This is a genomic window from Streptomyces sp. NPDC092045 (assembly GCF_044756005.1).
Taxonomy (GTDB): domain Bacteria; phylum Actinomycetota; class Actinomycetes; order Streptomycetales; family Streptomycetaceae; genus Streptomyces.
This window is the reverse complement of the sequence record NZ_JBIVSC010000014.1, coordinates 47,462-103,590: the sequence shown is the minus strand read 5'-3', so window position 1 is coordinate 103,590 and position 56,129 is coordinate 47,462. Positions and strand designations below refer to the sequence as shown.

The window sequence follows — 56,129 nt, the reverse complement described above, 5'->3', positions numbered from 1 at the left end:
GCCCTGGCTGCGCGGCCCGTTCATCGGCTTCCCCTTCGGGGCGATCCCGGCCGGCGGCGCCGAGATCCCGACCTTCCTCTCGTACGTCATGGAGAAGCGGCTCTCGAAGCACGAGGACCAGTTCGGCAAGGGCGCCGTCGAGGGCGTCGCCGGACCCGAGGCGGCGGCCTCCGCCTCCGCCGCCGGCACGCTCGTCTCCATGCTGACCCTCGGCCTGCCCACGACCGCCGTCGCCGCCGTGATGCTGGCCGCGTTCCAGCAGTACGGCATCCAGCCCGGCCCGCTCCTCTTCGAGCGGGAGCCCGAGCTCGTGTGGGGCCTGATCGCCTCGCTCTTCGTCGGCATGGTGCTGCTGCTCGCGCTCAACCTGCCGCTCGCCCCCGTCTGGGCCAAGCTGCTGCGCATCCCCCGCCCGTACCTCTACGCCGGCATCCTCTTCTTCGCCGCCGTCGGGGCGTACGCGGTGGGCGGCGAGGCGCTCGACCTGGTCGTCCTGCTCGTCATCGGCCTGATCGGCCTCGGGATGCGCCGCTACGGCCTGCCGGTGCTGCCCGCCGTCATCGGCGTCATCCTCGGCCCGGCCGCCGAACAGCAGCTGCGCCGCGCCCTCCAGATCAGCGACGGCTCCCCGGCCGGGCTCGTGAACACCCCGTTCTCGATCACCGTCTACGCGGTCGTCGCCCTCCTGCTCGCCTGGCCGCTCCTGCGGCGGGCGTTCCCCCGGCGCACGGCCCCCGCCCCACCGAAGGGATGAACTTCGGCCATCTGACGGCCGGATCCGGGTATCCCTGGCGGGCAGTACCATCCCCCACCCCCGAAGGGACCCCCTCATGCGCGTCCGGCTCGTTCTTGCCGCAGCCGCCCTGCTCACCGCCGCCGTCGCCCCCCTCGCCCACGCGGGAGGGGCCGACGGCCACCACGCCGCCGACCGGCCCGCCGGGAGCCAGGTCCGCGACGGCCTCTTCACCAACGGCCTCTTCGTCGACGCGTACGGAACCGTCGCCGACGACAGCACCGTCACCCTCTCCGGCACCTACCGGTGCCTCGACGACGGCGCGGGCCCCGTCTTCGTCAGCTCCACCCTCGTCCAGGGCGACCGCTCCACCGGCATCGGCGGCACCCGGGCCGTCTGCGACGGACACCTCCACACCTGGACCAACCGCTCCGTGGTGAAGGACCCCGCCTACGTCCCCGGCGCCGCCCGCGTGGAGGCCACCCTCCTCCAGCTCAGCGGGACGGGCCTGCCGCTGCCCCGCTTCCTCGTCACCGAGAAGGCGGACGTCGAGCTGCGCTGACACCCCTAGGGAGTGGCCAGCAGGCCGATCAGACCGTCACGGCCGAGTGCCTCCAGCTCGTCGAGGGCGGCCACGGCCCGGTCCGCCGCCTCCGGATCGGAGGCGGCGAGACCGCTCGCCGCGAACTCGTCCTCGTCGAGCCGCAGCACCTCGCCGCCGTCCGCCGACACCCACAGGTCCAGGTCCAGGTCCTCGACCACCACCCCGGAGCCGCCGATCACCGGCGGCCGGGTGACGTCGCAGTACCAGCCCTTGAGGACGCCGTCGGCGGACCGCACCTCCTTGACCGTGAACCAGCGGTCCCGCCAGTAGTGTTCCACGAACACGTCGCCCGGCTCGAACCGCACGAAGCCGAAGTCCCGCACCCCCTCGGCCGCCCACGGCGCGCGCACCGAGAGCCGGCCGGGCCCCTCCGCGAGCACCTCGGCCGGATAGCGGATCTTCGTCCGGCCCGCCTTCGTCAGGACGACCTCAACCGAGCGTCCGGACATGCCGCACCTCCGTCGCCACGATCTCGTAGCCGAACCACTCGTTGATCGCCAGCATCGGCCCGTTGCCCGCGTCGTTCCCGGTGAACGCCTCCGTGCAGCCCGCCTCCCGGGCCCGGTGCAGGGCCGCGTTCTTCACCAGCTTGGCGAGCCCACGGCCCCGGAAGGCCGGCGCCGTGCCCGTCATCCCCGTGCCGTACCGGCCCAGTCCGTCGGTCTGCGCCGCGCTGAACGCGGCGGGCACCCCGTCCACCACCGCCACCGTCGTCAGCGACCGGTCCAGGAGGGGATGGTTCCAGGTGGTCTCCAGCCAGTGCGCGTAGTCGTCCATCTCGACCGACACGTCGCCCGGCTCGTCGGCGGTCGTCACCGCGTCCAGCTCGAACACCGGCCGCGGATCGTCCGCGAACTCCTCGGCCGGGAGCAGCTCGACACCGGCGGGCGGAGCCTGGAGCGGCGGCAGTTCGGCCCGCGTCAGGTCGAGCCGGAGGAAGTGGGCCGAGCGGCTGGGGGAGTACCCCCGCCGCTCCGCCCAGGCCCGGTGCTCCGGCGCGTCCAGGACCCAGCTGTAGAGGGTGCGCGCGCCGTGCGCGGCCAGGTGCTCCTCGGCGGCGCGCAGCAGCAGCGTCCCCGCGCCGAGGCCCTGGTGGGCGGGGTCCACGTACACGTTGACGGAGCCGATGCCCGGCTCCGGCGAGTCGTGGGCGATCCGGAGCTGGACGGTGCCGACGATCGCACCGTCCCCGGTCTCGGCGACGAGCGGGCGCGCGCGGCTCCCGGGATGGGCGTGCGCCCAGTCGAACAGGAACTGTTCGGCGGTCGCGAGCATGAAGGGGAGCGCGGCACGGCGGACGCGGGCGTAGCCCTCGGCGTCCCCGTCCCGCACGTCGCGGACGATCACAGTCATGTGGACGCACGCTACGGGCGGAGCCCGTACCGCCGCCTCCCCTTTTCCGGTGGGGTGGGGGCAGAATCGGCGGGTGACACTCACCATCGTCGTGGACCACGAATCCACCACCGCTCCCTACGAACAGCTGCGTGCCCAGATCTCGGAGCGGGCCCGCTCGGGCGGACTGCCGGTCGGCTACAAACTGCCGACGGTACGGGGACTCGCGGAGCAGCTGGGGCTCGCAGCGAACACGGTCGCCAAGGCGTACAAGGCGCTGGAGGCGGACGGGGTCATCGAGACGCGCGGGCGCCACGGGACCTTCGTCGCCGCCGCCGGGGACGCGGCGAGCCGCCGGGCCGCCAGCGCCGCCGCCCAGTACGCCGAGGAGGCCCGCCGCCTCGGCCTCAGCCGCGAGGCCGCCGAGGCGGCGATGAGCGAGGCCCTGCGGGCGGCGTACGACAGCTGACCCCTACAGGTACAGCCCCGCCCCCGCCGTGCGGGGCTCGGGAAGGCCCGCCGGGGGCGTGCCGCGACGGAGCGCGAACAGCTCCGCCAGCGTCGCGCCCTCGCGCGGCACGTCCTCCTCGCGCCCGAGCCACGCCACCGACTCGGCCCGGCTCAGCGGTCCCACCTCGATGCGGGCCAGGCAGCGGCCCGGCCGGACCACGGCCGGGTGGAGCCGTTCCAGGTCCTCGTTGGTGGTGACCCCGACCAGCACGTTCCGCCCCTGCCCGAGCAGTCCGTCCGTCAGGTTGAGCAGCCGGGACAGGGCCTGCCCCGCCGTGTGCTTCGCCTCGCCCCGGATCAGCTCGTCGCAGTCCTCCAGGAGCAGCAGCCGCCAGCGGCCCCTCGCCGTGCCCTCGTCCTCCCCGATGGCGATGTCCATCAGATAGCCGACGTCGTTGAAGAGCCGCTCCGGGTCGAGCACGCAGTCCACCTGGCACCAGTCCCGCCAGGACCGCGCCAGGGTCCGCAGCGCGGACGTCTTGCCGGTGCCCGGCGGCCCGTGCAGCAGCAGGAGGCGCCCCGCGACGGAGTCGGGCGTCACCTTCATCAGCCGGTCCATGGACTCGGCCACCGGCGCCGCGTAGTTGGGCCGGACCTCCTCCCACGTCCCGGCGCTGATCTGCCGGGTGGTGCGGTGCGGACCGCGCCGGGGCGACACGTACCAGAAGCCCATCGTCACGTTCTCGGGCTGCGGCTCCGGCTCGTCCTTCGCCCCGTCCGTGGCCTCGCCGAGGATCCGCGTCGCCAGCTCCGCGTCCGTGGCCGTCACGGTGACGTCCGCGCCCCGGTTCCAGCGGGAGACCAGGAGCGTCCAGCCCTCGCCCTCGGCGAGCAGGGCGCTGCGGTCGTCGTCCTTCGAGGCCCGCAGCACGCGCGCGCCCGCCGGCAGGAGGGTGGCCTCCGGCTTGACCCGGTCCAGGGTGGTGCTGTGCGCGTGGGGCTGCTCGCCGGTCGCGAAGCGGCCGAGGAACAGCGCGTCGACGACGTCCGACGGCGAGTCGCTGTCGTCGAGGTTCAACCGGATCGGCAGCGACCGCTGCGGCTCGGACGGTGCCGGTGGGGTGTCAGCCATGGCGCCCATGATCCGGCAACCGGATCCGCGACGCACCGTGTTTAGGGCGGGGCGCGCCCCCGGTCGCCGGAGTGGCGGTACGTCGGGTCCACCGGCCCCGCAGGGCGCCGCGGGCGCGCCGTACGAGCGCGCACCCCTTCGTCACGGCCCGGCCGGCCGCGAAGTCACGGGCGATCGCGCGGCCCTCGACCGGCCGGGCGAACTCCTCGGTGCCGGTGGACCGGCGCACGGTCACCCGCTCCAGGGCGTACGGCCCCTGGCGGCGGGCGAGCGCGTCGCCGACGGCGAGCGCCTGGGCGAACCCGGCCTCCCGGGCCGCCCGGCGGACCCGCCGGCTGGAGTACCCGTACGGGTGGGCGAAGGGGACGGGGGCGGTGCCCGGCTCCTCGCCGACGACCTCCCGGCGGCGCAGCGTCTCGGACCGGAGCCGCCCCGCGTCGAGCTGGTCGAGCTGCGGACGGCTGTGGCCGTGCCCGCCGATCTCCTTCCCGGCGTCGGCCGGTTCGCGCCCCTGGGCCCGGTCGGGCACGGCGCCGAGCGCGCCGCCCTCGTCGTGCTCGCCGCGCAGCCGGCCGGTGGAGACGAAGGTGGCCGGATTTCGATGGTCCTTGACGGAGGGTCGGAGGAAGTTCACCCCCAGTTTTGACATGAACACTTCCGGGGCGGCGGATCCACTGCTACTACCTGGTAACGCAGAGATCCTGCTACAGGGAGGTTCCATGAGACTGCCCCGATTCACCGCCCTCTCCTCCGCCCTCCTGCTCGGCGCCGTCCTCGCCCTCACCGGGGCGGGAACCGCTCAGGCGGCGGAGACCGCCGCACTCGACTACGTGGCGCTGGGGGACTCGTACTCCTCCGGCGTGGGAGCCGGCAGCTACGACGGCGCCAGCGGCGACTGCAAGCGCTCCACGAAGGCGTACCCCGTCCTCTGGAAGAACGCGAACGCCCCCTCCTCGTTCGCCTTCACCGCTTGCTCGGGCGCCCGAACGGGTGATGTGACCGCCAATCAGCTCGGACCGCTCTCGACCGCCACCGACCTGGTCTCCATCACGATCGGGGGAAATGACGCCGGTTTCGCCGACGTCATGACCACCTGTGTGCTCCAGTCCGAGTCCACCTGCGTCAACCGTGTGAATCAGGCCAAGGCCTACGTCGACTCCACCCTGCCCGGCAAGCTCGACTCCGTGTACGACGCCATCAGGAGCAAGGCGCCCAACGCCCGCGTGGTCGTCCTCGGCTACCCGCGCTTCTACCAGCTGAACGGCACCTGCGTCGCCGGCCTGAGCGAGGGCGAGCGCCGCGCCATCAACGGAGCCTCCGACCACCTCAACGCGGCCGTGGCCAAGCGCGCCGCCGACCACGGCTACACCTTCGCCAGTGTCGTCTCCGCCTTCACCGGGCACGAGATCTGCTCCGGCTCGGCCTGGCTGCACAGCGTCAACTGGCTCAACATCGGCGAGTCGTACCACCCGACCGCCGCCGGGCAGTCCGGCGGCTACCTGCCGCCGTTCAGGAACGCGGTGTAACCGGCGCCCGTTCGGGAGCCCGGCACAATCGGTGCGCCCGAACGGGAACGCGGTGCGCTCGGTATGCCCGTTCAGGAACGCGGCGCAGCCGGTGTGTCCGTTCAGGAACGCGGCGCAGCCGGTGCGCCGTCCGCCCCCGTGGCGCCGGAACCGGCCGGAACGGTGCTCGTGACACCGCCCGGCGCACCCGGTCCGGCGCCCGGACCGTCGTCCCGTACGGCGTGGTAGACCAGCGCCCCCGCGATGAGCAGCGCCCCGACGACCCCGGCCACCAGGACGGGGACCCGGCGGGGCGCCCTGTGCTTCCGGCCGCCCGGAGTGCCGGCCGCGCCGCCTTCGCCGACGTCCCGGGACGGAGCGGTCGGCGCGGACCCGGCGCCCGGTGCGTCGTCGTCCGCCCGGGAGCCGCCCCCGCCCGTGCGCGGGCCGGCTCCGCCCGTCTCCGTGCCGCTTCCGTCCGCCCCCGCGCCGCCCGCGGGCCTCCGCGCGCCGCCGCCCGCGACCCGGCGCAGCTCCCGCTCGGCCCGGTCCGCCGTCACGGGGCCCTCCGGCCCCTCGCCCAGGAGCGCGTCGATCACGGCGCCCAGCGGGCCGGACCGGTCGTCCGCCGCCGTCTCCAGGAGCGCCCCCAGGGAGCGCAGCTCCGCCGCCGCACCCGCGTCGTCCTCCGGCGCGCCGCCGAAACCGGTGACGACGACCCGGCCGTCGTTCCCCAGGATCACGTCCTCCGGCTCCACGTCCCGGTGGGGCACGCCCGCGTCCCGGGCCGCCCGCAGCCCGGCCAGGACCTCGGCGCCGACGCGCGCGGCCTCGCGCGACGGCAGCGGTCCGCCCGCCTCCAGGGTCTCGGCGAGGGTGAGGCCCCGGACCAGCTCCGTCGCCACCCAGGGCCGGCCGTCCTCGGAGACCACGTCGAGGACCCGTACGACGGAGGGGTGGGAGACGCGTGCGACGGCCCGCGCGTCGCGCTCCCGCCGCGCGTGGAGCGGAGGCGCCCCGTCGGCCGGGAGTCCGGGCGGGACCCGGGACTCCTTCAGGGCCACCTCGTGGCCGCCCGTCTCGTCCAGGGCGCGCCAGACGGTGCCCGTCGCCCCCTCGGCCAGGACGTCCAGAAGCCGGTAACGACCCGCGATCACCGTCATGGATCCACGGTAGCCGAGGGGCGCCCGTCCGGCTCCGGTCCGGCACCGGGCCGGGCCGCCGGAACCGCCGGCGGATCTTGGTGGTGGAGATCACACGGCTCCGCGTACCCCCGTTGGTCGCGCCGGAGTGCAGGATGGTTCGTGACGGTTCGACAGGTGTTCGAGCCCTGTCCAACTCGCCCTGGAATCGCACGTATTCGGAGGGTGACCGTCAACCCTCGTACGAGTGCGTTGAATCCCGTCGCCGGGATACACGGGTGTCATGACGGGGCGATAGGGTTAACCTGCCCGGGTCGGGTGCCCTTGTACGGGTGGGGAGTGACATGGAACAGATAGCAATGCGCAGCAGGCCCCGAGTGCCTGCCATCACCTGCGGGAGCAGCGCGACCAGTTCGCGGCTCGATCGTCATCTCGCGGTGCTCGGCGGTCCCGCCGTGCCCCAGCGCGAGGCGGCCGAGGCGACCCTGCTGATGCGGGAACTGACGACGCGTACGCGCGAGGCGCCGGTGCACGGTCACCGCAGCCGCAGCGCACGCGTGTCGCTCTTCGCACCGCTCCGCCGACTCCGCCGCTCCCTCTTCGGCACCCGCCGCTAGCCCCGGTCCCGGCCGCCCGTACGGCCCCGACCACGACTCCGCCGGACGTGTCCCCGCCCGTCCGGCGTTCGTCGTGTCCGCACGCCCCGCGCCCCGCGCCCTCCCTGTCCGTCTCCCGCCCGCGCCCGGCCACCCGCTCCCGTCGGCCCCGTCAGGCGACCACGCCCGCGTTCCTGAGCTCCCTCACCTCCGACTCCCGCAGTCCGAGTCCGGCGAGCACCTCGTCCGTGTCCTGTCCCAGGGCCGGGATCCGGTCCGTCCGGGGCTCCGGCGCGTCCGGGAACACGATCGGCGGGAGCAGCGTCCGCAGCGGCCCGACCGGCGACTCCACCTCCCGCCACCGGTCACGGGCCGTCAGCTGCGGATGGTCCGCCAGTTCCGCCACCGAGTTGAGCCGGGCGCAGGCGATGCCCGCCGCGTCGAGCCGGGCGAGCGCCTCCTCCGCCGCGAGCGGGGCCAGCGCCTCCGCGACCACCGCGTCCGTCGCCGCCCGCCCCGCGACCCGCGCCGCGTTCGTCGCGAAGGCCGGATCGTCGGCGAGGCCGGGCCGGCCGAGCACCTGCCCGGCGAGCCTCCGCCATTCCCGGTCGTTCTGCACGGAGAGCAGCACCAGGCCCCCGTCCGCCGTCGGATAGGCGTCGTACGGGGCGATCACCGCGTGCGCGAGCCCGGTGCGCGCCGGGGCCGCCCCTCCGTGCATCCCGTGGTGCAGCGGATGTCCCATCCACTCGGCGAGCGAGTCCAGGAGGGACACCTCCACCGGCCCGCCCCGGCCGGTCGCGCCGCGCCGCACGAGCGCGGCGAGGACACCCGAGAAGGCGTACATCCCGGCGGCGATGTCGGCCGCCGGGACGCCCGACTTGGCGGGGTGCTCCGGGGTCCCGGTCACCGACACCAGACCCGCCTCGCACTGGACGAGCATGTCGTACGCCCGCCGGTGCGCGTACGGGCCCTCCGCCCCGTACCCCGAGACGTCCACCGCGATCAGCCGGGGGTGCGCGGCGCACAGGGTGGCGGCGTCGAGGCCGAGGCGGGCCGCCGCCCCCTGCGCCAGGTTCTGCACGAAGACGTCGGCGCCGGCCGCGAGCCGCCGGGCGAGGGCCAGGCCGCGGGGGTCCTTGAGGTCGATCGCCACCGACTCCTTGCCGCGGTTGCACCACACGAAGTGGGAGGCCAGGCCCCGGGCGGCGGTGTCGTACCCGCGGGCGAAGTCGCCGCCGTCGGGGCGCTCGATCTTGACGACGCGGGCGCCGAGGTCGGCGAGCTGGCGGGTGGCGAAGGGCGCGGCGACCGCCTGCTCGACGGCGACGACCGTGATCCCTTCGAGGGGGAGTGGCTGAGTGCTCATGACCGCCCTGCCTACCCTGCCGGACCGGCCCTTGTCACCCGGGAACGCGTCACCCTCCTCCGCGCCGCTCTCCCGTCGTTCCTGCCGTTCCTGTCGCTCTTGCCGTTCCCGTCGCTTCGGCGGCCTCGGCTGTTCCGGGCGCGCCGCCGGTCACAGCAGGGCGAACTGCCCCTCCGGTCCTTCCTCCCGGTGGTCCAGCACGGACGCGGGGCGGCGGGTCCGCGCGGGCGGCGGCAGCACTCCGGCGGCGCGCAGGGCCGCCGCGCCCTCCTCCGCACCCTCCGGCCCCCGCGCCGCGAGGGCCGCCCGTTCCGGCTCCCGCGCCCCCAGCAGGGCGAGCACGGTGATCAGGTCGAGCAGCTCCGAGGTCCACTCCTGCGGCCAGGCGGCCGGTCCGATCGCCTCCAGGGAGCCGGGCTCCGCCGGAGCGGTCCGGCGCGCGAACCACTGCTCCAGGACCCGCGCCCCGCCCACCCGGAACTCCCAGGCCTCCGCCGGTACGGGGGAGATCCGGCCCCCGTCGAGGTCGAGCGCCTCCTCCTCGGGGTCGTACGCCATCGTCGTCGGGCGGGCCGGGACCGCAGCCCGCACGTAGGGGCGGCGGCCGCCCGGCAGCCGGGGCTTCGTCCCGGTCGGGGCGCCCCGCAGCTGCACGTCGAGGAGGTCCCGGCCGAGCGCCACGCCCGCCGCCCAGACCTCCGGGCCGGCGGGGAGCGGGACGCGGCACCCGGCGGGGGAGGGGCGGGCCGCCGCCACCGCCCACGCCAGCCAGTCACGGGCGCCGACCTCCTGCCCGTACCGCTGCCCGAGGAAGTCCAGGAGCCCGGGGGCGAGATTGGGCTCGTGGCCGCCGGGGCGGCGGAACAGCGGCCGGATCCGGCCCGGCCGGCCCGCCGGGGAGCGGCCCTCCGGCAGCGCGGCCGTCACCAGGAGCGCGGGCCCGGCCGCCCCCGGCACGTACCCCTGCTCGACGGCGAACAGCTGCGGCTCCCCGGCGACCCGCCACAGCTCCGGCCTGGCGGTGTCGATCAGCCGGTGGTCGGGGAGCAGCCACTGCTCGTCGAACGGTCCGGGCGCCACCCGTACCGGCGCCGGGCACGGGCCCGCCTCGCGCGCGAACCGCACGGTCCCGGTGCGCTGTCCGGGCAGCGCGGTCACCGCGCTCGCGGGGGTGCGGGCCCGGCTGGGCCGGAAGAGCGCCTCCCGCTCGGCGCCCTCGGCGGCCACGAGCCGGTCCCAGCGGGTCCGCAGGGTCCGCGCGTCGGGGGCGACGATCCAGGGGCGGCCGAACCGCAGCGGGGCCACGGACCACGGCATCAACTCGTCGAGGAGGGGCGCGTCCTGCGGCCGGGCGTCATCGGTCACGCCCCGCATGCTAACGACCGCCGTCGGTTCGCCTCCAGCACGTCAGTGGGCCTCGACCGTGACCGTGAAGGAGAAGCGGTCGCCGCGGTAGCGGATGCGGGCCACGTCGACGACCCGGCCGTCCTCGTCGTAGGTCACGCCCGTGTAGTGGAGGATCGGGGAGAGCAGCGGGACCTGGAGCAGGCCCGCCGTCTCCGGGTCGGCGAGGCGGGCCTCGACCGTGTCCGTGATGCGGCTGATCCGCACCCCGACCACGTCCCGCAGCACCTTCGTCATCGGCCAGCGCTCCAGGTCCGCCGGGTCGATCGCGGCGGCGAGTTCGGGAAGCACCGCGTTCTCCGCCCAGTTCGTCGGCTCGCCGCTCTCCCCGTCGCTGCGCAGCCGTCGGTACGCCACGACCTCGGGCACGTCGGGGAAGTACTCCGCGAGCTCCCCGGGCACCGGCCCGGCGCCGTGCCCGAGGACCGTCGTCCGCTCGCCCGACTGCTGGGCCACGATCGCGTCGATCGAGCCGAGCAGCCGGCGCGGGGTGGAGCGGCGGGCACCCGGCTCGATGAAGGTGCCGCGCCGCCGGTGCCGGCTGATCAGGCCCTCCTCCTCCAGCTCCTTGAGGGCCTGGCGCATCGTGAGCACGCTCACGCCGTAGTGCGCGGCGAGCTGCTCCTCGGTGGGCAGCCGCAGCGAGGCGTCGGGCGTGCGGCCCAGTATCGAGGCGCGCAGCGACTGCGACACCTGGTACCAGAGCGGCAGCTTGCGGTTCAGGACCAGCGAATCGGGAGCGAAGGCGGTCACGGGTCCTCCGTACGGGACTACGGGCTTACGGCCGGGACTTTACGGCCGGAAATGGCGCTCCAGACCCTGCCACACGTCGTCGTACCCCTTCTGCAGATGGTCGGCGTTCGCGGCCTGCGCGGTCGCGGTCACCGGCCACCGGGTCTCGAACATGAAGGCGAGGCCGTCGTCGATCTTCTGCGGCTTCAGCTCGGCGGCGCTCGCCCTGTCGAAGGTCTCCCGGTCGGGGCCGTGCGCGGACATCATGTTGTGCAGCGAGCCGCCGCCGGGGACGAAGCCTTCCGCCTTGGCGTCGTACGCGCCCTCGATCAGGCCCATGTACTCGCTCATCACGTTCCGGTGGAAGTACGGCGGCCGGAAGGTGTCCTCGCCGACCAGCCAGCGCGGGGCGAAGGCCACGAAGTCCACGTTCGCGAGGCCCGGGGTGTCGGAGGGCGAGGTGAGGACCGTGAAGATCGACGGGTCCGGGTGGTCGTACGAGATCGTCCCGATGACGTTGAAGCGGTGCAGGTCGTAGACGTACGGGGTGTGGTTGCCGTGCCAGGCGACGACGTCCAGCGGGGAGTGCCCGTACGTCGCGGACCAGAGGTTGCCGCAGTACTTGTTGACGACCTCGACCGGACCCTCGACGTCCTCGTGGGCGGCGACCGGGGCCCGGAAGTCCCGGGCGTTGGCCAGGCCGTTGGCGCCGATCGGGCCGAGGTCGGGGAGCTGGAAGGGCGCGCCGTAGTTCTCGCAGACGTAGCCGCGGGCGGTCTCGTCGAGCAGCTCGACGCGGAAGCGGACCCCGCGCGGGATCAGCGCGACCTCGCCGGGGCGGGCGGCGAGCAGGCCCAGTTCGGTGCGGAGGAGGAGTCCGCCGCGCTCGGGGACGATCAGCAGCTCGCCGTCCGCGTCGCCGAAGACCCGCTCCATGGAGGCGTTGGCGTGGTAGAGGTGCACGGCCATGCCGGTGCGCTGGGTCGCGTCGCCGTTGCCGCCGAGGGTCCACAGGCCGGCCAGCCAGTCGGTGCCGGGGGCCGGGTCGGGCAGCGGGTTCCAGCGCAGCCGGTTGGGGTCGGGCACGGTCTCGGTGAAGGGGGCGCCGCGCAGCGCGCCGTTGTCGACCCGGGTGTACGGCGGGTGCGCGGCCGACGGGCGGATCCGGTAGAGCCAGGAGCGGCGGTTGTGCGCCCGCGGCTCGGTGAAGGCGCTGCCGCTGAGCTGCTCGGCGTAGAGGCCGAGGGGTGCGCGCTGCGGCGAGTTGCGGCCGTGCGGCAGCGCGCCGGGGATCGCCTCCGAGCCGTGCTCGTTGCCGAAACCGGTGCTGTAGGTGAGCCCCTCGGCCGTCTTCCTGGCCTGCTCCGTGGTCATCGCCCGCTCCTGTCCTGAGTCCGCAAGGGAATCCTATGGGAGACCGTAGGATTCCGCGCGCCTCCCGTCAACGGTGCGCAGGCGCGGGGGTGCGGACCGATGTGTGCGCGAGGGGGTCAAAAAAGATGAACATTGCTCTACTCTCACGCGCATGTCCCGGACCCGAAGGTTCGTCCTCGCGCTCTCGGTCGTGCTCGCGGCGCTCGCCGCGGCCCTGTTCACCGCCCCCGGGGCCCAGGCCCACGAGGAGCGGCCCGTCACCTTCCCCGACGGCTCCGGCAGCGTGCCGAAGCTCCGCACGGGCGAACCCGACCTCCTCGTCTGCAAGACCGACCGGACCGACTTCGCGCGCCGGATCTCCGGCTTCCCCGCCGCGCTCAAGACCCGCAACCTCGCCCTCTTCGAGCGCTGCGCGGCCTCCGGGTACCGCCACCTCCAGCAGGCCGTCGACGCCGTCGACCGGCCCGGCCTCACCATCGCGATCCTCCCCGGCCTCTACGAGGAGGAACCCTCACAGCCCCCGCCCACCGGGGCCTGCGCCCGCCTGGAGGCCCCGAACTCCGCGCTCGGCTACCAGATCCTCAGCTACGCGCAGCAGCGGCAGTGCCCGCACAACCAGAACCTGGTCGCGATCCTCGGCAAGAAGGACCTCCAGATCGAGGGCACCGGCGCCTCCCGGCTCGACGTGGTCGTCGACGCCAAGTACCAGAAGCTCAACGCGATCCGGGCCGACGGCTCCGACGGCGTCTACTTCCGCAACTTCACCGCCCAGCGCACCACCTTCAACTCGCTGTACGTCCTCGCCGCCGACGGCTTCGTCATCGACGACGTCCTCACCCGCTGGAACGACGAGTACGGCTTCCTCACCTTCGCCTCCGACCACGGCCTGTACAAGGACTGCGAGTCCTACGGCAACGGCGACTCCGGCATCTACCCCGGCTCGGCCTCGAACATCAACGACGGCCGCGGCTACGACGTCCCCCGCTACTCCATCGAGATCACCGGCTGCCGCAGCCACCACAACATGGTCGGCTACTCCGGCACCGCCGGGGACTCGGTCTGGGTCCACGACAACGAGTTCGACCACAACATGGGCGGCGCCTCCATGGACTCCGCCTTCCCCGGCCACCCCGGACTGCCCCAGAACCACGCCCGCTTCGAACGCAACCTGATCCACGACAACAACCAGAACTACTACCCGTACGTCGCCGACGGCACCTGCGCCAGGCCGCCCGTGGAACGCGGCTACGAACAGGGCGTCGTCTGCCCCCAGATCTCCATGCCGCCCGGCACCGGCATCATCACCGCCGGAGGCAACTGGAACCTCTACGAGGACAACTGGGTCTACGGCCACCAGCGCGCCGCCTTCTACCTCAACGCCGTCCCCGCCCTCATCCGCGGCGAGTCCGCCTGGGGCAAGCAGACCGACACCTCCCACCACAACCGCTACGCCGGCAACCACCTCGGCGTCGACCGCTCGGGCGCCTCCCGCCCCAACCGCACCGACGTCTGGTGGGACGGCCAGGGCGGCGGCAACTGCTGGCAGGCCGACACCGGCGCCGGCAGCCCCGGCGCCCTGCCCCGGTGCGGCGCCCGGCGCGGCGAGGTCTCCGGCGCCGCCGACCGCCTCGTCGGCGAACCCGTCAAACTCGCCCAGCTCCTCGTCTGCGCCGACTACGACGTCCAGGCCCGCCGCCTCCCGGCCGGCTGCGACTGGTACGGCGCCCGGGGCCTCCAGCGCGTCGAGACCCAACTCGCCCTCGGCAGCTCCCTCGTCCTCGCCCTCGTCGGCGGCGCCCTGTGGTGGCGCCGACTGCGCGGCAACCGGCTCGCGGGCGCCGCCACCCTCCTCGGCCTCGCGGGCCTCGCCCTCGACGTGGCCGGCTCGACCCTCGCCCTCACCCCCACCCCCGTCCCGGCCGTCGCGCTGCTCCTGACCGGCGCCTGGTGGACCCTCCTCGGCCCCGCCCTCCGCCCCGCCCGCCCCGCCTTCGCCCTGACCACCCTGGCCTTCGGCGTCCTCACCCTCCTCGACGCCTTCGACAAGGCGGTCCTCATGATTCCCGGCACCCCCGTGAGCCCCGCCTGGCTCCGCCTCCTCCTCGGCGCCGTCTGGATCCTCTGGGCCGTGGTGGCGGCGGGCACCCGCCCGCCGACCCCGGAACCGGCCGAACCGGGGAGCGTGCCGGTGGAACCCGGGGGCGTGCCGGTGGAGCCGGGGGGCGCACCGGTGGGACCCGGCGGTGCGTCGACCGGCCTCGACGGTGTTTCCGCCCCCGCCCCCGCCCCCGCCCCCGGCCCCGGCCCCACCTCCACCTCCACCCCTGCCCACGACCACGACTCCGGCCCCGGCCCCGTGCCCCCGTCGGCCTCCGACGTCCGCCCGCACCGCGAGGAGGGGACCGCGTGACGCGCGTGCTCGGGGCCCCGCCCCTCGGACGCCGGTTCGGCGGCCTCTGCCTGGTGCTCGTCCTGGCCGCCGCACCGGTCCTCGCGGGCTGCGGCGGCCGGGCCACCACCCACCACAAGCCCGGCACCGGCCACCAGGAGGCCACCGGCGGCAGCGGCACCCTGCTGCCGGCCCGGGACGAGGCCGGGCACCGGCTCCGGGAGCTTCCCGCGGCGGAAGCGCCCGCCGTCCGGGCCGAGGTCCGGCCCGACTCCGAGGGCGGCTGGAACGTCCACCTCACCGTGGAGAGGTTCCTCTTCACCCCGGAGAGCACCGGCGGCGCGGCCGTCCCCGGCCGGGGCCACGCCCGCCTCCTGGTCGACGGCCGCGAGACCGGCCGCCTCTACGGGCTTTGGGGACACGTACCGGCAGGCGCGCGCACCCTGACCGTCCGGCTCCACGCGGACGACCACACCGTCTGGGCCACCGCCGGCGCCCCCGTCCAGACCACCGTCCCCCTGGGCGAGGCCCCCGCCGCCTCCGCCCCGCCGAGTCCGCGTCCCACCGCACCCGGCCGGACCGTCACCCTCACCATCACCGGCAAGACCGTCCAACCGCCTCCTTCCCGCATCGAGTTGAAGAAGGGCGAACAGCTCACCCTCCATGTCACCAGCGACCGCGACGACACCCTCCACGTCCACGGCTACGACCGTGAACTGCCGCTCTCTCCCGGCACGCCCGCCACCCTCGCCCTCACCGTGGACCGCACCGGCCTCTTCGAGGTCGAGACGCACGATTCCGGACTCGTGCTGACCCAACTCGTCGTCCGATGACCACGGCCCTGGCCCCTGCCCTCGCCCCCGTCCCGGTTCCTCTCCCTGCTCCTGCCTTCGCCCTTGCCCACGGGCACGAGCCCGCCCATGTCCACGCCGCGGCATTCCCCCTCCCGCTCGCCCACGGCGTGGGCTCCCAGCACGACCTCCCCCTCTCGCCCTTCTACGCCTACGCCGGCGCCTTCACCGCGCTCCTCGTCTCCTTCCTCGCCCTCGGCCTGCTCTGGTCCTCCTCCCGCTTCCGCGGCGACCTGGCCGGACGCCCGCTCCCCGCCGCCCTCCAACGGGCCGCCGACGCCCCGTCCACCCGCACCGCCTTCCGGCTCCTCGGCGCCGCCGCCGCCCTCGTCTTCCTCCTCCACCTCCTCCTCGGCCCCGACGACCCGGACCGCAACCCCGCCCCCGGTGCCCTCTACGTCCTCATCTGGGTCGGACTCGTCCCCGCCTCCCTCCTGTTCGGCCCCGTCTGGCGCCTGCTCAACCCCCTGCGTGCCCTCCACGCCCTCCATCCGCCGCGGAACCCCCGCCCGCTGCCCGCCGCCCTCGGCATCCGCCCCGCCGCCGCGGGCCTCCTCCTCTTCACCTGGCTCGAACTCGTCGCCCCCGACAACACCTCCCGCGCCACCCTCCTGACCGCCCTCGCCCTCCACCTCGGCGTCCAGCTCCTGGGCGCCGCCCGGTACGGCGACCGCTGGTTCGCCCACGCCGACCCCTTCGAGGCGTACTCCTCCCTCCTCGCCCGGCTCTCCCCGCTCGGCCGCCGCGCCGACGGCCGCCTGGTCCTGCGCTCCCCGTTCGACGGCCTCGACTCCACCCCCCAACGCCCCGGTCTCGTCGCCGCCGTCTGCGTCCTCCTCGGCTCCACCGCCTACGACGGCCTCTCCGACAACCCCCGCTGGATCACCGCCCTCCAGACCTCACCCCTCGGCCCCGTCCCCACCGCCACCCTCGGCCTCCTCGCCGCCGTGGCCCTCTCCGCCGCCTGCTACGGCCTCTGCGCCGGTGCCCTGCGTCTCATGGACCGCGAACTCACCACCCCCCTCACCTCCTTCGCCCACTCCCTGCTGCCCATCGCCCTCGGCTATCTCACTGCCCACTACTTCTCACTCCTAGTCACTGAACTTCCACGCACCGTAATCATGGCAGGGGGCACTGACAACGCCCCCTCACCCGCTCCACCCCTGAGTCCCGGCGGCCTCGCGACCCTCCAGGTCGCCGCCGTCGTCACCGGCCACGTCCTCGGCGTCGTCGCGGCCCACGACCGGTCCGTGCGCCTCTTCCCGCCGGCCCGGGCCGTCGCCGGTCAACTCCCCCTGTTCGTGCTGATGATCGCGTACACCCTCGGCGGCATCGGCCTGCTCGTCGCCTGAGGACCCGGCTTCGGGCAGGGGCCTGTTCGTCGTCCGAGGGCCCGGCTTCGTCCGTACCCGCCGGAGCGGCATCATGGACCCCGTGCCCCAGACCCGCCCCCCGACCGCTCCGGCGCTCCGCCGCGCCCCCGTGCAGCAGCGCAGCGCCGAACGGCTCGCCCGGATCCTCGACGCCTGCGCCGCGCTCCTCGACGAGACCGGGTACGAGCGGCTGAGCACCCGTGCCGTCGCCGTCCGCGCCGGTGTGCCCATCGGCTCCGTCTACCGCTTCTTCGGCAACAAGCGGGCGATGGTCGCGGCCCTCGCCCTCCGCAACCTCGACCGGTACGCCGAGCGGGTCTCCGAGCGCCTCGCCGTGACCCCGCCCCTCGACGCGTACGGCGCCATCGACGGCGTCCTCGACGAGTTCATCGCGATGAAGCGGACCGTCCCGGGCTTCGCCCTGGTCGACTTCGGCGTGCCCGCCGCCGCACCCGGAGAGGTCTCCGGCGGCACCGCCGGAGGTGACGGCGGTCCGGGTGACGATGAAGGTGCGGGTGGCGATGCGGGTGCGCGTGGCGATGGGCGCTCGGGTGACGACGCGGGCCCGGATGGCGGTACGGGCTCGGGCGACGACGCGGACCCGCGTGACGAGGTCGAGGATCCCAACCGGCTCGTCGCCGAGCGGATCTGCGGGCTCCTCGCCGCGCATCTGGGCCGCCCCGCCGACGAGGAACTGCACCGGAAGGTGCTCGTCGGGGTCGAGACCGCCGACGCCCTCGTCCGGCTCGCCTTCCGCGCCGACCCCGCCGGAGACCCGGCGCTCGTCGACGAGACCCGGCTCCTCCTGCACGCGTACCTGGGGCCGTCCCTCTCGTAGGAGCCGCGGAAGGCGGGACGGCCCCGGGTCAGTCGCGTCCGCGCCAGCGGAGGACTTCGAGGGCGGCCGCCACGTCGAGGGGGCGGGACGCGAGCGGGAGCGGCAGCAGCCGGTCGGCATGGGTCAGGCGCCGGAGCAGGGTGTTGCGGTGGACGAAGAGGCGGGCGGCGGCCCGGGAGGCGTTGCACCGCTCGGCGGTGAAGACGCGTACCGCCTCGGTGATCTCGGCCGGCGCCGCCGCCAGGTCACCGAGGACGCGCGTGACGAAGCGGTCGGCGTGTTCGGTGTCCTGGGTGAGGAGCGCGACGAGCTCGACCTCGTCGTACGAGGTCAGGCGCCGGGTGGACGAGAGCCTGGCCAGCATCCGCTGGGTGGTGAGCGCGTCGAGGTGGCCGCGGCGGAAGCCGTCGACGCCGGGCGCGGCCGAGCCGAGCGCGACGCGCACGGCCGGCAGCGCTTCCAGGGCGTCCCGGATCCGGTCCGTGTCGGGCCGGCCGTGGACCCACACCCAGCGGGTCGCGGCGCCCGCGATGACGCTCAGCGGCGGCGCCCCGTCCGCCGCTGCGGCGAGGGCGTCCGCGGCGCGGTCGAGCCGGTGGAGGTCGGCGTCGGGATCGTCGGTCCAGACGACCGCGGCGGTGTGCGTCGGGTCCAGGGCGTAGCCCAGCCGGGCCTGGGCGCGCTGCCGGGTGATCGGCGCGCCGTCCAGCAGCAGGGCCACGACCTCGCGGCGTTCGGCGTGGGTGCCCCGGGTGAGTTCGCCGCGCTCCACGTGCATGCGTGCGGCGATGGCGGCGACGGTGTCGTCCACGAAGGCGGAGATGGACCGCAGCGACACGTCGAGCAGTTCGCGCAGGTCCTCGGTGTCGTCGGTGAGCGAGCAGGCGATCTGCGTCCACACGCGCACGGCGACGCCCTGGCCGACCCGGTAGGCGTCGAGCGCGGTCTCGTCGAGACCGCGCCGCACGAGGTCGCGGGCGATGGCCAGCGGTGCTTCCCCCTCGTTCGCGGGCACGGGTTCGCCCGGAGCGCGCACGTTGGAGGCCGCCCAGAACAGCAGGTTGGACCGGTTGGTCCGGCGCATCCCGGCGGCGAGCACCGGGTCGGCGGCGACCGCCTGCTGCGCCTGGCTGGACAGCGTGGCCGCGTCGAGTTCGGCGAGCCACTCCGGCCTGGGGTCGAGCGCCGTCTCGGCACCCCGGCGGATCAGCTCCCGGACGCGGGGCGAGGGCGGTTTCCACAGCGGCATACGGGGACTGTAGTGGTGCACATCGCACCGTGAGGGCGGCCGTCCGGTGCACATCGCGCTTGGCCGCCCGGTCGTCCGCACCTCACCATGGTCGGACCACACGTCGCCGTCGCCACGTCTCCCGTCGCCCCGCCGCTCCGTTCTCCCGTCGCCCACCACCCCGCTGTCCTGCCCGCGGCCGCTGTCCTGTCGTTCCTTCCGCCACCCCGCCACCCCGCCACCCCGCCACCCCGCCACCCCGCCACCCCGCCACCCCGCCACCCCGCCACCCCGCCACCCCGTTCTCCCGCCCTCCCGCTGCCGTCTCGTCGTCTGGAGCCGCTGCCCATGTCCGTTCCCTCAGCCCGGCCCGCCGCCGAGCACCTCGACGTCCTGATCATCGGCGCCGGCATCTCCGGCATCGGGGCCGGCCGCTATCTGAAGACCGGACTCCCGTCGAAGACCTTCGCGATCCTGGAGGCCCGGGCCGCCTCCGGCGGGACCTGGGACCTGTTCCGCTACCCGGGGATCCGGTCCGACTCCGACCTGCACACCTTCGGCTACGAGTTCAAGCCGTGGCGGGACGAGGAGTCCATCGCCGCCGCGCCCCGGATCCTGTCGTACCTGCGCGAGACCGCGACCGAGAACGGCCTCGACGCCCACATCCGCTACCACCACAAGGTGCTCTCCGCCTCCTGGTCGAGCGACCGGGCGCGGTGGACGGTGCACGTCGAGCACGCCGACACCGGCGAGCGGACGACGCTCACCTGCTCCTGGCTGTTCTGCGCGGGCGGCTACTACCGCTACGACCAGGGGTTCACCCCGCACTTCGAGGGCCGGGAGCGCTTCCGCGGCACGATCGTCCACCCGCAGCACTGGCCCGAGGACCTCGACCACACCGGCAAGCGGGTGCTGGTGATCGGCAGCGGCGCCACCGCGGTCACGCTGCTGCCCGCCATGGCCGACACCGCCGCGCACGTGACGATGCTCCAGCGGACCCCGTCGTACGTCATGCCGGTGTCGAAGAAGGACGTGGTCGCCAACGCCCTGAAGAAGTACCTCGGGCAGGAGCGGGGATACGCGCTGACCCGGCGCAAGAACATCGCCCAGCAGCACTTCGTCTGGGCCTTCTGCCGACGCTGCCCGAAGGCCGCGCGCAAGGTCATCCGGTGGGTCAACGCCAGACAACTGCCCGAGGGCTACCCGGTCGACGAACACTTCAACCCGCCGTACGACCCCTGGGACCAGCGCCTGTGCGCCGTGCCCGACGGGGACCTGTTCAAGGCCATCCGCGCCGGGAAGGCCTCGGTCGTCACCGACCGGATCGCCACCTTCACCGAGGACGGGGTACGACTGGAGTCCGGCCGCGAACTCGGGGCCGACGTCGTCGTCACCGCGACCGGTCTGGACGTGCAGGTGTTCGGCGGGATCCGGATCACCGTCGACGGCGAGGAGGTCCGTCCCTCCGACACCGTCGCCTACAAGGGCATGATGCTCTCCGGAGTGCCCAACCTGGCCTTCTCGATCGGCTACACCAACAGCTCCTGGACGCTGAAGGTCGGCCTGCTGTGCGAGCACTTCTGCCGGCTCCTCGCGCACATGGACGCCTCCGGCCACGACGTCTGCCGGCCCGAGCCCGCCGATCCGGCGATGCCGACCCGGCCGTTCCTCGACTTCGACGCCGGCTACGTCCGGCGCGCGGTCGACCGGCTGCCCCGCCAGGGCGACCGGATGCCGTGGCTGACCTCGATGGACTACCACTCGGACGTCAAGCTGCTCCGTTCCGACAGCGTCGTCGACCCGGAACTGCACTTCACCCGGTCCGGGGCCGCCCGCGCCACGACGACACCCGCCCGCACCACGACGACGGCTCCCTGACGAGAGGGATGACGGCTCCCCGGTGGGGGGCGAGGGGCGAGGGGCGACGGTCTTCGGGGGAGCGGGACGACGGCCGTCGGGCGGGGGAGGGGAGAGGCGCGGGCACACCCCTCCCCTCCCTCCCTACCGGTCGGTATGCTCAGCGCCACCCGACGTCCCAGGGAGACGCCATGCCCACCGCCCTGCGCATCTGCCCCCTCTGCGAAGCGACCTGCGGACTGACCCTGACGCTCGAAGGGACCCGGGTCACCGGGGCGCGCGGCGACCGCGACGACGTCTTCAGCCGGGGGTTCGTCTGCCCCAAGGGCGCCGCGTTCCCCGAGGTCGACGCCGACCCGGACCGGCTCCGCCGCCCCATGGTCCGGAAGGACGGCGAACTCCGGGAGGTCGACTGGGCCGAGGCGTTCGACACGATCGCCGCCCGAATGCGTCCGATCGTCGAGGAGTACGGGCCGGACGCCGTGGGTATCGTCCTGGGGAACCCCAACGTGCACACGATGGCCGGAGCCCTCTACCCGCCCCTGCTCGTCGGCGCGCTGCGCACCCGGAACCTCTTCACGGCGTCCACGCTCGACCAGATGCCCAAGCACGTGTCCAGCGGCCTGCTCTTCGGGGACCCCCTCGCCGTCCCCGTGCCGGACCTGGACCGCACCGACCACCTGCTCGTGCTCGGCGCCAACCCCCTCGACTCCAACGGCAGCCTGTGCACCGCCCCCGACTTCCCCGGCAGGCTCAAGGCGCTCCGCCGGCGCGGCGGCACCCTCACCGTCGTCGACCCCCGGCGCACCCGCACCGCGCGCCTCGCCGACCGGCACGTCGCGATCCGCCCCGGCGCCGACGCGCTGCTCCTCGCCGCCCTCGTCCACACCCTCTTCGCGGAGGGCCTCACCGCCCTCGGACCGCTCGCCGCCCACGTCGAGGGCGTCGAGGAGGTACGGGCCGCGGTGCGGGAGTTCAGCCCCGAGGCGGTCGCCGACGCCTGCGACGTGGACGCCGCCACCGTCCGCGCCCTCGCCCGGGAGCTCGCCGCCGCGCCCACCGCCGCCGTCTACGGGCGGATGGGCAGCTCCACCGTGGCGTACGGCACCCTCGGCAACTGGCTGGTCGACGTCCTCAACATCCTCACCGGCAATCTCGACCGGCCCGGCGGCGCGCTGTTCCCGCTCTCCGCCACCGCGCCCGCCCCGCGCCCCGCGGGACCCGGCAGGGGCTTCGCCCTCGGCCGCCGGCACAGCCGGGTCTCGCACCACCCCGAGGTCAAGGGGGAGTTGCCGCTGGTCGCGCTCGCCGAGGAGATCGAGACCCCGGGGGAGGGGCGGATCCGCGCCCTCGTCACCATCGCCGCCAACCCCGTCCTGTCCGCCCCCGACGGAGACCGCCTCGACGCGGCCCTCGGCTCCCTCGACCTGATGGTCGCCGTCGACCCGTACCTCAACGAGACCACCCGCCACGCCGACGTCCTGCTGCCCCCGCCCCCACCCTCGCAGAGCGCCCACTTCGACTTCGCCTTCAACGGGTTCGCCGTCCGCGACCAGGTCCGTCACACCCCGGCGGCGGTTCCCCTCGAAGCGGGCCGGATGGACGAGTGCGAGATCCACGCCCGGCTGATCCTCGCGGTTTCGGGCACGCACGGCGCGCCGCCCTCGGCCGTGGACGACCTCGCCGTCCGCACCACCCTCGCCAAGGCCGTGGCGCAGGAGCACTCGCCGGCGTACGGTGCCGACCCCGAGGAGTTCGCGGCCCGGCTCACCGGGGACACCGGGGCCGAGCGGCGACTCGACCTGATGCTGCGGCTCGGCCCGTACGGGCTCACCCTCGACGAGCTGAAGGCGCACCCGCACGGCATCGACCTCGGCCCGCTCAAGCCCCGTCTGCCCCAGCTCCTGAAGACCCGCAGCGGACGGATCGAACTCCTGCCCGCGCCGCTCGCCGCCGACCTGCCCCGGCTGCGCGCCGCGCTCGACGCCGTACCCGACCCGGACGCCCTCCGGCTCGTCGGGCGCAGGCACCTGCGCTCGAACAACAGCTGGCTGCACAACACGCCCGCGCTCGGCGGCGGTTCGAACCGGTGCACCCTCCAGGTGCACCCCCGGGACGCGGACCGGCTGCGGCTGACCGACGGCGGGCTCGCGCGGATCAAGGGGGAGGGCGGCGAACTGGAGGTGCCGGTCGAGGTCACCGACGGGGTGCGGCCGGGCGTGGTGAGCCTTCCGCACGGCTGGGGTCACGACCGGGCGGGCACCCGGCTCGCCGTGGCGTCCGTCCGCCCCGGAGTCAACGTCAACCAGCTCCTCGACGGGTCGCGGATCGACCCCCTCTCCGGCACCGCCGTGCTCAACGGCTTCCCCGTCGAGGTGTCGCCCCTGCCGTGAGCCGGGGTGTCGCCCTGCCGTGGTCCGGGGTGCCGCTCCACTGCGATCCGGCGTGATCCTGAACGCCTCCCGGTCACGGCACGGGGCGCCTCCCGGTCAGGGCACGGGGCGTCGCCCTGCCGAGTCTCCCACCTGCACCCCGTATTGACCTGGGGTTTTGCTCGTATTGCTCACGCGTCAACACCTTGTTAACGGCGGAAGGGGGCACCTACGGTCGTCCGGACCGCCGCTCGGCGGCAGTTCAAGGGTGAACGTGAGGTGTCCTCCATGCTGACCGTCCTCGGCTTCGCCATGATCGCGACCTTCCTGGTCCTGATCATGACGAAGAAGATGTCGCCGATCGCGGCGCTCGTGCTGATCCCCGCGCTCTTCTGCGTCGCGGTCGGGCAGGGGGCCCGGCTCGGCGACTACGTCATCGACGGCGTCGGCAACCTGGCGCCGACGGCCGCGATGCTGATGTTCGCGATCGTCTACTTCGGCGTCATGATCGACGTCGGCCTCTTCGACCCGATCGTCCGGGGCATCCTGCGCTTCTGCAAGGCCGACCCCGTGCGGATCGTCGTGGGCACGGCGGTGCTCGCCGCGATCGTCTCCCTGGACGGTGACGGCTCCACCACGTTCATGATCACCGTCTCGGCGATGTACCCGCTCTACAAGCGGCTCGGGATGAGCCTGGTCGTCATGACGGGCGTCGCCGCCACCGCCAACGGCGTCATGAACACCCTGCCCTGGGGCGGCCCCACCGCCCGCGCCGCGACCGCCCTGAAACTGGACGCCTCCGACATCTTCGTGCCGATGATCCCGGCGCTCGGAGCGGGCCTGCTCTTCGTCTTCGCCCTCGCGTACGTCCTCGGCCGCCGCGAGCGCAAGCGCATCGGTTACCTCACGCTCGACGAGGCCCTGGTCCCGGAGACCGGCACGGTGCTGGTCGCGGCCGGTGGCGGTACCGCTCGTGGCGGCGGCAAGCGCGCGGGCGACGGCGCGGCCGCCGGTGCGCATGAGGGCGAGGGCGAGGGTACGGGAGCCGGGGCCGGTGCGGAGGACGGTGACGGGTTCCAGGGGCTCGATCCCGACCGGCCCACGCTGCGGCCCCGGCTGTACTGGTTCAACGCCGGTCTGACGGTCGCGCTGCTCACCGCGATGATCCTCGAACTGCTGCCGATCCCGGTGCTGTTCCTCCTCGGCGCCGCCCTCGCGCTCACCGTCAACTACCCGGACATGGCCGAGCAGAAGGCCCGCATCGCCGCCCACGCCGACAACGTCCTCAACGTCTCCGGCATGGTCTTCGCCGCCGCCGTCTTCACCGGCGTCCTCACCGGCACGGGCATGGTCGAGCACATGGCGGACTGGCTCGTCGGCGCGATCCCCGAGGGCATGGGGCCGCACATGGGCCTGGTCACCGGAGTGCTGAGCCTCCCGCTCACCTACTTCATGTCGAACGACGGCTTCTACTTCGGCGTGCTTCCGGTCCTCGCGGAGGCGGGCGCGGCCCACGGCGTGTCACCCGTGGAGATCGCCCGGGCCTCGATCGTCGGCCAGGCCCTGCACATGTCGAGCCCGCTGGTGCCGGCGGTGTACGTGCTCGTGGGCATGGCGAAGGTGGAGTTCGGCGACCACACCAGGTTCACGGTGAAGTGGGCCGCGCTGACCTCGCTGGTCGTGCTGGCGGCGGCGGTCCTCCTCGGGATCGTCTGAAGCGCCCGGTCCCCGGGGTCTCCGGTCGCCGGACCCGGCCGGTCCCCGGGGTTTCCCGTCTCCGGGCCCGTCCGGACTCGCCCGGGTCCGGCGGGCTGTGCGCCGGACGGGCGACTCGGAGATCGACACGAGCATGTCGCCACCCTCCGCAGTCATCTGATGACTGATAGTCGGATTATCGGCTGAAACGCCCGACATGTCCTTTCCTGGAGGAGCTCGCATGCCCGCTCGTGCTGTCCGCCCCCTCGCCGCCACCCTCGCGGCCACGGCCGCCTTCGGCGGCCTCGCCCTCGCCGGCGCCCCGGCCGCGTTCGCCGCTCCCGGCGACAACGGCGACATCAAGGTCCACAAGGTCGGCACCCCCTACGGCGACCTGAACGACGAGGCGAGGGTCTGCAAGTTCTACCTCGCGGCCTTCAACTTCGACATCCTCCAGGAGGTCAGCTGGGAGATCACCCCGCAGCCGCCCCGGCCCGAGGTCCCCACCCTCAGCGGCCGCGTCGCGCTGAACACCGGGATGGGCCACACCAACCCGCTGACGCTGCCCGAGGGCCAGTACCGGGTCACCTGGACCTTCCCGGGCGCCGTCCCCACCGGCAAGCAGAAGATCTTCACGGTCGACTGCCACGGCAACGGGCCGGGCGGACGTCCGGGCAACGGCCAGAACAACGGTCCCGGCAACAACGGCTCCGGCAACAACTGGTCGAACAACGACAACGCCGGCACCAACAACGGCAGCGGCGGCAACTGGTCCAACAACGGCCAGGGCCGGCCCCCGCAGGGCCCGGTCGGCGCGGGCGGCGGCGGCGTGCAGCTCGCCGCGGCCGAGGAGTCCTCCGCCTTCGGCGTCGGCGCGGCCGTCGCCGCCGGTCTCGCCGGCACGGCCGGACTGGTCATGTTCCGCCGCTCGCGCCGCCGCAACGATGGCGCCGCGTAGGTCCCGCATCACGCGCAGGCGGCGGCGCCTGTTCCGGCTGGCCAGGACCGTGACGGTGCTCGTGGTCCTGGTGGTCGGAGGCTTCTGGTGGACGGGCGGCGACGAACCCGCCGCCCCGCCCCTCGCCGCCGCCCCGGCCGCCTCCGACGGGGCCGGGGCGGCGGGGGCGGAGTCGGCGGGAGCGGTCGCGGCGGCCGGCGCTCCGGCCGCCCTGGGCCGCGAGGCGAAACCCGCGGCCCCGCCGGAGAGCGCGCCCCCGCCGAAGGGCGCCCCCTCTCCGAAGGCCACGCCTCCCGCGCGGGCCGTGCCCTCCCCGAAGGGCCAGGACGGCCAGGAGAGCCGGAAGAACCCGAAGAGCACGCCCTCCCCGAAGGCCGTGCCCCGGCCGAGGGGCGCGTCCCAGGGAGCGCTCGCGCCGCTTCCCCGCTCGCGCCCCACCGCCGTCGCCGTCCCGGCCATCACCATCGAGGCCCCCGTGACCGACCTGGACCTCGACAAGAAGGGGCAGCTCGCCACCCCGCCGGCCGACAACCCCAGCATCGTCGGCTGGTACGCCAAGGGGCCCACGCCGGGCGAGCGCGGGACCGCCGTCGTCGTCGGTCACCGCGACACCCTCACCGGGCCCGCGGTCTTCCTCAACCTCGGCGTCCTCAACCCCGGCAACACCGTCCGGGTCGCCCGCGCCGACGGGAAGGTCGCCGTCTTCACGGTCGACCGCATCAAGACGTACGCCAAGGACGACTTCCCCGACGAGGAGGTGTACGGCGCCACCGGACGGCCCGAACTGCGGCTGCTCACCTGTGGCGGAGCCTTCGACCGCAAGACGGGTTACGAGGCGAACATCGTCGTCTTCGCCCACCTCACCGACATCGCGCAGAAGATCTGACGCCCCCGGCGCGCCGAGTGCCGAAGCACCGAAGCGCCGAAGCACCGGAACGTCCGGTCGGCGGATCCCAGCCGCTCCGCCGACCTCCCCCGCCGCGTCCGGCGGGCCGCGCCCCCGGGCGTGCGCCCCGCCGGACGCGGCGGCGTGTCCGGGCGGACCTCCCGGAGCGGGCGCTCGGGCGGCGCGTCCGGGCCGCGCCCCCGGAGGCGGGGCGGAGCGACCCGGTTCCGTGCTCCGCGCCTGTCCGGTTCCGCCGTGGACGCCGCCCGGCCCGGGGCGGCACGATCGGCTCCGTACCGGAATCCCGCAGGGGTACGGGGGGCGGTCCGGGAGTGAGACCCGGGGCACGCCCCACCGCCCTGGCGCCGGAAAACTAACGGCGCTAGTTTGGGTGGGCGACGAACCCGTCGGTAACGTGAGGAGACAGCGGATGAAGGCGCACGACGCGATGTACATCGGCGGGGAATGGCGTCCCGCCTCCTCCACGGACACCATCGCGGTGGTCAACCCGGCGGACGAGCAGGTCGTCGGCCACGTCCCGGCCGGCACCGCCGAGGACGTCGACGCCGCCGTGCGCGCCGCCCGCGCCGCGCTGCCCGGCTGGGCCGCCACCCCGCCCGCCGAGCGCTCCGCCCGCATCGCCGCCCTGCGCGACGCGCTCGCCGCCCGCGCCGAGGAGATCGCCGCCACCGTCACCGCCGAGCTCGGCGCCCCGCCGCAGCTCGCCGCCGCCGTCCACGCCGGACTGCCGATCGCCGTCGCCGGCACGTACGCCGAACTCGCCGCCACCCACCCCTTCGAGGAGAAGGTCGGCAACTCCACCGTCTACGCCGAGCCGGTCGGCGTCGTCGCCGCGATCACCCCCTGGAACTACCCGCTCCACCAGATCGTCGCCAAGGTCGCCCCGGCCCTCGCCGCCGGTTGCACCACCGTCCTCAAGCCCGCCGAGGACACCCCGCTCACCGCTCAGCTCTTCGCCGAGGCCGCCCACGAGGCGGGCCTGCCCGCCGGCGTCTTCAACCTGGTCACGGGCCTCGGCCCGGTCGCCGGCCAGGCGCTCGCCGAGCACCCGGACGTCGACCTCGTCTCCTTCACCGGCTCCACCGCCGTCGGCCGCCGCATCGGCGCCCTCGCCGGCGGCGCGGTCAAGCGGGTCGCCCTCGAACTCGGCGGCAAGTCCGCCAACGTGATCCTGCCGAGCGCCGACCTCCCCAAGGCCGTCGCCGTCGGCGTCGCCAACGTCATGTCCAACTCCGGCCAGACGTGCAGCGCCTGGACCCGGATGCTCGTCCCCGCCGACCGGTACGAGGAGGCGGTGGCGCTCGCCGCCGAGGCCGTCGCCAAGTACGTCCCCGGCGAGCGCGTCGGCCCGCTGGTCAACGCCAAGCAGCAGGAGCGCGTCCGCGGCTACATCGAGAAGGGCATCGAGGAGGGCGCCCGGCTCGTCGCCGGCGGCCCCGAGGCCCCGCGCGAGACCGGCTACTACGTCTCCCCGACCGTCTTCGCGGACGTCACCCCGGACATGACCATCGCCCAGGAGGAGATCTTCGGGCCGGTCGTCTCGCTCCTGAAGTACGAGGACGAGGCGGAGGCCCTCGCCATCGCCAACGGCACCGTCTACGGCCTCGCCGGGGCCGTCTGGGGCGACCCCGAGGAGGCCGTCGCCTTCGCCCGCCGCATGGACACCGGCCAGGTCGACATCAACGGCGGCCGCTTCAACCCGCTGGCCCCCTTCGGCGGTTACAAGCAGTCCGGCGTCGGCCGGGAGCTGGGCGCGCACGGCCTCGCCGAGTACCTCCAGACCAAGTCCCTGCAGTTCTGAGCCCGCGCCCTTCCCGCGCCCTTCCCGGACGCAGCCCCGAGTCCCGAGTCCCGAGGAGCACCGCACGTGAGCCTGATCCGCGCCGTCGTCCTGCCCGCCGTCGGCGCTCCGCTGGAGATGACCGACATCGAGCTCCCGGAGCCCGGCCCCGGCCAGGTCCGGGTCCGCCTCGCCGCCGCCGGCGTGTGCCACTCCGACCTCTCCCTCTCCAACGGCACCATGCGCGTACCGGTCCCGGCCGTCCTCGGCCACGAGGGCTCCGGCACCGTCGTCTCCGTCGGTGAGGGCGTCACGCACGTCGCCCCCGGCGACGAGGTCGTCCTCAACTGGGCGCCGTCCTGCGGAAGCTGCCACCCGTGCTCGCTCGGCGAGGTCTGGCTCTGCGCCGACGCCCTGACCGGCGCGGGCAACCTCCACGCCCGCACCCAGGACGGCACCGGGCTGCACCCCGGCCTCAACGTCGCCGCCTTCGCGGAGGAGACGGTCGTCGCCGCCCGCTGCGTCCTGCCCGTGCCCGACGGCGTCCCGCTCGCCGACGCCGCCCTGCTCGGCTGCGCCGTGCTCACCGGCTGGGGCGCGGTCCACCACTCCGCCCGGGTCCGGGAGGGCGAGACCGTCGCGGTGTACGGCGTGGGCGGCGTGGGCCTCGCCGCGCTCCAGGCCGCCCGGATCGCGGGCGCGTCGACGATCGTCGCCGTGGACGTCTCCCCGGAGAAGGAGGCCCTCGCGAGGGCGGCCGGGGCCACCGAGTACGTCGTCGCCTCCGACACCACGGCGAAGGACATCAGGAGGCTGACCGGCGGGCAGGGCGTCGACGTGGCCGTGGAGTGCGTGGGCCGCGCCGTCACCATCCGCACCGCCTGGGAGTCCACCCGGCGCGGCGGCCGGACCACGGTCGTCGGCATCGGCGGAAAGGACCAGCAGGTCACCTTCAACGCCCTGGAGATCTTCCACTGGGGCCGCACCCTGGCCGGCTGCGTCTACGGCAACTCGAACCCGGCCGAGGACCTGCCGGTCCTCGCCGGGCACATCAGGGCCGGCCGCTTCGACCTCGGCTCCCTCGTCACCGAGCGGATCACCCTGGAGGGCATCCCCGGCGCCTTCGACAACATGCTCGCGGGCAAGGGCGGCCGGGCCCTGGTCGTCTTCCCCTGAGATCCCTTGGGATCCTTGAGATCCCCGGGATCCCTTGAGATTCCCGGGATCCTTGAGACCGCAGGGATTCCTGAGACTCCCAAGGCCCCCGGGATCCCTGGGACCTTGAGGCCCCGAGGTCTCACAGGTCGAGGGTGAGGCGTGGGCCGCGCGAGCGGCCCACGCAGATCATCATCGAGGCCCCCGCCGCCTTCTCCGCCTCGCCGAGGACGGAGTCGTGGTGCTCGGGCGTCCCCCCGAGCACCTTCGTCTCGCAGGTGCCGCACCAGCCCTCCTCGCAGGAGTACGCCACGCCCGGCACCACCTCCCGCACCGCGTCGAGCAGGCTCCGCCCCGGCTCCACCCGGACCGTCAGCCCGCTCCGGCGCAGCTCCACCTCGAAGCCCCCCTCGGGGGCTCCGGGGTCCCCGGCCGCCGGTGCCGGAGCGGCGGCCGGCGCCGCCCCGAACCGCTCCGTGTGCAGCGCCCCCGTCCAGCGCTCCTCCACCGCCCGCAGCAGCCCCTCCGGACCGCAGCAGTAGACGGCCGTCGACGGGGGCAGCGCCCCGAGGGCCGCGTCCAGGTCGAGGAGCCCCGCCGTGTCCTGCGGCACCAGCGTCACCCCGGGCAGCCCCGCCAGCTCCTCGCGGTACGCCATCGAGGCCAGGCTCCGGCCCCCGTACAGCAGGGACCAGGAGGCCGGGGGCAGGGAGCGGACCATCGGAAGGAGCGGGGTGATGCCGATGCCGCCCGCGACGAACAGGTACCGCTCGGCGGGCACCAGCGGGAAGCGGTTGAACGGCCCCCGCACCCCGAGGACCGTGCCCGGGCCCACGGAGGCGTGGATCTCCTCCGAACCGCCCCGGCCCGCCGGCTCCCGCAGCACCCCCAGCCGGTAGACCTCCCGGTCGTCCGGGTCGCCGCACAGCGAGTAGTGCCGGACCGCCCCGGACGGCAGGGTGACCTCCAGGTGCGCGCCGGGCTCCCACGGGGCCAGGTCGGCGCCCGAGGGATCGGCGAGCAGGAGCCCGAGGACGCCCTCGGCCTCCCGGACGACCGACCGGACCGTCAGCCGGAACACGGACATGCGACACCTCGAAGCTCGGAACGGACGGAGGGGGAACGGGGACGGAGGTCAGCGCGCGGCGCCCGCCGACGGCGGGAGCAGCGGCTCCGGCCACACCCGGCAGAGCACCCCGTACAGCACCGCGGCCACCGTGAAGGAGGCCGGCAGGCTCAGGTCGACGCCGTCCGTGAGGTCGGTCAGCGGGCCGACGTACAGGGGGTTGTTGACCCACAGGATCCCGACGAGGGAGCCCGCGGCGAAGGCGCCGGCCGCCCGCGGGTTGACCCCGCGCACGTACCAGTACCGCCCGCCCCCGCCCGTGGTGAAGGAGCGCAGCGCCTCCGCGTCGTACCTGCCCCGGTGGAGCCCGTACCCGACGAAGAGCACGGCCGCCCACGGCGCGACGACGGTGAGCAGCAGTGTCACGAACGCCGACATCGCGTCCATGGCGTCGTACACCACCGCCCCCAGGTACAGCACGGCCCCGGCGAGCAGCGCGACCACCGTGGTCACCGCCGCCCGCGAGGAGCGCCAGAACACCGAGTTGGCGGAGAGCCCCGCCGCGTACAGGCAGAGGCCGGCCTGCGGCAGGGTGCCCGCGAAGCCGAAGAGCACCACCGCCACCGCGAACCAGCCGGGCACCGCGTCCGTCAGGCCCTGGAGCCACGGCTCGTCGGGCACGGGGAAGAGGGTCGTCACGTACGCGCCGGTCAGCAGCGCGGCGAGACTGCTGAGGAACATCGCCACGCCGCTGGCCCGGGCCACCCGCCCCGGCCGCGTGGAGGACGGCATGAAGCGGGTGTAGTCGCCCTGGAAGGTGGCGTAGGACAGCGGCACGGTCGCGGAGGCGGTCGCCGCGAGCAGCCAGGTGTGCAGGACGCCGTCCAGGGCCAGCGGCCCGCCGCCGTACCCCGGGTCGAACTTCGGGGCCAGGACGAGGAGGGTGCCGAGCAGGACCGCCCCGCCGGTGACGGCGGTGATCCGGTACGTGCGGACGAGCGCCTCGTGGCCGCGCACGGCGACCAGCGCGACCGCCGCCGCCGTCACGAACATCGCGACGGTCAGCGCCCCCGGGCCCGTCGGGGTGGAGAGCAGCCGGTGCCCCGCCACCATGACGGCGGTGCCGCCGGTCCACACGGCGATGGCGAAGAAGCCGAGCGCGGTCACCACCGTGAGGACGTTGCCGACGACCCTGCCCCGCACCCCGAAGTGCGCCCCGCTGGACACGGGGTCGTTGGTGCCGGTGCGGACGCCGAACCGGGCCAGCGGCGCGAGCAGCGCCGTCCCGACGGCGACGCCCGCCGTGATCGCGCTCGCCGAGGCCCACCAGCCGAGGCCGAAGACCACGGGCAGCGCGCCGAGCACGACCGTGCCGAACGAGAACTGCGCGGACGGCCAGATCCAGCCGAAGTCGGCCGGGGACGAGGTGCGTTCGGCCTCGGGCACGGGCGCGACGCCGTCGTGCTCGGCCGTGGCCGCACGGGGCGGCGCCGCGGTGGACGCCGCCCCGGTCGGTGTGGTGGTCACGGAGCGCCTCCGGAGGGCGGGTCGGGAGCGGTGACGTCCTGGCCGGGCAGGACGTCGACCACCCGGATGGCGGCGCACGCCGCCCCCGAGAGCCGCTCCCCGCTCGTCAGGTCGAAGGTCGTGTGGTGCAGGGGGCAGGTGATGCGCAGCCTGTCCCCGTCGACCCTGCCGTACTTGAGCCGGCCCCCGCGGTGCGGGCAGACGGCGGCCGCGAGGACCTTGCGGCCGCCGGTCTCGACCAGGACGAGGTCCTCGGTCACCTGGCGGACGGTCGGCTCGTCGTCCCGCCGCCGCCCGACGGGCACGGCCGTCATGCGGCGGTCTCCCGCGCCCGTGCCACGGCCGCCTCCGTGGCCGTGCCGACGATGTCGGAGGCCAGCCGCACGCCCGCCCAGATCTTCGCGAGGTCCGGCTCGTCGAGCGCGCGGATCGCCGTCCGCATGTGGCTGCTGTGGTAGGAGTCGATGTAGAGGTGCTCGGTGTAGTAGGCGTCGTTCCTGATCCCGAGCCGCCCGGCCGCCCGCGCGAAGCTCTGGAAGGCGTACAGGACGCTGGTCTCGAAGTAGGCGTACGCGCCCAGGAAGTACTGGGGCGAGGACGCCCGGCTCGCCAGCCAGTGGAACATGTTGACGTACGCGTAGCACTCGGGGACCGTCTCGTCGAGGTAGTCCTCCAGGCGCAGGCTGAGGCCGAGTTCGGTCAGCAGGTCCCGGTAGAGCTGGGAGTGCGCCTTCTCCTCGTTGCCGCAGCCCAGTTCGTCGATGAGGACCCGGAAGACCGCCATCGCGGAGCGGTACGGCAGCCGGGGCACGACCGGCAGCAGGGACTCGGACTCGGTGAGCCCGTCGAGGGCGAACTGCCGCACCACGGTCGTGAACTGTTCGAGGGTGGCGTGCTCGGCGAGGAAGGTGGCGCTCTCGGGGAGCGCGGCCTCCTCCTCGGCCAGGAAGTCCTTGAGCGCGCTCAGGAGCTCGCCGGCCGAGCCGAAGCGGGGCGCGGACGCCTCGTACGCCCGCGCCTTGGGCAGGATCCACCGCTCCTCGATCGCGGTCATCGAGCCGTAGTCCCCCAGGCTGGGCACCCGCCGGTAGAGGGCGTGCAGCTCGCGCTGGGCGGTCGCGGCCGGGGCCGCGACCGAGTGCGCGGCCACGGGGGCGGAGGCGGAGGGGAGGCCGCTCATGCCGCCTTCGCCTCCTCGTGGGTGGTGGTCGAGGAGATCACGCCGCGCTCGTGCAGCTCCTTCTTGACCCAGCGGTACCAGTCGTCCCGGAAGATGCCGTACCGCTCGCAGACCGCGTTGAGCTCCGCCTGCCGCTCCGGGCTGGGGTCGACCAGCATCGCGTTGCACAGTCCGGGTTCGAGGTTGGCCAGCGGGCCGATGAAGCCGTCGACGCCGCGGACGTCGGCGAGGAGGTTCTCCCAGCCCTCGAAGACCGGGACGCCGGTGCCGGACTCGGTCGTCTTCCGGGTGAAGGCGGCGTCGCCGCTCGACTCCTTGATGCCGACGATCCCGGGGATCTCGCAGATCCGCAGCAGGGTGTCGAACTCGATGCGGTTGCCCGACAGCGCCTCCTCGTTGTACAGGAAGATCGGCACGTCGAGGGCGGCCCGGATGGCCCGGTAGTGGTCGACGATCGCGTCCTGCGTCACGTCGGCGCCGAACGGGGTGGTGACCACGACGGCGTCGACGCCGAGCTCGACGGCCGTGCGGGCCCGCTCGATCACCGAGGCGGTGTCGGGGAGCTGGATGCCGGCGAGGACGGGAAGCCCGCCGGCGTGTCTCACGGTGTACGCGACGACGTCCCGCCACTGCCGGGCGTCGAGCTTCCAGCCCTCGCCCGAGGTCAGGGCCGGCATGAGGCCGGTGACCTCGGAGCGGATGTGGTCCAGGAGGCGGGCGACGCTCTGCTCGTCGACGGTGCCGTGCTCGTCGAGGGGGGTGATCAGCGGGACGATCGTCCCGGAGTAGGTGCCAGGCATGGAAGGGGGGCCTTTCCGAGGTCTGTTCAGAGGGCGTCGGAGTCGACCGTCAGCACCAGCGACCGCTGGTAGAGGTCCTCCAGGTAGGCGGGGAACGCCGGCTCCCTGTCGGGGGAGGGGGCGCCCGCCGGGACGAGCGGCGCGACGGGCAGGCCGGCCGTCCGGAGCAGCCGGGGGCTCGCCGTGTGCAGCGTGCCCCCGCGGTTGGCGACCTGGGCGAGCAGCAGCCGCTCGTGGGTGGGCAGGCCGTCCAGCTCGGGCGCGCTGAAGGCCCGGCGGACGTCCTCCTCCTCGTAGCCGATCCGCTCGACGGCGAGGTCGGTGTGGAGGACGTCCATGAAGGGGTAGTACTCGTCCTGGGTCTTCCGGTCGTACCCCCACACGAGGTCGTCGCAGCGGCCGACCTGCTCCCAGCTCATGAGGACCCGGCCGGCGTCCCCGGCGGCGAGCCGGTCCGCGAAGAAGGCCTTGGCCGCGGTCCGGACGGCGTCGTCCGCGCTGTGCATGCCCATGAAGAGGGCGGCGTCCACGAACACCGGGGTGCCGCTGCCGGTGTCCTTGTCGGTGTCAGGCCGCATAGCGCTCGAGCACCTTCCGCATCCGCTCCATGGCGCCGGCGAACACCTCGGGCTCGCGGGCCAGGGCCAGTCGGACGAACCGCTCGCCCTTCTCCTTGCTGTTCCAGTAGAAGAAGGTGCCCGGCAGGACGTACACCTCCTCGTCGAAGAGGACGGCCTGGAGCTGGGTGGCGGTCAGGTGCTCCGGCTTGATCCGGAACCAGGCGACGCTGGTGCCGACGACCGGCTCCTGGAGCTCCAGGATCGTGCCGTCGAGGGCGGCGCGGGCGGCCTCGCCGTTGGTGGTGATGATGTCGCGGACGGAGGCGAAGCCGTCGGTGATGGAGTCCTCGACGTACTGCGTGACCATGTTGAGGACGAAGGGCGAGACGTTCAGGAGGACGCTGGTGTGGAGGTTGTAGACCTCCTCCTGGATGTCCCGGCTGGCGGTGATCATGGCGCACTTGGCGTCCTGGATCGGCCAGGTCTTGCCGGTGTCCTCCATGACCATGTACGTGACGCCGGACTCTTCGAGCAGCTTGTAGATGTCCACCCGGCCGACGCCCTCGTCGCACAGCGCGAAGGAGGCGAAGCAGAAGTCCATCACCAGGACCTTGTCGTGGTCCACGCAGTAGCGGACGACCTCGCGGAAGCCCTCCAGCTTCTCGGCGAGCAGGGTGAAGCCGGTGGGGTTGTTCGGGTCGACGAGGTAGATCGCGTCCGCGTGGATCTCCTCGACCAGCCGGTCGTAGATCGCGTCCTTGTCGTGCAGCGCCGACTCGTCCACCGGCCCGAGCGGCACCTGCATGTTGCGCAGCAGGTCCACCAGGTTGTCGAAGCAGGGCTCGACCAGCTGCACGGACATGCCGCGCTGCTTCAGGAACATGCCGGCGACCATGGTCGAGACGCTGGCGGAGTACGACAGGAGCGTGCGGTCCATGGCGCGGGCGGTCGGCTGCTGGTGCAGGCGGAAGAACGCGTCCAGGAACTGGCGCTCGAAGTGGGCCTGCTGCTTCGACTCGGACTCGTGCCACAGCTCGGGGAGCCGCGAGACGATCCGCTCCTGGGAGGCGGACTGGCGCTGGTGGGTGTGCGCGTCGGCCAGGTTGAACCGGGTCTTCAGGGCTTCGATCTCGTGCTGGGTGAGGTCGACGAACGTGCTGACGTCTGCCTTGTCGGTCAACGACATGAAGAACTCCCGCTGTCGATGCGAATCTGCGTCCGGAATTCCGGCGGCGGGGACGACTGTAGGAGCTTCGAGCGCCCTTGCGAATAACGGCCGGGTCACGCAATTAATAATCATCGCGATGTTCTGCGGCCGAAAAAAAGGTACGACGGCCAGGCATTCCTCCGGGAGGAACGCCTGGCCGTCGTACCTGGTGTTCAGTCGATTATCGCAGCGAATTCAACTATTCGGTGGACGTTATTCGGTCGCGGCCTGGAGCAGGATGTCCTCGTACACCTTCGGGTCGTCGGAGGCGATCACCGGCCAGCCGATGCCGTACGCGCCCTCCCAGCCCACGTCGATGCCGGGGTTGGCGTGGTCCGAACCGTCGGACAGGAAGAGGTGGGGGCTGCAGTTGATCCGGTCGGTGCGCGAGAGCGCGGCCTGGTCGGCCAGGGACCGGCGGGCCCGCCCGTCGTCCAGTGCCTCGGTGAGGGCGTCGACGTCCACCGCGCCGGTGTCCGCGGCCACGTCCAGGATCACCTTGCGGTGGCTGATGCACCGCGACTCGGCCCAGAAGGCCCGGCGCAGTCCGAGGTCGAGCTGCTCCGAGGCGTGCAGGCTCTGCTCCTTCGCGGCGAGCACCGCCTCCAGGGCGGGCAGCGTCGTCGAGGGGTACAGCCAGTCCTTGGCCTGCCAGAGCTGCCAGCCGGCCCCCGGCTCCAGGCTGGCCATCCGGGCGACCTCGCTGTCCGTGCCGGGGCGCGGGCTCGGGGCGTCGTTCAGGAGTTCCAGCGGGAAGGCGCGCAGGTCGAAGGCGACCTGCTCCTCCAGGCCGAGCCGGGCGCGGGTGGTGTGCAGCCGGTGGACGGCGATGTGCGCGAAGGAGCACCAGATGTCGGAGAAGACGGTGATGACTCCGCGCGGCGGGGTCGGGTCGGTGAGGACGGGATCGGGCATGGTTCTCCTCGGTTCGTGCGTGTGCGTGTACGGGGTGGGGCGTGGCCGGGGCGGAGCCGCGGGGGCTCAGCCGGCGAGGGACTCCTGGGCGTCGAGCGCCGCCTCCAGGTCGAGGTCGGCGCCGGGCAGCCAGGCGGGCAGGGAGGGGATGCGGGCCATGGCGTCGAAGAGCCGGGGCACGGCGTCCGCGCGCACGGTCGGCCCGTGCGCGCTCAGCAGGCGCGCGGGGTTCAGGGCGGCGAGGCCGCGCACCGGCCGGAGGAACTTCTCCTCGTCGACCAGCGCGGTCCAGGGCGCTATCGCCCTGTTCAGCACCTCGAACCCGTGGAAGAACTCCTCCTCGGCGAGGTCGGCGAAGTCGTGGGTTATCTCCTCCACCACCGTGCCGAAGCTGTCGGAGCTGTAGAGCGTGCCGTCCGAGTGGTCGAACACGGCGAGGGTCCCGGGTGAATCGAACGTGGGCGGCCGGTGAAAGCTCAGTTCGCGGTCGCCGATTTTCACATGGCTTCCCGGATTGGCGGTCACCAGGCGTTCCTGAGGAATGTCGAATTCCTCGGATATTCGCGTCACCGATATCGCGTTGGCCAGCACCTTCGCGTTCGGCGCGGCCTCCAGGATCCGGGCGAGGGCGCCGGTGTGGTCGCGGTCGTCGTGGGTGACGACGACCCAGCGCAGGTCGGCGGGGTCGATCAGGGACCAGAGGGAGTCCAGGAAGCCCTCCCGGTCGACGGGCATCCCGGTGTCCACCAGGAAGGGCTGCCCCGACCGCACGAGGAAGGCGTTCACCGGCTGGTCGCCGAGACCGGGGATGGGCAGGGCCGAGGGCAGGACGTGGATGTCCGGCCCGGCGGTGTACGACGCTTTCATGACGCACCTTTCACGACGCGCCTCTCGTGACGCGTCTCGCGTGACGCACGGGGCGGGCCGGAGCCCCCGGGCGGGGGCCCCGGGGGCTCCGGCCCGGGATCAGACGAGCTGGATGGTCAGGGAGCCGGCGATCAGCAGGGCGAGGCCCAGGGCGCGCGGCTTGGTGAGGGAGCGCTGCGGAAGCTTGAACAGGCCCTTGTGGTCGATGAGCGCGGAGGTCAGCTGCTGGCCCGTCACGGTGAGGGCGATGGTCACCGCCGCGCCGATGGACGGGATGAGCAGGAAGGTGCCGGTGACGTAGGCGGCGGCGCAGGCGCCACCGAGCCAGCCCCACCAGGGCATCTTCTTCAGCGGGGCGATCTTGGGCTTCGGGGTGCGGCGGGTCGCGTAGAGCACGAGCAGGACGACGGCGATGGTGAAGGTCGCCACGGCGAAGCTGATCACCGCGACGGTGATGGGCTCCTTGAGCTGGGCGCGCAGCTGGGCGTTGACCGCGCCCTGGACCGGCAGCACGGCGCCGGCCACGACGCCGAGGACGAGCCAGCCGGCGCGCCCGGCGCTCGACATCTTGGGGGCGCCGGCGGGGGCCGCGGCCTTCATGCCCCGGATGATCACGACGATGCCCGCGAGGACCGCCACGGCGCCCAGGACGATGCCGGCGCTGAGCTCCTTCTGCTCCAGGCCGAGGAGGCCGAAGAGGTCGAGGGCGAGCGAGGCGAACATCTGGCCGGTGACGAAGAGCCCGACGGCGGCGAGGGCGCCGAGCCGCGGGAAGAGCAGGATGCCGCTGGTGATGTAGAGCGGGCTGGCCAGTCCGCCGAGCAGCTGCCAGGGCTCGACGTCGGGCAGCTTGCCGAGCGCGCCGAGCGCCCCGGCCGCCACCGCGAGGACGACGAGCAGGCCGGTCGCGACGCCGAGCTGGATGGTGGAGGCGCCGTAGGGGGTGCCGACGGCCGAGTTGAGCTGGAGGTTCACCGAGGCCTGGACGGCCAGGAGGCAGCCGACCAGCAGGGCCGCGGCGAGGAGCGCGGTGTGCATGGGATCTCCCTGGGGCGGGATGGCGAGCGGTAAATGGACACTGAGTCCGTTTAGCATGCCACTCGACACGGCAAGTGGACAAGGTGTCCACTTATCTTGGGGAGAACTTGAGGGAAGTAGGGTCGGGCCATGAGCGACGACGAGCAGCGGGGCGGAGGAGCCGACTCCGTGCACCGGGTCGACGGGCTCCTCGGCGACCTCCAGGCCGCTGACGAGCGGCCGGTCGCCCCGCGCAGACGCGCGGACGCCGAGCGGAACCGCACCCAGATCCTGGCCGCGGCCGAACGGCTCTTCGCGGAACATGACCCCCGGTCGGTCACCATGGACCGGATCGCCAAGGCCGCCGGGGTGGGCCGCGCCACGCTGTACCGGAGCTTCCCCGATCCGTCCTCGGTCGCCGTGGCGCTGCTCGACGAGCACGAACGCCGGCTCCAGGGGCAGCTCATCTACGGCCCCCCGCCGCTCGGACCCGGCGCGCCGGCGGGGGAGCGGCTCGCGGCGTTCTACCTGGCGATGCTCGACCTCCTCGAACGGCACCTGCCGCTGGCCCTGGGGGCGGAGACGGGTTCGGCGCGCTTCCGGACCGGCGCGTACGGCTTCTGGCGCGTCCACGTCCGGACGCTCCTCGTCGCCCACGGGGTCCGGGACCCGGACCCGCTGATCGACATCGCCCTCAGCCCGCTGTCGCCGGAGCTCTTCCAGTTCCAGCGCCACGAACTCGGCCTGTCGGTCGAGCGCGTCGGCCGCTCGCTGACGGATTTCGCCCGCCAGCTGCTGCGGTCGGGGGACGGGCGCTGAGGGAGCTCCGGGAGGGTTTTCACGAGGGGTTCTGCGAGGGGGCTCACGAAGGGTGTCGCGAGGAGGCGCCGCAAGCCGGGCGCCGGCGGGGGCCCGGCTCGTCGACGCCCCCGGCCCGGCGCGGGGCGGGCCTACGTGCGCCGCGGGGCGGAGCGGGGCGGCGGCGTGGAGCCCGGCGCGGGGCGGGGCGCCCGGCCCTGGGCGCGCGGGTCCGGCGCGGCGGTGCGCGGAGCCTGGGGGCGGGGGGCCTGGGAGGGGGAGGCGGGGGCCGGAGCGGGACCGTACGACGTCTGCCCCGGCGCGTGGGGTGCCGGGGTCGAGGTCGGGCCGGGTCTCCGCGCGTCGACGGAGCCGTACGGCGGTGGGGCGGCCGGGTGGACGAGGCCGGGCAGGACCAACTCCCAGATGCGGCGCAGCCGTTCCTCGGCGGAGCCGTGCAGGGCGCCGGTCTCGGGGACGCACGGGCCCTGCGGCCCGCCGTCGGCCAGGAGCCGGAGCGCGTCGGCCGGAGGGCAGGGGCGGCGCATCTCCAGCTCGACCCCGGTGACCACGTAGCCGATCAGCGTCGCGACGGCCGTCGCGTCCACGCCGGGCCGCAGGGCCTGCTCCGCCACCGCGTACCGCGCCAGACGGCCCACCTCGCGCCGCCAGGGGCAGTCGCGCGAGAGGGCCGGGTCGGCCGGCTGGAGCTCGCGGGCCAGCCGCTCGCCCGCCCGGGCCACGTGGTCGGTCTCGAAGAGCCGGATGAGGGCGTGGGTGGTGATCACCAGCTTGTCGACCGCCGTGCCACCCACCCCCTCGGTCGATAAACAGGCCGACTCGACGGTGATGCCGGTGACCGCCCGGGCGCGGGCGCGCACCGCGACCGCCAGGTCCGCCTTCGTCGCGAAGTGGAAGACCAGCGCTCCCGTCGTCACCCGGGCCTCCCCGGCGATCCTCGCCAAGGAGGCCCGTTCGTACCCCAGTCTGTCGAAGACCCGTGCCGCCGCCGACAGGATCTCCTGTCTGGTCCGTTCCGCCCGCTGTTGAATCGCCATCGGCTCCCCCGTCGGGTTGGTTGTTCGGAAGGTGTCGGAGTGTTGAGTTCCGGCCCGTGCCCGTGGCCGACTCGAAACTATCCGGCCGGAGAGTGGCGAAACGTGTCTCGTCGTCCGCGCGGCCGGAATTGGGACTTGACGCCGTTCTCCCTCCCAGGTCGCGGGCGCGCGACCGGCGCCGGGCGCCCGTGAAGTGACCGGAAGCGGAGGTGTGGCCTGTCAGGTGGATTCGGCCGTTCCGGTGGCCTCGGAGCCCCGCGGCCGGGAGCGGGAGACGGCCACGCCCGCGAGGCACAGCACGCCCCCGGCGAGGGTGAGCGGACCGGGCAGCTCGCCCAGGAACGCCCACGCGAGCAGGACCACGAGGGCGGGCACGGCGTACGTCGTCGCGCCCATCCGCCCGGCGGTCGTACGGGCGAGGGCGTAGGCCCAGGTCGTGAACGCGAGGGCGGTCGGGAACACCCCGAGGTAGACCATGTTCAGGGTCGCCGGCAGCGGCGCCCGCCCCGCCTCCGCGGCCAGCTGCCCGGCGAACGGCAGGCACGCCACCGCCCCCACCAGGCACCCGAAGGTCGTCACCTGGAGCGCGCTGCCGTGCGCGAGCGCCGGCTTCTGGGCGACGACCCCGCCCGCGTACGCCACCGCCGCGAGCAGGCAGAGGAGGACCCCCAGCACCGAGGCGTGGCCGCCGGAGGAGTCCCGGGACATCGAGAGGCCGACGGTCACCGCGCCCGCGAACGACACCGCCATGCCCGCGAGGAGCCGGGGCGGCAGGGACTCCCCGAGGAAGCGCGCGCCGAGCAGGGCGATCAGGACCGGTCCGACGTTCACCACCATCGCGGCCGTGCCCGCGTCGACCTCCTGCTCGCCCCAGTTGAGCACCACCATGTACACCCCGAACCAGAGCAGCCCCGACACCGCGATGCCGGGCCACGCGGCCCGGGGCGGCAACCCCTCCCGCCGGACCAGGAGGACGGCGCCGAGGACCAGGGCCCCGGAGAGCAGCCGTCCGAGCGCGAGCGCGCCGGGGGAGTAGGCGGCACCCGCGCTGCGGATGGAGACGAAGGCGGAGGCCCACAGGACGACGGTGACACCGGCCGCGGCGAGCGCGAGCCGGGAGGACGACTTCTGCATGCCCCGACGGTAGGCGGAGGATCGTTCGGGGCCCACCGCAATATTTCCGGGCCCCGCCCCGGTCCGGGGTGGGGCCCGGACCGGGGCGGGAGCGCGGCTACCCCGTCGACCGCTCCCGCCGCAGCTCCCACAGGCGCCACACCCCGCTGTTGTCCGCGACGAGGTAGTGGCCCCCGGCGACCGCCGGCCGGGCCGCCACGTAGTTCTTCTTCTGCCAGAGGGGCACCAGCGGGACGTCCCGCGCCACCACCCGCTGGATCGCCCGGAACCGCTCGACGCTCCTGGCGCGGTCGACGAACCGCTGCGTCACCGCGATGGAACCGTCGATCGCGGCCGACGCGTAGCCGTTGTGGAGGGTGTTGCCGCTCCCCACCAGCGGCTGGACGAACGTGTCGGGATCGGGGAAGTCGGGACTCCACTGGAGGATGTAGGCGTCGAACTCGCCGTTCTTGTACCGCTCCTGGTACGCGACCCAGTCGGCCTCCTCGACCAGCTTCACCCGGAACAGTCCCTTCCGCTCCAGCTGCGCCTTCAGGGCGCGCGCCTCGACCGCGGCACTGCCCACCTGGTGGCCCAGGGTGATCCGCACCGGAGTGGGAACGCCGGCGTCGCGCAGCCGCCGCGCCGCCCACTCCGGGTCCGATTCGGGGTACACGTCGTAGAAGTCGGTGCCGTGCCCCGTGACGCCGCGCGGGACGAGCGAGTAGAGCGGCGTCACGGTGTCCTTGAACACCGTCTTCGCCAGGCGCCCCCGGTCGACGAGCGCGGCGACGGCCCCGCGCACCGCGACGTCCCCCAGCGGCCGGTGCGGCGGGCGCGTGTTCAGGACGAGGTAGCGGCCCACCGTGCTCTCCCCGACGGAGAGGCGCACGTCCGGGTCCTCGCCGCCCTCCAGGGTCGCCAGCGTCGCGGAGGTGAGCCCGGCGTGGGCGATGTCGATCTCCCTCGCGTCCCACGCCTTCTCGACCTCCTGGGAGGTCTTGTAGTAGCGGATCTCGACCGGCTCGCCCTTCTCGGGAACGGCACCCCGGTACGAGGGGTTCGGCGTCAGGGCGATCCGGGCGCCCTCCTGGTGGGAGGAGACGACGTACGGGCCCGAACCCGGGAAGGTCCGCCGCGTCCGGAGCCCGCTCCGGGGGAACTCGGCCGGATCGACGATGGACCCCGCCGGCGTGGCGATCTTGGAGGGCCAGGTGGCGTCCGGCGTCGCGAGGCGGAAGGTCACGAAGGGGCCGCTCGCCTCCACCGAGACGAGGTTCGCGAACAGCGGCGAGGGCCCGAGCGGATCGCGGATGCTCAGGATGCGGTCGAACGAGTGCTTCACGGCTTCGGCGGTGACCGGATGCCCGTTGGAGAACACGAGGTCCCCGCGCACCCTGCACCGGTAGGTGGTCAGGGACTCGGTGAACCCGCACGATTCGGCCGCGTCGGGCCGGGGGACGGTCGCCCCGGGGTCGAAGGTGAGCAGTGCCTGGTAGATGTTGCTGTACAGCGCCCAGGACCCGCTGTCGTAGCCCCCGGCGGGGTCGAGGTGGGTGAGGCTGTTCGCCGTTCCGATGACGACGGGGTCTCCGGGCGGGGCCGTGAACGGCAGCAGGCGGTACCCGCAGGCCGCCAGTAACACGCAGGCTCCCGCCGTGATGCCGAGGCTTCTGCGTTTCATGCGATCGTCTTCCTTCTGCGTGGGGGGAGTCGCCGGCGGGCGGCCGGCGCGATGCCGAGCAGCCCCGGCGGGGGAAGTCGCCGGGGCTGCTCGGACATCGGGGGAGGGGCCGGTCGGTGCGGGCCCGGATCAGCCGCCGGTGACGGCGCCCAGGGTCTTGTCGGCGTCGGAGAGGCCGGCGCCGCAGCCGCCGGAGCAGGCGCCGGGCAGCGCGACGGTGTTGCTCTTGATCACCTGCTCGATCCGGGCGGGGGTGAGGGAGGGGCTCTTCTGCTTCAGCAGGGCGGCCAGGCCCGCGACGTGCGGGGCGGCCATGCTGGTGCCCTGGTAGTAGGCGTAGGTCTCGTCGCCCGGGGACTTGGTGCCCGTGTTGAGCGTGGACCGGATGCCGTCCTCGGTCCGCGGGGAGGTCTCGCCGCCGGGGGCGGTGACGTCGACGACCTTGCCGTAGTTGGAGTAGGCGGCGCGGTTGCCCTCGCGGTCGGAGGCGGCGACGGTGATGACGTCGGCGCAGCCGGCCGGGCTGTAGGCGGCGGCGTCCGTGTTGTCGTTGCCGGCGGACACGACGACGGTGGTGCCCCGGTCCCTGGCGGCCTTGAGGGCGGCGTTGTAGGCCTGGTCGCAGGTGAACCTGCCGCCCAGGCTCATGTTGATGACCGCGGCGGGGTTCTTGTTGGCGGGGACGTTGGTGACGGTTCCGCCCGAGGCCCAGGTGATGGCGTCGATGATGTCGGAGGTCGACCCGCCGCACCTGCCCAGGACGCGGACGGGCAGGATGCTGGCCTCGTGGGCCACGCCGACCGTGCCGGACCCGTCGGCCGCGGCCGCGATCGTGCCGGCGACGTGGGTGCCGTGCCAGGAGCTGTTCCTGTCGCCGGACGGAACGGGGTTGCCGTTCTTGTCCTTGCCGCACTCGCCCTTCTTCAGCCAGTCGCCGGGGTCGGAGGGGTCGTTGTCGCGGCCGCCGCCGTCGTTGGCCGTCCAGGTGTCGGAGACGAAGTCGTAGCCCGGCAGCAGCTTGGAACCCAGCTCGCCGTGCCCGGTGATGCCGGTGTCGATGACCGCGACGGTGACGCCCTTGCCGGTGGCCTGCTTCCAGGCCGGAGGAACGTTCATGCCGGCCGTGGTCTCGTACAGGTCCCACTGGGCCTCGTACTCGGCGGGGTCGACCGCGGTGGCGTACACCCGGCGGTCGGGGACGACGTAGGCGACGTCGGGGTCGGCCAGGAAGGCCGCCGCGACCTTCTGCGCGTCCCGGACCTCGTCGGCCTCGGGCAGTTCGACCAGGGCGGCGCCCGTGCCCAGGCGGCGCTCGAAGGAGACCGGCTCGCCGGCCTTGTCCGCCTTGGCCGCGGCGTCCTTCTCGGCCGCCGCGTTCGACTTCGCCTCGGCCGCCTGGGACTTGTACCCGACGATGAAGCCCTGGACGAGCTCGGTGGCGCCGGTGACGTCGGTGGCCACGGGGGCGGCCGCCCCGCCGGCGCGCGCCGGAGGGGCCGTGTCGGGAGAACCGCCGGCGAAGGCGACGCCGGTGCCCATCACCGCGGCGGCGGTCGCGATCGCGAGGGATATGCGGAGGGGGGTGAAACCGTGCACTGTGGTTCCTTACTTTCCGGATGCCGCCCGTTCTGCTGTGGGGGGTCGGCAGGTGGGGGTGTGCACGAGGGGCGGGGGCCGGTACGCCCGTGGCCCGTCGTGGTGCGGTCGGCCGCCGTGGAGGGCGGGTGATCGACCGGTGGGCGGAAACCTATGGACGGGAGCGACCGGAAGACCATCCGGGTGCCGCACATACGGACACCTATTTATCTCGGCGCCGGTCGCGGCGGCCGGGGGAGCGGTGCGCGACGCCCCGGACGGCACCGGAGGATTGATTGCGTATCCGTGGAACCGGCTCTCCGGATGTTCGGGAGCGTGCGCGGAACCCTAGGTTCGGGTGCCGGCCGACCGGACTCGCGGTCCCGCGCGAAATCCGCGCGGGACCGGCCCAGCCTCGGTCGGCCGGTATTGTGCACGGGCGTGCGGAACGAGCTGTGCGCGCCGCCCTCGGGCAGTCCCGGCCGGATGGCGTCGCGCCCTGCTTTTCCGCAGTCGGCCGGGCGTGCTCCGCGGCGCGCCCGTCGCCGAAGGCTCTTCCGCGCGCCCGGGCACCCGTTCCCGTGGAATACCGTGCCGAACGCGAGCGACCCCTCGCGAATCCGGCCGCCCGCCGCCGACGATTTCGCGTCGCGCGGCTTTTTCCGTTTCGTGCGGGGAACGGCGTGAGAATCCCGCTCCCGTGCCCGTGTGCTGCCGTTGCCTCCTTGATACGGTTCCGGAATCGACCCGCGCGGAACGGCGATCCGGGAACGGGAGCGGAATGCGTCGCGCGGAATTCCCGCCCCGGACCGGATCGTGCGGAAGGAATCCGGTCCGCCCGGAGGGACTCTGGTCCGCCGCAAGGACGCCGGGTCGTCCCCGAGAGCTCCGGGCGTCCGGAGGGGGTTCGGGTCGCCCGGAAGAACCCCGGGCCGCCGGAGCGGCCCCGGTCCGCCCGGAAGAAGGAGAGCGAGGATGGCGGCGTGAACGAGGCGCGTGGTTCCGCTCTGCGGCCCCTGGCCCGGGTCCTGGCCGACGGGCGCGCCGAACCGGTGCTGCTGTTCGTCGAGGGCGCCGCCGGCACCGGGAAGAGCCATCTGCTCCAGGAACTGGCCGACCTGCCCGGGACGGCGGAGACGGTCCGGGTGCGGTGGCGGTGCGGGGCCGACGGCGGGCCGCCGGACGAGGACGCGCACCGGCGGGTGCCGACGCTGTGGCTGGTGGACGACGCGCACCGGGCGGACGAGGACGAGCTGCGGCGGCTGCGCCGGGTCCTGGAGGGCCTGGGGCCGGGCTCGGCGGCGGCCGTGGCCTACCGCCCCGAGGAACTCCCCGTGCCCGGGCTGCCGCTGGGCGCCCCGCCGGTGGCGTACCCGCCCCGGCTCACGGTGCTCCGGCACCGGCCGGAGCCCTGGGACGGGGAACGCGTCCGCCGGGCCGCCGAGGAGGCGCTGGGCGGGAACTGCGCGCCCGAGGCGGTGCGCAGGCTGCGCGAACTGACCGGCGGGGTGCCCCGGGTGGTCGTCGACCTCCTCGCCGCGCTGGGGGAACGGCATCCGGCCTTCGCCGGCACGGCCGCGGAGGTGGAGGCGGCCGGGGTGCCGGCCCGGCTCGCGGAGCTGGTGCTGAGCCGCACGCACGCGCTGGCCCCGGCGCACCGGCCGGTGGTCTGGGCGGCCGCCGTCCTCGACGTGCCCGTCGGCCGCGACGAGCTGATCGCCGTCTCCGGGCTCGGCGCCGCGACGGGCGGCGGCGCCCTGCTGCGGGCCCTGGAGGCCGCGGCCCTGGCCGAGCCCGCCGAAGGCCGCTACGGCTTCGCCGTCCCGCTGGCCGCGCCGGCCGTGCGGGCCTGTGTGCCCGGCCCCGTCCGCCAGGACCTGCACGGGCGGGCGGCCCGTGTGCTCGCCCGCAGACAGCCCGTGCCCTGGGACGCCGTGGCCGAGCACCACAGGGCGGCCGGCGACATCCGCAGATGGCTCGGGGCGGTGGAGAGGGCGGCCGAGTCGGCGGCGGAGTCCGGCCGGCACGGGCAGGCCATCGCGCTCCTGGAGCGGACGCTGGCCGCCCCCGGCCTGCCCCCGCGCAGCCGGGCCCGCCTCGCACCGCTCCTCGCCCGCAGCGCGGTGACCGGACTGCGCTCGGACCAGACCGTGGAGGTCCTCGCGCAGATCGTGCGGGACGCCTCCCTGCCCCCGGCCGTCCGCGGAGAGCTGCGGCTCGACCTGGGGCTGATGCTCTGCAACCAGATGGGCCGCTTCCCCGAGGGCTGGCGGGTCCTGGAGACCGCCGCCGCCGAACTGCGCGAGGTCCGGCCCGGCCTGGCCGCGCGGGCCATGGCGGCGCTCCTCACCCCCTACTGGCCGGGCCACTCCCTCGACGTCCACCGGGGCTGGCTGGCCGAGGCCGTGGCCGCCGCGGACGCCAGCGGGGACGACGCCATGCGCACCGCGGTCCTGGCCAACCGGATCGGGCTCGCCATGAGCTGCGCCGATCCGGAGGCGTGGGACCTGGTGAGGGAACTGCCCGTGGAGGGCGCCGACCCCGCCTGCGCCCGGCAGGCGGCGCGCGGCCTGTGCAACGCCGCGGACTCCGCGGTCTGGCTCGGCTTCCACACGAGGGCGGAGGACCTGCTGGCGGAGGGACGCGACCTGTCCGTACGGAACGGCGCGCCCTACACCGAACAGAGCGCGCTGGGAACGCGGTTGCTCCAGGAGTGGTGGACCGGCCGGTGGCCGGGGCTGGCCGAGAAGTGCGAGGAGTTCGTCGCCTCGACCGCCGACATGCCGTTCATCGCCTCCGACGCCTACGTCGTGCGCGGCCTGCTCGCGGTCGCCCAGGGCGACTGGGGGGAGGCGATGTCCTGGCTGTCCCAGCGGGGGACGTTCGGCACGGAGAAGCTGCCCGTGCCGCTGGGCGCGACGGCGGCCGGCGCCATGATCCGCCTCGCCCTGGCCCGCCAGGAGGTGGAGGCCGCGGCCGAACAGGCGCGCGCCGCCTGGGCGGTGGTGGCCGCGAAGGGCGTGTGGCCGTGGGCCGCGGAACTCGCGCCGTGGGCCGTGGAGGCGCTGGCGCGCGCGGGCGACGGGGCCGCGGCGCACACCGTGGTCCGGGAGTTCTCCCGGGGCCTCGGCCGGGGCGACGCGCCCGCAGCCGGGGCCGCGCTGATCTGGAGCAGGGCCGTACTCGCCGAGGCGGAGGCGGAGGCGGAGGGCCGGGAGGGGCTGCTGCGGGCCGCGGAGCTCTACCGGGAGGCCTCGGCGGCCTACGCGGAGCTGCCCCGCCCCTACCCCCGCGCGCTGACCGCGGAGGGCGCCGCGCGCTGCGTGCTCGCGGCGGACAGCGAGGCGGACGCCAGGTCGCACGCCGGACCGGACGTCAGGTCGCACGCCGGACCGGTCGCCGGGCCGGACGCCAGGTCGGACGCCGGACCAGTCGCCGGGCCGGTCGTGGGGTCCGGCGCCGGGACGGGGTCCGTTCCCGCCCCGGGGACCGAGGGCGCCGTCGCGCCACCGGCCCCCGACCGGCCCGCCGCCCTGTCGGCGGTCGCCGAACTGGAGGACTGCGCCCGGAGCTTCACCGAGCTGGGGGCCGTCTGGGACGCGGCGCGGGCCAGGGCCCTGCTGCGCACCCGCCTGCCGGCGAAGAAGGGCCGGCCGCCCGGGCGCCCCTCGCACGCCGACGAGCTGTCCCCCCGGGAGACGGAGGTGGCCCAGCTCGCCGTCTCCGGCCTGACCAACCGGGAGATCGCCGCCACCCTCCACCTCTCCCCCCGGACGGTGGAGCAGCACATCGCCCGTGCCATGCGCAAGACCGGCGCGCTCTCCCGCCGCGACCTCGCCCACCGGCTGGGACGGGCGCACTGAGGCCCGTCCCGCGAAGCGAGGCGGGGCGAGGTCTCAGGGGGCGTCCCGCCGAGGCAGCAGAGGGCCGCGGTCCCGGAACGTTCCGTCGTGGGCCCAGGCGTCCACGGTCGCGGCCGTCCAGTCGAACACCCAGCCGGGGCGCAGCCCGCGCGCTCCCCAGCCGTCCGGGCGCCGGCGGGGCAGCGGGAAGCCCGCCTTCTGCGCGGCGGCGGCCGTGTCGCAGGTCTCGCGCGCGATGCGCAGGGCGTCCGACCAGGTGTCGGCCGGCCCGGTGAAGACGTGCAGCCCGCACTGCTCGGGCCGTACGGAGTTCTTTATGGGGACATTGACCTGGAAGTAGACCTTGGTCATGGTGCCGTCTCCTCGGTTCCGCGCTTTCCCGTGCGGCGGGCCGCGCCCCTTCGGGTCCGTTCGACTTCCCGTCCGCTCGACCGCCGGCCGGACCCCATCAACCTATGAACCGGGCCGTGCCCTGAATATCCGGAAACGGAAAAACACCTATACGTATCCCGTACGTATCGCGTGCGCCCCGACCCGTACGTATCCCGTTCGCCCTACGGGGCGGCCGCGTCCCGGCATATGCCGATCGGATTTCGACGAAGATGCTCCCCGGTCGGCCAAGATGCTCCCCGGCCGACAGGAACGCTCTCCGGTCGACAGAGACGCTCCCCGGTCAACAGGGGAGCCTCGAATTCTGTTAAAAACTGCCCGGCGCACGTGCCTTGAAGTTCATTCGATCGCTACGCAATAGTTCGGGCCACGGCGAGTTTCCCACTCCCCGTCAGGCAGGAACCGCCCTTCTCCGGTGCGTTTTTGGCGCATTCCGGCGATACACCCCCCATCGGGTTCCTGGCTGTCATCCGGAAGGAATCAACGTGCGTCACTCTCGTAAGTACCGCCTGGCCGCGCTCGGCATCGCGCTCTCGGCCTCGACGGCCCTGGGGATCCAGACCGCGGCGCAGGCACAGGGCACGGAGCCCGCCCCCCGCTACCAGCCCGAGATGGTCGAGGCGCTGGCCGCCTCGCTCGGCGTGAGCGAGAAGGCCGCGGCCGACCGCCTGGACCGGCAGGACGCCCAGCAGGCCAGGCTCGCCCAGCTGGTGAAGAGCGGGATATCCGGCGACGGCTCCTTCTTCGACGCCTCCGGCACGCTGACCGTCAACGCCGGCGACACGGCGGAGGAGGCCAGGATCGAGAAGGCCGGCCTCGCCGCCCGGGTGCCCGCCCGCGGTCAGGCCGAGCTCGACGGGATCAAGGCCGAACTCGACGCCCTCGCCGCGAAGAAGGTCCCCTCCGGAGTCGTCGGATGGTCCGTGGACCTGGCCTCCGACAAGGTGACCGTCAAGGTCAACAACGAGCGGGGCGCCGCCGCCAGGGCGTTCCTCGCCGCGGCCGCGAAGCACGGCTCCGCCGTCGAGATCGTCCGGGGCCAGCAGGAGTTCGCGGCCCAGGCCGCGATCTACCCCGGCAGCAAGATGACGTTCAACAACACCAGCAACTACTGTTCCGTCGGCTACGGCGCCCGCGACAGCTCCGGCAAGCAGTACCTGGTGACCGCCGGGCACTGCGTCACCAACACCCTGCGCTACGACGGGACCGCCTTCGCCCAGGGCTACAAGACCCGTTACGCGCTCGGCACCCGCAGCGTCGACATGGGCGTCCTGACCGTCAACTCCGGTCACTCGATCGTCACCAGCGTCGGCACCTGGGGCCAGGGCAGCACCAGCACGGTCGCCGTCAAGGGCAGCAGCCGCGCCTCGTCCGGCGCCGCGATCTGCAAGTCCGGCGCCACCACCGGCTGGACCTGCGGCACGATCGGCTCCTACAACAACACCGTCACCTACAAGGACCTGAACGGCGGCCCCGACACGGTCGTCACCGGTCTGGCCACCTCCAGCGTCTGCACCGAGGGCGGCGACAGCGGCGGCGCGTACATCTCCGGGAACCAGGCCCAGGGCATGACCTCCGGCGGCCCGATAGGCCAGAAGTGCACCGGCGGGGTCAACTCCCGCGGCACCTCGCACTTCCAGCCGCTCGACGACGCCCTGCGCTACTACGGGCTGACGCTCAACACCAACTGAACACGTCCGTGACAGGACCGGCCGGGGGCCGCTCGCGGAATCAGGCGAGCGGCCCCCGGTCGCGTGCGGACGGAACCCCGCGTCCCGTCCGCCGTCCCCGCCCGCTGGAAGACGCCATGCCGAACACCCCCCACGACGACGGCACGGACGCGATGTTCGCGTCCGTGCTCCGAGAGGCCCTGCGGCGGCGGGGCCTGCCGCTGGACCGCGTGCGCGACCACCTGGAGTCCTGCGGGATCACCCTCAGCCTCGCCACCCTCAGCTACTGGCAGAGCGGCCGCAGCCTGCCGGAGCGGCCCCAGTCCCTGCGCGCCGTCGACGCCCTGGAGCCCTTCCTCGGCCTTCCGCGCGGCGCCCTGCGCTCACTGCTCAGGCGCCGGCCGCGCGGCTGGGTCCCGCAGCACGACCCGGCCGCCGTCCGCGGCGTCTACGGCGAGAACTCCGACCTCGAAAAGGTCCTCGGCGACACCTTTCCGCACTTCAACGCCGGTCTGCGGCGCCTGGTCGTCCACGAGGCGGTGCGCGTGAACGAGCGCCGGCTCATCGACGAGATCCGCGTCACCGTCGCGGTCCGGGCCGTCCGCGACGACGCGCGGCACCTGACGGTCATGCACACCCTGGACTCGGCGGAGGCCGCCGCGGTCGACCTCACCGTCCCCCACGGGCCGCCCCCGACCGTCCGGTCGCGGCCGGAGCCGAACTGCGTGGTCGCCGAGATCCCGCTCGGCCGCCGACTGGCCAGGAACGAGACCGCCGTCGTCGAGTACACGCTCCGCTCCACCGCCACCGCGGGCGTCTCCCACCACTACGAACGCCGCGTCACCACGCCCCTGCGGACCTATCTGCTCCAGGTCCGCTTCCACCCCTCGGCGGTGCCGTCGACGTGCCGGCACTACTACCGCGTGCGGCTCGGCGCCGAGCCCCGGAACCGGCAGCTCGCGCCCCTGGACGCCTCCCACACGGCGCACCTGCTGCCCATGAAGTGCCCGCCGGGCGCGTACGGCGTCGAGTGGCAGTGGGCGGACTGAGGCCCGACGGGCCTCCGCTCCGTCGGCCGTGGTCGGACTGAGGCCCGACGGGCCTCCGCTCCGTCGGCCGTGGTCGGACTGAGGCCCGACGGGCCCCCGCCCCGTGGCCGGGACCGTCACCGCAGCGCCTCCGGCGCGATGCCCAGGTGCGTCCGCAGCGCCTCCTCGCCCGCCGGGGTCACCCTCACGGCCCGCTCGGACCCGATCCGCACGCACCATCCGGCGTCGAGCGCGTGGCGGCAGAGCGCGGCGCCCGCGACCCCCGCGAGGTGCGGCCGGCGCTCGGTCCAGTCGAGGCAGCCGCGCGCGACGGGCCGCCGCCCCTTCCGCACCAGGGCGATGCCCTGCTCGCCGAACCACGCCAGGCCCCGGTCCGTGAGCGCGAACCCGGTGTCCTGCCGGAGGAGGCCCCGCGCGGTCAGCGCCTCGGCGATCGCGATGCCGAGCCGTCCGGCGAGGTGGTCGTAGCAGGTCCGGCCGCGGGCCATCGCCTCCCCGGCGCTCGCCTCCCGCAGCGAGCGGGGCCGCGCGGGCACCGGGGGGCCGGACCGGGCGGCCAGGTCCTCGACGAGGTGCGCGATCCCGGGGTCGGCGAGCCGCACGTACCGGTGTCTGCCCTGCCGTTCCTCCGTGAGCAGCCCGCCCCCGACCAGCTTCCCGAGGTGCTCGCTCGCGGTGGACGGAGCCACCCCGGCGTGCCGGGCGAGCTCCCCGGCGGTCCAGGCCCGTCCGTCGAGCAGGGCGAGCAGGAACGCGGCGCGGCTCTCGTCCGCGAAGAGCGCCGCGAGCGCGGCGAGGTCACTGGCCGTCATGTCCCCAGACTGCCGCACTCACCCTTCGGCGCCGGCCGAACCGTCGCGCACACCGCCCCGACGCCCGGCCCGACCCGCCAGATCCGTCCGGTCCGCCCGCTCCGTCCGTGAGGCGTACTGCGCCGCCAGGCCGTCGAGGAGCGCCCGCAGCCCCGTCTCGAAGGCGCCCTCGTCGACCTGCCGGCGGTGCTCCGCGAGGAGGTGGGCCTGCCCGAGGTGGGGGTACTCGGCGGGGTCGTACGCCGTCTCGTCGTCGACGAAGCCGCCGGCGAAGGAGCCGAGGGCCGAGCCGGTGACGAAGTACCGCATCAGGGCGCCGATGTGCGTGGCCTGGGCCGGGGGCCAGCCCGCGCGGACCATCGCGCCGAAGACGGCGTCGGCGACCCGCAGACCGGCCGGCCGGCGGCCGGGCCCCCGGGCGAGGACCGGGACGATGTGCGGGTGGTCGGCGAGGGCGGCGCGGTAGGAGACCGCCCAGTCGTGCAGCGCCGTCCGCCAGTCGCGGGGGTCGTCCTCCGCGAACATCGACAGGTCGATCTTCGCGCTCACCGCGTCCGCGACGGCGTCGAGGATCTCGTCCTTGGTGCGGAAGTGGTTGTAGAGCGAGGGCCCGCTCACCCCGAGCTCGGCCGCGAGCCGGCGGGTGGAGAGCGCGGCGAGTCCCTCCGCGTCGACCAGCGCGCCCGCCGTCTCGACGATGCGGTCTCGGCTGAGCAGGGGCTTGCGCGGTCGGGCCATGGCGCACATAGTAGGCCTGCGCTTGTAAAACTAGCAGTGGTAATTAAAGTGACCGCGGTCGGACGGGTGAGGTGGCACGGTGGATCTGGCGCTGAGCGAGGAGCAGGAGGCCGTACGGCGGCTCGCCGAGGACTTCGTCGCACGTGAGGTGAGCCCGCACGCCACCGCGTGGGACCGCGCGGAGGAGGTGGACCGGGGGATCGTGAAGAAGCTCGGCGCCGTCGGCTTCCTCGGCCTCACGATCCCGGAGGAGTACGGCGGTTCGGGCGGCGACCACCTCGCGTACTGCCTGGTGACCGAGGAGCTGGGCCGCGGCGACTCCTCCGTGCGCGGCATCGTCTCCGTCTCGCTCGGCCTGGTCGCCAAGACGATCGCCTCCTGGGGGAGCGAGGAGCAGAAGCGGGCGTGGCTGCCCCGGCTCGCGTCCGGCGAGGCCCTCGGCTGCTTCGGCCTCACCGAACCGGGCACCGGCTCCGACGCCGGGAACCTGGCCACCCGGGCCGTCCGGGACGGCGACGACTACGTCGTCAGCGGCACCAAGATGTTCATCACCAACGGCACCTGGGCCGACGTGGTGCTGCTCTTCGCCCGGACGAACGACGCCCCCGGGCACAAGGGCGTCTCCGCCTTCCTCGTCCCCGCCGACAGCCCCGGCCTCACCCGCCGCCCCGTCCACGGCAAGCTCGGGCTGCGCGGCCAGGCCACCGCCGAACTGGTCCTGGAGGACGTCCGCGTCCCGGCCGCCGCCATGCTCGGCCCGGAGGGCAAGGGCTTCGCCGTCGCCATGTCCGCCCTCGCCAAGGGGCGCATGTCGGTGGCCGCCGGATGCGTCGGCATCGCCCGGGCGGCCCTCGACGCGGCCCTGCGGTACGCCGGGGAGCGCGAGCAGTTCGGAAAGCCGATCGCCTCGTACCAGCTGGTGCAGGAGCTGATCAGCGACATCTCCGTCGACGTGGAGGCCGCCCGGCTGCTCACCTGGCGGGTCGCCGACCTGATCGACCGCGGCCGGGACTTCGCCACCGCCGCCTCCCAGGCGAAGCTGTACGCCTCCGAGGCCGCCGTCCGCGCCGCCAACAACGCCCTCCAGGTCTTCGGCGGCTACGGCTACATCGACGAGTACCCGGTCGGCAAGCTGGTCCGCGACGCGCGCGTGATGACCCTCTACGAGGGCACCAGCCAGATCCAGAAGCTGATCATCGGCCGGGCGCTGACGGGCGTCTCGGCCTTCTGAGCCCCCGGGCCCCCGAGTCCCCGGAGCCCCCGAGCCTCCGAGTCCCCGAGCCTCCGAGTCCCCGGAGCCCCTGAGTACGGCGCATGAGGGGGGAATGAGTACGCGGACGGATGTGGCGGGGACCACATCCGTCCGATGCTGTCCGGCATGAGCGACACACCGGTCAAGCAGCAGAACACCGCCGCCTACTACATGCAGGCCGTCATCTCCTTCGGGATCGCGATCGCGGCCGTGTCCATCGGCGTCTACCAGCTCGACGCCAGCGCCTGGGTCCGCGCCTTCCTCGCGGTCTCGGTCCTCTACCTCACGACCTCGGCCTTCACCCTCGCCAAGGTGGTCCGCGACCGGCAGGAGGCCGGCCAGATCGTCAGCCGCGTCGACCAGGCCCGCCTGGAGAAGCTCCTCGCCGAGCACGACCCCTTCCAGAAGCTCTGAACGGGCTCTGCCGCACGGCCGGAAGGGCTTGACAGCCGACCCGGCCGTGCGCGGTGATGGGGCCGACGAGGGCTTCGAGGGGGACGGTGTGGATCTGGGTTCGGTGATCATCGCGGTGGCCGGCGTGGCCGGCACGCTGGGGGGGACGTTCCTCACCCAGCGGGCCTCCGAGCGGGCGAGACGGCGGGAGATGGTCCTGCTCCGGGACCAGGAGGAGTCGCGCGAGAACCTGCTCCTCCGGCGCACCTGCTACGTGGAGTTCAACCGGGCGGCGCGCCAGTTCACCACGGCGCTCAACAAGCACCTGCACGTCATGCGGGAACGGGCCGTCGAGGAGTCCGACACGGAGGCCCTCGAACAGGCGAAGGCGGACCACCGCGACCGGCACTCCGAGGCGCAGATGATCGCCCCCGACGCCGTGCTCGCCCGGACGGGCCCGGTCAACCGGGCCCTCAGCGCGGTCTACGGCCAGGTCAAGCGCCTCGAACGGGGAGCGCCCGGGCCCGGCGAGACGATGGCCACCGCCGCCCGGGACCAGGCGGAGGTCTGGAACCTGCTCCAGGCCATGAGGGCCGCGATGCGCCACGACCTCGGCGTCACCTCCGAGGCCCCCGAGCCGATCGCGGCGGCGGAACCGGACGGACGGCCGGAACCGCGGCTCTAGGGTCTGCCCGGTGGATCGAGGCCGGGACCCCGGCCTCGATCCACCGGCCCGGACCCAACCGGGTGGACACCCCCGATGTTATGTGGGGCCTGCTGACCGGGGCCCTGGCCGAGTGTTGGGTGTGCGGCCCGGTC

The 56,129-nt window shown here is 74.1% G+C and carries 49 protein-coding genes and 1 pseudogene (1 of these 50 cut by a window edge); 23 read left to right on the top strand and 27 right to left on the bottom strand.

What is annotated here, in order from left to right; translation table 11 throughout:
• Together ACIQKA_RS25765 and ACIQKA_RS25760 are read left to right on the top strand one after the other, a co-directional pair.
• Window positions 1-754 carry the 3' portion of a tripartite tricarboxylate transporter permease gene (locus tag ACIQKA_RS25765; RefSeq protein WP_391096011.1) on the top strand. It extends 752 nt beyond the left edge of the window, so 754 of the gene's 1,506 nt are visible here — the last part of the coding sequence; the start codon falls outside the window, past its left edge; it ends in the stop codon at window positions 752-754.
• A gap of 76 nt (window positions 755-830) precedes the next feature.
• Entirely contained in the window at window positions 831-1,295 is a 465-nt protein-coding gene (locus tag ACIQKA_RS25760) for a DUF6299 family protein (protein ID WP_383153095.1), read from the top strand.
• Between the two features lie 5 nt (window positions 1,296-1,300).
• Here ACIQKA_RS25760 and ACIQKA_RS25755 read toward each other — a convergent pair whose 3' ends face one another.
• Together ACIQKA_RS25755 and ACIQKA_RS25750 are read right to left on the bottom strand one after the other, a co-directional pair.
• Window positions 1,301-1,786 (bottom strand): DUF402 domain-containing protein, encoded by a 486-nt coding sequence (locus tag ACIQKA_RS25755; RefSeq protein WP_383444988.1) that lies wholly within the window; start codon window positions 1,784-1,786, stop codon window positions 1,301-1,303.
• Complete coding sequence (locus ACIQKA_RS25750) at window positions 1,767-2,690, bottom strand: GNAT family N-acetyltransferase (protein ID WP_383153099.1); 924 nt, start codon at window positions 2,688-2,690, stop codon at window positions 1,767-1,769. Before ACIQKA_RS25750 ends, ACIQKA_RS25755 begins: the two co-directional genes overlap by 20 nt.
• A gap of 73 nt (window positions 2,691-2,763) precedes the next feature.
• Here ACIQKA_RS25750 and ACIQKA_RS25745 point away from each other — a divergent pair, with 73 nt between their 5' ends.
• Window positions 2,764-3,138: a GntR family transcriptional regulator gene (locus tag ACIQKA_RS25745; RefSeq protein WP_383153101.1), complete on the top strand. Its 375-nt coding sequence runs from the start codon at window positions 2,764-2,766 to the stop codon at window positions 3,136-3,138.
• A 3-nt stretch (window positions 3,139-3,141) separates the two neighbouring features.
• Here the strand turns inward: ACIQKA_RS25745 and ACIQKA_RS25740 are convergent, their stop codons facing one another.
• A complete protein-coding gene (locus ACIQKA_RS25740; RefSeq protein WP_383437316.1) occupies window positions 3,142-4,260 on the bottom strand; it encodes a DUF5925 domain-containing protein in 1,119 nt (372 codons plus the stop codon).
• 79 nt (window positions 4,261-4,339) lie between these two features.
• Window positions 4,340-4,855 (bottom strand): annotated as a pseudogene (locus tag ACIQKA_RS25735) (polysaccharide deacetylase family protein); the annotation flags it as partial.
• A 115-nt stretch (window positions 4,856-4,970) separates the two neighbouring features.
• Between ACIQKA_RS25735 and ACIQKA_RS25730 the strand changes: the two are divergent.
• On the top strand, window positions 4,971-5,777 hold the full coding sequence (locus ACIQKA_RS25730) for a GDSL-type esterase/lipase family protein (protein WP_391096014.1): 807 nt from the start codon (window positions 4,971-4,973) through the stop codon (window positions 5,775-5,777).
• Window positions 5,778-5,878: 101 nt separating this feature from the next.
• On the opposite strand, the gene ACIQKA_RS25725 is transcribed toward ACIQKA_RS25730, so the two are convergent.
• On the bottom strand, window positions 5,879-6,919 hold the full coding sequence (locus ACIQKA_RS25725) for a protein kinase domain-containing protein (RefSeq protein WP_391096016.1): 1,041 nt from the start codon (window positions 6,917-6,919) through the stop codon (window positions 5,879-5,881).
• Between the two features lie 323 nt (window positions 6,920-7,242).
• On the opposite strand from ACIQKA_RS25725, the gene ACIQKA_RS25720 reads away from it, so the two are divergent.
• Window positions 7,243-7,515, top strand: a complete 273-nt coding sequence (locus tag ACIQKA_RS25720) for a hypothetical protein (protein WP_079131446.1) — start codon at window positions 7,243-7,245, stop codon at window positions 7,513-7,515.
• Between the two features lie 151 nt (window positions 7,516-7,666).
• Here the strand turns inward: ACIQKA_RS25720 and ACIQKA_RS25715 are convergent, their stop codons facing one another.
• The 4 genes from ACIQKA_RS25715 to hmgA form a co-directional block, all read right to left on the bottom strand.
• Window positions 7,667-8,863: a CoA transferase gene (locus ACIQKA_RS25715; protein WP_391096018.1), complete on the bottom strand. Its 1,197-nt coding sequence runs from the start codon at window positions 8,861-8,863 to the stop codon at window positions 7,667-7,669.
• 150 nt (window positions 8,864-9,013) lie between these two features.
• Complete coding sequence (locus tag ACIQKA_RS25710; RefSeq protein WP_383153111.1) at window positions 9,014-10,237, bottom strand: type ISP restriction/modification enzyme; 1,224 nt, start codon at window positions 10,235-10,237, stop codon at window positions 9,014-9,016.
• A gap of 33 nt (window positions 10,238-10,270) precedes the next feature.
• The gene (locus ACIQKA_RS25705) at window positions 10,271-11,020 is read right to left on the bottom strand and encodes a GntR family transcriptional regulator (protein WP_383153113.1); all 750 of its coding nucleotides are present in this window, start codon (window positions 11,018-11,020) and stop codon (window positions 10,271-10,273) included.
• Between the two features lie 39 nt (window positions 11,021-11,059).
• Entirely contained in the window at window positions 11,060-12,373 is a 1,314-nt protein-coding gene (gene hmgA, locus ACIQKA_RS25700; protein ID WP_383437304.1) for a homogentisate 1,2-dioxygenase, read from the bottom strand.
• A gap of 151 nt (window positions 12,374-12,524) precedes the next feature.
• Between hmgA and ACIQKA_RS25695 the strand changes: the two genes are divergently transcribed.
• The 4 genes from ACIQKA_RS25695 (at window position 12,525) to ACIQKA_RS25680 (ending at window position 17,824) form a co-directional block, all read left to right on the top strand.
• Window positions 12,525-14,783, top strand: coding sequence for a right-handed parallel beta-helix repeat-containing protein (locus ACIQKA_RS25695; protein WP_402542501.1), 2,259 nt, complete (start codon window positions 12,525-12,527; stop codon window positions 14,781-14,783).
• A 5-nt stretch (window positions 14,784-14,788) separates the two neighbouring features.
• A complete protein-coding gene (locus ACIQKA_RS25690) occupies window positions 14,789-15,595 on the top strand; it encodes a hypothetical protein (protein WP_402542523.1) in 807 nt (268 codons plus the stop codon).
• Complete coding sequence (locus tag ACIQKA_RS25685; protein WP_402542500.1) at window positions 15,592-16,965, top strand: hypothetical protein; 1,374 nt, start codon at window positions 15,592-15,594, stop codon at window positions 16,963-16,965. The genes ACIQKA_RS25690 and ACIQKA_RS25685 overlap by 4 nt, the downstream gene beginning before the upstream one ends.
• Window positions 16,966-17,038: 73 nt before the next feature.
• Entirely contained in the window at window positions 17,039-17,824 is a 786-nt protein-coding gene (locus tag ACIQKA_RS25680; protein ID WP_402542499.1) for a TetR family transcriptional regulator, read from the top strand.
• A gap of 28 nt (window positions 17,825-17,852) precedes the next feature.
• On the opposite strand, the gene ACIQKA_RS25675 is transcribed toward ACIQKA_RS25680, so the two are convergent.
• Window positions 17,853-19,073 (bottom strand): PucR family transcriptional regulator, encoded by a 1,221-nt coding sequence (locus ACIQKA_RS25675; RefSeq protein WP_402542497.1) that lies wholly within the window; start codon window positions 19,071-19,073, stop codon window positions 17,853-17,855.
• 327 nt (window positions 19,074-19,400) lie between these two features.
• Here ACIQKA_RS25675 and ACIQKA_RS25670 point away from each other — a divergent pair, with 327 nt between their 5' ends.
• From ACIQKA_RS25670 to ACIQKA_RS25640, 7 genes are all read left to right on the top strand, one after another.
• The gene (locus tag ACIQKA_RS25670) at window positions 19,401-20,930 is read left to right on the top strand and encodes an FAD-dependent oxidoreductase (protein WP_391096028.1); all 1,530 of its coding nucleotides are present in this window, start codon (window positions 19,401-19,403) and stop codon (window positions 20,928-20,930) included.
• 170 nt (window positions 20,931-21,100) lie between these two features.
• Complete coding sequence (locus ACIQKA_RS25665; protein WP_402542495.1) at window positions 21,101-23,302, top strand: molybdopterin-dependent oxidoreductase; 2,202 nt, start codon at window positions 21,101-21,103, stop codon at window positions 23,300-23,302.
• Between the two features lie 267 nt (window positions 23,303-23,569).
• Complete coding sequence (locus ACIQKA_RS25660) at window positions 23,570-24,997, top strand: citrate:proton symporter (protein ID WP_391096032.1); 1,428 nt, start codon at window positions 23,570-23,572, stop codon at window positions 24,995-24,997.
• A gap of 220 nt (window positions 24,998-25,217) precedes the next feature.
• Entirely contained in the window at window positions 25,218-25,934 is a 717-nt protein-coding gene (locus ACIQKA_RS25655) for a hypothetical protein (protein ID WP_391096035.1), read from the top strand.
• A 55-nt stretch (window positions 25,935-25,989) separates the two neighbouring features.
• Entirely contained in the window at window positions 25,990-26,820 is an 831-nt protein-coding gene (locus tag ACIQKA_RS25650; RefSeq protein ID WP_383156858.1) for a class F sortase, read from the top strand.
• Window positions 26,821-27,250: 430 nt separating this feature from the next.
• Window positions 27,251-28,642: an aldehyde dehydrogenase family protein gene (locus ACIQKA_RS25645; protein WP_383156849.1), complete on the top strand. Its 1,392-nt coding sequence runs from the start codon at window positions 27,251-27,253 to the stop codon at window positions 28,640-28,642.
• A gap of 72 nt (window positions 28,643-28,714) precedes the next feature.
• The gene (locus ACIQKA_RS25640; protein ID WP_383156856.1) at window positions 28,715-29,797 is read left to right on the top strand and encodes a Zn-dependent alcohol dehydrogenase; all 1,083 of its coding nucleotides are present in this window, start codon (window positions 28,715-28,717) and stop codon (window positions 29,795-29,797) included.
• Between the two features lie 121 nt (window positions 29,798-29,918).
• Here ACIQKA_RS25640 and ACIQKA_RS25635 read toward each other — a convergent pair whose 3' ends face one another.
• The 10 genes from ACIQKA_RS25635 to ACIQKA_RS25590 form a co-directional block, all read right to left on the bottom strand.
• Window positions 29,919-30,863 (bottom strand): PDR/VanB family oxidoreductase, encoded by a 945-nt coding sequence (locus tag ACIQKA_RS25635; protein ID WP_383156847.1) that lies wholly within the window; start codon window positions 30,861-30,863, stop codon window positions 29,919-29,921.
• A 48-nt stretch (window positions 30,864-30,911) separates the two neighbouring features.
• Window positions 30,912-32,369 (bottom strand): purine-cytosine permease family protein, encoded by a 1,458-nt coding sequence (locus ACIQKA_RS25630; RefSeq protein ID WP_383156845.1) that lies wholly within the window; start codon window positions 32,367-32,369, stop codon window positions 30,912-30,914.
• Entirely contained in the window at window positions 32,366-32,683 is a 318-nt protein-coding gene (locus ACIQKA_RS25625) for a Rieske (2Fe-2S) protein (RefSeq protein WP_383156842.1), read from the bottom strand. The genes ACIQKA_RS25630 and ACIQKA_RS25625 overlap by 4 nt, the downstream gene beginning before the upstream one ends.
• Window positions 32,680-33,549, bottom strand: a complete 870-nt coding sequence (locus tag ACIQKA_RS25620) for an iron-containing redox enzyme family protein (protein WP_383156841.1) — start codon at window positions 33,547-33,549, stop codon at window positions 32,680-32,682. Before ACIQKA_RS25620 ends, ACIQKA_RS25625 begins: the two co-directional genes overlap by 4 nt.
• On the bottom strand, window positions 33,546-34,349 hold the full coding sequence (locus ACIQKA_RS25615) for a dihydrodipicolinate synthase family protein (RefSeq protein ID WP_383156839.1): 804 nt from the start codon (window positions 34,347-34,349) through the stop codon (window positions 33,546-33,548). Before ACIQKA_RS25615 ends, ACIQKA_RS25620 begins: the two co-directional genes overlap by 4 nt.
• Window positions 34,350-34,375: 26 nt before the next feature.
• Window positions 34,376-34,927 carry a DUF6190 family protein gene (locus ACIQKA_RS25610; RefSeq protein WP_402542493.1) on the bottom strand — a complete coding sequence of 184 codons (552 nt, stop codon included), beginning with the start codon at window positions 34,925-34,927 and terminating at the stop codon, window positions 34,376-34,378.
• Window positions 34,917-36,095 carry an aminotransferase class I/II-fold pyridoxal phosphate-dependent enzyme gene (locus tag ACIQKA_RS25605; RefSeq protein ID WP_383156834.1) on the bottom strand — a complete coding sequence of 393 codons (1,179 nt, stop codon included), beginning with the start codon at window positions 36,093-36,095 and terminating at the stop codon, window positions 34,917-34,919. Before ACIQKA_RS25605 ends, ACIQKA_RS25610 begins: the two co-directional genes overlap by 11 nt.
• Before the next feature lie 234 nt (window positions 36,096-36,329).
• Entirely contained in the window at window positions 36,330-37,031 is a 702-nt protein-coding gene (locus tag ACIQKA_RS25600; protein ID WP_383156832.1) for a DsbA family protein, read from the bottom strand.
• A 66-nt stretch (window positions 37,032-37,097) separates the two neighbouring features.
• Window positions 37,098-37,898, bottom strand: coding sequence for an MBL fold metallo-hydrolase (locus tag ACIQKA_RS25595; RefSeq protein WP_383156829.1), 801 nt, complete (start codon window positions 37,896-37,898; stop codon window positions 37,098-37,100).
• 99 nt (window positions 37,899-37,997) lie between these two features.
• Window positions 37,998-38,936, bottom strand: a complete 939-nt coding sequence (locus ACIQKA_RS25590) for a DMT family transporter (protein WP_383437567.1) — start codon at window positions 38,934-38,936, stop codon at window positions 37,998-38,000.
• A 129-nt stretch (window positions 38,937-39,065) separates the two neighbouring features.
• Between ACIQKA_RS25590 and ACIQKA_RS25585 the strand changes: the two genes are divergently transcribed.
• Window positions 39,066-39,734, top strand: coding sequence for a TetR/AcrR family transcriptional regulator (locus ACIQKA_RS25585; RefSeq protein WP_402542492.1), 669 nt, complete (start codon window positions 39,066-39,068; stop codon window positions 39,732-39,734).
• Between the two features lie 131 nt (window positions 39,735-39,865).
• Here the strand turns inward: ACIQKA_RS25585 and ACIQKA_RS25580 are convergent, their stop codons facing one another.
• From ACIQKA_RS25580 to ACIQKA_RS25565, 4 genes are all read right to left on the bottom strand, one after another.
• A complete protein-coding gene (locus ACIQKA_RS25580; protein WP_383437564.1) occupies window positions 39,866-40,771 on the bottom strand; it encodes a TetR family transcriptional regulator in 906 nt (301 codons plus the stop codon).
• 219 nt (window positions 40,772-40,990) lie between these two features.
• On the bottom strand, window positions 40,991-41,905 hold the full coding sequence (locus tag ACIQKA_RS25575) for a DMT family transporter (RefSeq protein WP_402542491.1): 915 nt from the start codon (window positions 41,903-41,905) through the stop codon (window positions 40,991-40,993).
• 97 nt (window positions 41,906-42,002) lie between these two features.
• Complete coding sequence (locus ACIQKA_RS25570) at window positions 42,003-43,568, bottom strand: ABC transporter substrate-binding protein (protein ID WP_402542490.1); 1,566 nt, start codon at window positions 43,566-43,568, stop codon at window positions 42,003-42,005.
• A 129-nt stretch (window positions 43,569-43,697) separates the two neighbouring features.
• Window positions 43,698-45,164 carry a S8 family peptidase gene (locus tag ACIQKA_RS25565; protein WP_402542488.1) on the bottom strand — a complete coding sequence of 489 codons (1,467 nt, stop codon included), beginning with the start codon at window positions 45,162-45,164 and terminating at the stop codon, window positions 43,698-43,700.
• Window positions 45,165-46,126: 962 nt separating this feature from the next.
• On the opposite strand from ACIQKA_RS25565, the gene ACIQKA_RS25560 reads away from it, so the two are divergent.
• Window positions 46,127-49,006 carry a LuxR C-terminal-related transcriptional regulator gene (locus ACIQKA_RS25560; RefSeq protein ID WP_402542486.1) on the top strand — a complete coding sequence of 960 codons (2,880 nt, stop codon included), beginning with the start codon at window positions 46,127-46,129 and terminating at the stop codon, window positions 49,004-49,006.
• A 33-nt stretch (window positions 49,007-49,039) separates the two neighbouring features.
• Here ACIQKA_RS25560 and ACIQKA_RS25555 read toward each other — a convergent pair whose 3' ends face one another.
• A complete protein-coding gene (locus ACIQKA_RS25555; RefSeq protein WP_383445038.1) occupies window positions 49,040-49,357 on the bottom strand; it encodes a hypothetical protein in 318 nt (105 codons plus the stop codon).
• Window positions 49,358-49,881: 524 nt separating this feature from the next.
• On the opposite strand from ACIQKA_RS25555, the gene ACIQKA_RS25550 reads away from it, so the two are divergent.
• Window positions 49,882-51,087 (top strand): S1 family peptidase, encoded by a 1,206-nt coding sequence (locus tag ACIQKA_RS25550; protein WP_390112206.1) that lies wholly within the window; start codon window positions 49,882-49,884, stop codon window positions 51,085-51,087.
• Window positions 51,088-51,203: 116 nt separating this feature from the next.
• On the top strand, window positions 51,204-52,115 hold the full coding sequence (locus ACIQKA_RS25545) for a hypothetical protein (protein WP_383156808.1): 912 nt from the start codon (window positions 51,204-51,206) through the stop codon (window positions 52,113-52,115).
• 116 nt (window positions 52,116-52,231) lie between these two features.
• On the opposite strand, the gene ACIQKA_RS25540 is transcribed toward ACIQKA_RS25545, so the two are convergent.
• Window positions 52,232-52,927, bottom strand: coding sequence for an ArsR/SmtB family transcription factor (locus tag ACIQKA_RS25540; protein WP_383156806.1), 696 nt, complete (start codon window positions 52,925-52,927; stop codon window positions 52,232-52,234).
• 18 nt (window positions 52,928-52,945) lie between these two features.
• A complete protein-coding gene (locus tag ACIQKA_RS25535; protein WP_383156804.1) occupies window positions 52,946-53,665 on the bottom strand; it encodes a TetR/AcrR family transcriptional regulator in 720 nt (239 codons plus the stop codon).
• Between the two features lie 79 nt (window positions 53,666-53,744).
• Between ACIQKA_RS25535 and ACIQKA_RS25530 the strand changes: the two genes are divergently transcribed.
• The 3 genes from ACIQKA_RS25530 to ACIQKA_RS25520 all read left to right on the top strand — a co-directional run bounded on the left by ACIQKA_RS25530 (window position 53,745) and on the right by ACIQKA_RS25520 (window position 55,995).
• A complete protein-coding gene (locus ACIQKA_RS25530) occupies window positions 53,745-54,896 on the top strand; it encodes an acyl-CoA dehydrogenase family protein (protein WP_383437540.1) in 1,152 nt (383 codons plus the stop codon).
• Window positions 54,897-55,043: 147 nt separating this feature from the next.
• A complete protein-coding gene (locus ACIQKA_RS25525; RefSeq protein ID WP_351973625.1) occupies window positions 55,044-55,331 on the top strand; it encodes a YiaA/YiaB family inner membrane protein in 288 nt (95 codons plus the stop codon).
• An 88-nt stretch (window positions 55,332-55,419) separates the two neighbouring features.
• Complete coding sequence (locus tag ACIQKA_RS25520; protein WP_383156799.1) at window positions 55,420-55,995, top strand: hypothetical protein; 576 nt, start codon at window positions 55,420-55,422, stop codon at window positions 55,993-55,995.
• Window positions 55,996-56,129 lie beyond the last annotated feature (134 nt).

Coding starts and splice junctions, on each gene's coding strand:
- ACIQKA_RS25760 (WP_383153095.1), top strand. CDS start 831: ATGCGCGTCCGGCTCGTTCTTGCCGCAGCCGCCCTGCTCACCGCCGCC.
- ACIQKA_RS25755 (WP_383444988.1), bottom strand. CDS start 1,786: ATGTCCGGACGCTCGGTTGAGGTCGTCCTGACGAAGGCGGGCCGGACG.
- ACIQKA_RS25750 (WP_383153099.1), bottom strand. CDS start 2,690: ATGACTGTGATCGTCCGCGACGTGCGGGACGGGGACGCCGAGGGCTAC.
- ACIQKA_RS25740 (WP_383437316.1), bottom strand. CDS start 4,260: ATGGGCGCCATGGCTGACACCCCACCGGCACCGTCCGAGCCGCAGCGG.
- ACIQKA_RS25730 (WP_391096014.1), top strand. CDS start 4,971: ATGAGACTGCCCCGATTCACCGCCCTCTCCTCCGCCCTCCTGCTCGGC.
- ACIQKA_RS25725 (WP_391096016.1), bottom strand. CDS start 6,919: ATGACGGTGATCGCGGGTCGTTACCGGCTTCTGGACGTCCTGGCCGAG.
- ACIQKA_RS25720 (WP_079131446.1), top strand. CDS start 7,243: ATGGAACAGATAGCAATGCGCAGCAGGCCCCGAGTGCCTGCCATCACC.
- ACIQKA_RS25715 (WP_391096018.1), bottom strand. CDS start 8,863: ATGAGCACTCAGCCACTCCCCCTCGAAGGGATCACGGTCGTCGCCGTC.
- ACIQKA_RS25710 (WP_383153111.1), bottom strand. CDS start 10,237: ATGCGGGGCGTGACCGATGACGCCCGGCCGCAGGACGCGCCCCTCCTC.
- hmgA (WP_383437304.1), bottom strand. CDS start 12,373: ATGACCACGGAGCAGGCCAGGAAGACGGCCGAGGGGCTCACCTACAGC.
- ACIQKA_RS25695 (WP_402542501.1), top strand. CDS start 12,525: ATGTCCCGGACCCGAAGGTTCGTCCTCGCGCTCTCGGTCGTGCTCGCG.
- ACIQKA_RS25685 (WP_402542500.1), top strand. CDS start 15,592: ATGACCACGGCCCTGGCCCCTGCCCTCGCCCCCGTCCCGGTTCCTCTC.
- ACIQKA_RS25680 (WP_402542499.1), top strand. CDS start 17,039: ATGGACCCCGTGCCCCAGACCCGCCCCCCGACCGCTCCGGCGCTCCGC.
- ACIQKA_RS25675 (WP_402542497.1), bottom strand. CDS start 19,073: ATGCCGCTGTGGAAACCGCCCTCGCCCCGCGTCCGGGAGCTGATCCGC.
- ACIQKA_RS25670 (WP_391096028.1), top strand. CDS start 19,401: ATGTCCGTTCCCTCAGCCCGGCCCGCCGCCGAGCACCTCGACGTCCTG.
- ACIQKA_RS25665 (WP_402542495.1), top strand. CDS start 21,101: ATGCCCACCGCCCTGCGCATCTGCCCCCTCTGCGAAGCGACCTGCGGA.
- ACIQKA_RS25660 (WP_391096032.1), top strand. CDS start 23,570: ATGCTGACCGTCCTCGGCTTCGCCATGATCGCGACCTTCCTGGTCCTG.
- ACIQKA_RS25655 (WP_391096035.1), top strand. CDS start 25,218: ATGCCCGCTCGTGCTGTCCGCCCCCTCGCCGCCACCCTCGCGGCCACG.
- ACIQKA_RS25645 (WP_383156849.1), top strand. CDS start 27,251: ATGAAGGCGCACGACGCGATGTACATCGGCGGGGAATGGCGTCCCGCC.
- ACIQKA_RS25635 (WP_383156847.1), bottom strand. CDS start 30,863: ATGTCCGTGTTCCGGCTGACGGTCCGGTCGGTCGTCCGGGAGGCCGAG.
- ACIQKA_RS25625 (WP_383156842.1), bottom strand. CDS start 32,683: ATGACGGCCGTGCCCGTCGGGCGGCGGCGGGACGACGAGCCGACCGTC.
- ACIQKA_RS25620 (WP_383156841.1), bottom strand. CDS start 33,549: ATGAGCGGCCTCCCCTCCGCCTCCGCCCCCGTGGCCGCGCACTCGGTC.
- ACIQKA_RS25615 (WP_383156839.1), bottom strand. CDS start 34,349: ATGCCTGGCACCTACTCCGGGACGATCGTCCCGCTGATCACCCCCCTC.
- ACIQKA_RS25610 (WP_402542493.1), bottom strand. CDS start 34,927: ATGCGGCCTGACACCGACAAGGACACCGGCAGCGGCACCCCGGTGTTC.
- ACIQKA_RS25605 (WP_383156834.1), bottom strand. CDS start 36,095: ATGTCGTTGACCGACAAGGCAGACGTCAGCACGTTCGTCGACCTCACC.
- ACIQKA_RS25600 (WP_383156832.1), bottom strand. CDS start 37,031: ATGCCCGATCCCGTCCTCACCGACCCGACCCCGCCGCGCGGAGTCATC.
- ACIQKA_RS25595 (WP_383156829.1), bottom strand. CDS start 37,898: ATGAAAGCGTCGTACACCGCCGGGCCGGACATCCACGTCCTGCCCTCG.
- ACIQKA_RS25590 (WP_383437567.1), bottom strand. CDS start 38,936: ATGCACACCGCGCTCCTCGCCGCGGCCCTGCTGGTCGGCTGCCTCCTG.
- ACIQKA_RS25585 (WP_402542492.1), top strand. CDS start 39,066: ATGAGCGACGACGAGCAGCGGGGCGGAGGAGCCGACTCCGTGCACCGG.
- ACIQKA_RS25580 (WP_383437564.1), bottom strand. CDS start 40,771: ATGGCGATTCAACAGCGGGCGGAACGGACCAGACAGGAGATCCTGTCG.
- ACIQKA_RS25575 (WP_402542491.1), bottom strand. CDS start 41,905: ATGCAGAAGTCGTCCTCCCGGCTCGCGCTCGCCGCGGCCGGTGTCACC.
- ACIQKA_RS25570 (WP_402542490.1), bottom strand. CDS start 43,568: ATGAAACGCAGAAGCCTCGGCATCACGGCGGGAGCCTGCGTGTTACTG.
- ACIQKA_RS25555 (WP_383445038.1), bottom strand. CDS start 49,357: ATGACCAAGGTCTACTTCCAGGTCAATGTCCCCATAAAGAACTCCGTA.
- ACIQKA_RS25545 (WP_383156808.1), top strand. CDS start 51,204: ATGCCGAACACCCCCCACGACGACGGCACGGACGCGATGTTCGCGTCC.
- ACIQKA_RS25540 (WP_383156806.1), bottom strand. CDS start 52,927: ATGACGGCCAGTGACCTCGCCGCGCTCGCGGCGCTCTTCGCGGACGAG.
- ACIQKA_RS25535 (WP_383156804.1), bottom strand. CDS start 53,665: ATGGCCCGACCGCGCAAGCCCCTGCTCAGCCGAGACCGCATCGTCGAG.
- ACIQKA_RS25525 (WP_351973625.1), top strand. CDS start 55,044: ATGAGCGACACACCGGTCAAGCAGCAGAACACCGCCGCCTACTACATG.